Genomic DNA, 56853 nt, shown 5'->3' on the forward strand with positions numbered 1-56853 from the left:
GGGAGTCCCGTGCGCGGACAGGTCCCCGCCCCGCAGGTCGGCCCGGGAGAAGCCGCGCAGTGCAGCCACGCGTCGGCCAGGTCGACCCGGTGCAGGGTGGCGCCCGCATGTCGACCACGCTCCCGAGGAGCGCGGTCTGCGTGTCGTGCCACGACTTGGCGGTGTCGAATTCCTGTGCCCCGCCCTTTCCCAGGCCCCAGACCGCGATTGTCGGGCCTCAGAACAGGGTGGCGGGTTCGACCGGCTCTGGTTCGGGCAGTGCGGCGAGGGCGGGCACCAGCGCTCGGACGTCGTCGTGGAAGCGGCGGGCGAGTGCGGGGGCGTCGTCGTTGTCGGGGGTGTGGAGGAAGATCGTCGGGGAACGGCCCTCGCGCAGCCATTCGGCGACCACCTCGGTCCACGGCTGCCACCCGTCGGCGGTGACCTCGGCGCAATCACGGCCCAGGTAGCGGACGATGGGGCGGTCGGTCAGTGCGCGGGTGCGCCTCGGCAGCCGGGGTTTCTTGGTCCAGGCATCCTGCTCGGCCTCGCTGGTCGGCGGGTTCTGGAAGAAGACGGTGGTGTCGAACGGAACCCATTCGGCGTTCGCGTGGGCGAGGACCTTCTCCAGCAGCGATGTCGAGTCAGCGTCAGTGAAGAACCTGGGGTGGCGCACTTCCACGGCGCGCTGGCGGTCGGCCGGGAGCCTGCGCAGGAAGCGGCCGAGGGTGTCGACGTCCGGTGGGCCGAACGAGCCCGGCAGTTGGGTCCACAGGACCGCCCGGTCGCCCAGGGGCTCGATCGCGTCCAGGAACGCCCGCATCTCGACCTCGACCCCGGCGAGCCTGCGCTCGTGGGTGACGACCTTGGGCAGCTTGAGCACGAACCGGAACTCCGGACCGGTCTGCTGCGCCCACGTCGCGACGGTGGTCCGGGAGGGAGTCGCGTAGAACGTGGTGTTGCCTTCCACGGCGTTGCACCAGCCCGCGTAGGCCCGCAAACGCTCCTTGGCAGGCGTCGACTGCGGCATGAACCGCCCGGGCCACGCCTTGTGGGTCCACATCGCGCAACCGACGTTGAGACGTGCCACTTCTCACCTCCCATCGAACGTGATCAGCTTACTGCGGCCCAGGTCCGGCGGCAGAAGCGAACGTCGCCGCCCTCCCCGCTCGCAGGCGACGAGCCGGAGGGGACGAGGCGCGGTCGCGTCCTCGTCCCCTCGTCGGCTCGCTACCTCCACTGCTCCGCCGGGGCGACACCGGGCAGCGGCTTGCCGATCAGGGCCAGCGGGATGAAGAAGCCGACCTGCCCGATCGCCATGGCGAGCGTGGCGAGCGCCTTGTCGTCGTAGTGCTCGGACGCCTTCGCGTAGAGGGCGTCGGGGACGCGCTCGCCGTCCGGGTTCGGGGTCAGGACGGCCTCGACGAGTTCCAGCGCGACCCGCTCGGCCTCGGTGAAGTAGGGGGCGTCCCGCCAGGACGCCACGGCGGTGACGCGCTCGTCGGTCTCGCCCGCCTTGCGCAGGTTGCCGGTGTGCAGGACGGTCAGATAGGTGTTTCCGACGATCTGCCCCGCGCGCAGCTGCACCAGGCTGACAGTGGTTCGAGGGATCGAGCCGTTGCCGGTGGCCTCGAACAGCGCGCCCGCGACCTTCCCCAGCTCCGGGACGAGCTTGGCGGGATTGGGGAGACGGGACTCGGTCATGGGAGTTTCCTTTCCTGGTTTCGGTGTTCTCACTGCACTGACGGTTGGGGCGCCGCGGATGTGACCGGTGTGGGGGACTGGGTTCGCGGCCGGAGCAGGACCACGGCGGCGACGATCGCGACCAGGTAGAACCCGCCCGCGCCGAGCAGACCGGTCGTGTAGCCGTCGGTCATGGCGTCCCTTGTGGCCGCGCCCGCGGCGCCTGCGATGCCCGCCAGGACCGCCAGGCCCAGCGCGCCGCCGATCTGCTGGCTGGTGTTGACGAGCCCCGACGCGATGCCGGAGTCCTGGGCGGCGACGCCCTGCACGCCGCTGATCGTGGCCGCGACGAAGCCGATGCCCAGGCCGATCCCGGCGACCAGTTGGGCGGGCAGCAGGGTGGCCAGGGCGTTCTGGTCCGGGGTGAGCAGGCTGAACCAGCCCATCGCGACGGCCGCCACCGCCAGGCCGGACGCCAGGGTGGTCCGGGCGGAGGTCCGGGCCCGCAGCCGGGGCCCGACCATGCCGGAGCCGATCCCGATGCCGATCGCGAACGGCAGGTACGCCAACCCGGTGATCATGGGCGGGTAGCCCTTGATCGACTGCATGTAGAGCGTGAGGAAGTAGAACGTGGCCAGCTGGCCCGCGCCCATGAGCAGCATGACCAGGTTCGCGCCGAGCCTGCCCGGGTCGGCGAGCAATCCCGCGGGCAGCATCGGGTCGCGGCCGCGGCGCTGGATGACGGTGAACGCGACGGCCAGCGCCACGCCCGCCGCGCCGAAGGCCAGGGTCTGCCCGTCGAGGCCGTCGGACCCGGCCCGGTTGATCGCGTAGACCAGCGAGCCGAGCGCGAGGGTCGCGGTGACCGCGCCCAGCAGGTCGATGCCCCCGCGCTGCCGGGTGCCCGGGACCACCACGAGGGTGCCGACGAGCAGCAGGACGGCGAAGGGGACGTTGACGAACATGATCCACCGCCAGCCCAGGTACTCGGTCAGCGCGCCGCCGAGCAGCAGGCCGACCACCGCGCCCAGGCCGCCCATCGCGCCGTACACGCCCAGCGCCCGGTTGCGCGCCGGTCCGGCGGGGAAGGTGTCGGCGAGCAGGGACAGCGCGGCCGGGGCGATGAGGGCGCCGCCGATGCCCTGCAGCACGCGCGCGGCGATCATCATGCCGCCGTTCTGCGCCACGCCGCCCAGCACGGAGGCGGCCAGGAACACCACCAGTCCGACGCGGAACAGCCTGCGGCGGCCGAGCAGGTCGCCCGCGCGCCCGCCCGCGAGCAGCAGGCCGCCGAACGCCAGCGCGTACGCGGTCAGGATCCAGTCCAGATCGGTCTCGGCCATGCCCAGGCCCGTCCCGATGGCGGGCAGGCCGACGGTCACGATCGTGCCGTCCATCACGATCAGCAGCTGCGCGGCGGCGATCACCAGCAGCGCCAGGCTGGGACGGGGTTGTGCGGTCATGGTGGACCTCCTCATGCCGCGCAGGCGGCGCGGTGGACCGCGGCGACGAGCCGGCCGTGTTCGGGGTAGGACCAGTCGAAGGAGAAACGGCGGCGGGTGTAGCCGAAGGCGATGCCGCCCAGCGGGTCGGCGAACGACTCCGCGCCAGCGGATCCGTTGTGCCCGAACGCGTTCGCGCTCAGCATCGGGTAGCGCAGGCCCTTGGCCTGGAAGCCCAGTGCGTACTGGCCCGCGTCGCCGGTGACCAGGTCGCGGCCGGTGGAGTGGAGCATGGCGAACTCGCCGAGGGTGTCGGGCTTGAGCAGCGGGGACTGGCCGTCCAGCCCGAAGACGGCGGCGGTGTACAGCGCGGCCAGCGCCCGGGCGTTGCCCACACCACCGGCGGAGGCCTGGCCGAGCGCGCGCACGCGCCGGGTGTTGATGAAGGCCACCTGGTCCAGCGGCGGGGTGGAGTTGAGGCCGTAGCCGACCCCGGTGACGCTGTTCGGGCCCGGGACGTCCGCCCAGAACGCCGCGAGCTCCTCCGGGCTCGCCAGCCCCGGCAGCACCTCCCGGTACCGGTCCTCCAGCGCCTCCGGCAGCCCGAGGTACAGGTCAAGCCCGTGCGGCGCGCGCACCCGCTCCTCGAAATGCTCCTGGAGCGACCGGCCGGTCGCCCTGCGGACCACCTCGCCGACCATCGCGAAGGTCACGAACGCGCCGTAGCCGTAGGCCGAGCCGGGCCGCCAGTACGGCCGCTGCCCGGCCAACCGCCGCGCGATCACCCGGTCGTCGGCCAGTTCCGCGGCGGTCAGTCCGCCGTCGACGCCGATCACGCCGGAACGGTGGGTGAGGACGTCCCGCAGCGTGATCCGGTCCTTGCCCGCGGTGGCAAACTCCGGCCACCAGTGGGCGACGGGCTGGTCCAGGTCCACCGCGCCGTCCTGCACCAGGAGTGCCACGACCAGGGTCGCGGCGCCCTTTGTCGCGGAGTAGACCCCGGTCAGCGTGTCGCCGGTCACCCCGTCGCCCGCCCACAGGTCGACCACCCTGCGGCCTCCCGCGTACACCGCCAACTGGGCGCCGGACTCCCAGTCGACCGCGGCGGCGAATTCCTCGCGCACCGGCTCGAATCCGTCGGCCACCGTGCCCTGAACCTCGCTGATGTCCATGCTTTTGCGCTGCTTCCGATCGTCGTGTTACCGATTTGTCGGAGGCATGACGCATGGGCCGCCGAGAGTGTGACCACCGCGCGGCGGTCACATCGGGGACCTTCCGTTCGTCATGGGTACGACCGTCGAGACGAAGGACGACCATGAACGAACACGACTTCCTGGCCCAGCGGTTCGAGGAGCACCGCGCCCACCTGCGCGCGGTGGCCTACCGGATGCTCGGCTCCCTGGCCGAGGCCGACGACGCCGTGCAGGACGCCTGGCTGCGCCTGGCGCGGTCCGAGGCCGAGGACATCGACAACCTCGGCGGCTGGCTGACCACCGTCGTCGGCCGCGTCTGCCTGGACATGCTGCGCTCCCGCCGACTCCGCCGGGAGGACCCGCTGGAGGCCCGCCTGCCGGACCCGGTCGTCACCGACGACGATCCCGAGCAGCAGGCGCTGATCGCCGACTCGGTCGGCCTGGCCCTGCTGGTGGTGCTGGAGTCGCTGAACCCGGCCGAACGGCTGGCCTTCGTCCTGCACGACCTGTTCGGCATGCCGTTCGAGCAGATCGCCCCGATCATGAACCGCACCCCGGTCGCGGCCAGGAAGCTCGCCAGCCGCGCCCGCCAGCGCGTCCAGGGCGCGACCCCCACCCCGGACCCCGACCCGGCCACCCAGCGCCGCGTCGTCGACGCCTTCCTCACCGCGGCCCGCGGCGGCGACCTCACCGCCCTCATGGCCGTCCTCGACCCCGACGTCACGCTGCGCGCCGACGGCGGCAAGGCCCTCCCCGGCGGCATGCGCGTCCTGCACGGCGCCGAGGCCGTGGCGGGACAGCTGGCCACCTTCCAGCGCATGGCCACCATCTCGACCGTCCGCCCCGCACTCGTCAACGGCGCCGCGGGCCTGGTCAACACCATCGACGGCGACCTCATCTCGATCATGAGCTTCACGGTCGCCGACGGCCGGATCGCCGCGATCGACATCCTCTCCGACCCGGACCGCCTCGCTCAGCTCGACCTCAGCGACCTGGAGGTCTGACGGGCTTGGCGGGTGCGGCGCGATGGTCTTCGTGTTCGAGGCCTAGTCCAGAACGGGCGGTTGGTTGACGCCGCGTCCGCTACCTTCTGTTCGTGGCTGTCGCTCGGCCTGGTCCTGGAGGTTCGTGTGCGGTTGATCGTCGACGCCGATCCGGGGATCGATGACGCGCTCGCCCTGCTCTACCTCGCGGCGCAGGGTGGGGTGGAGATCGTGGCGGTGGGCAGTGTTCACGGCAATGGTCCTGCGGCGCAGACCGCGGCGAACGCCCGGCATGTGCTCGGGTTGGGCGGGCTGCCGGAGGTGCCGGTGGCGGTGGGCGCGTGGCGGCCGCTGGCGCAGCCGTTGGAGACCGCCGAGTTCGTCCACGGCCCGGACGCGCTGGGCGGGCACGGCGTTCCGATCAGCGGGGATGTCCGGGGCGAGTCCGCCGCCGAGCAGGTGGTCCGGTTGGCCAGGGCGAATCCGGGCGAGCTGACCCTCCTCGCGTTGGGTCCGCTGACCAACGTCGCCCTGGCCCTGCTGTTGGAACCCGATCTGCCGCGCCTCCTGCGGGCCGTCGTGGTCCTGGGCGGGGCGATCGGGGTGCCGGGCAACCTGACCGCGCACGCGGACGCGAACTTCTACCACGACCCGGAAGCCGCCGACCTGGTCCTCGGCGCCGGGTTCACCCTGACCCTGATCGGGCTCAACGTCACCGAGGCCGCTCGCGCCGACGGGGCCTGGCTGGACGCGCTCAGCACCTCCGACAACCCCCGCGCCCGGTTCGCGACCGCGGTGCTGGCCCACTACGCCGCCTTCTACACGAACATGTTCGGCGTCCGCGTCGCCACGCTGCACGACCCGCTCGCCGCCGCCATGGCCCTCGACCCCGGCCTGGGGACCTACGAGCAGATGGTGGTCGGCGTCGAACTCGCCGGGACGCACACCCGGGGGCAGACCTTGACCGACCTGCGACGGCTGTCCAGCGACGTCCACATCGCCAGCAGCCTCGCCGGGGGCAGGCCGCCGGTGTCCGTCGCCATGACCGTCGACGCGCAGGCGTTCCTCGACCGGCTCTTCGCCGCCCTGACCCGCCCTCTCCAGCCCTAGCCCGACTCCTTCGCGGGGCGGACGTGGCGCAGCATGACGGAGACCAGGGCCGCGGTCGCGAGCAGCACGACGGCGCTGATCGCCGCGATCAGGTGCAGCCCTTCGGTGAAGGCCGTGCGGGCGGCGGTGAGCAGCAGATCGCCGACCGGGGCAGGCAGCCGCTCAGCGGCCGAGACCGCGCCGCCCAGGGTCTCCTCGGCAGACCGCACGGCGTCCTCCGGCAGCCCGAGCGGGACGGTGCTCGTCACCTCGGAGCGGTAGACGGCGACGCCGATGGTGCCGAGGATCGCGATGCCCAGCGCGCCGCCCAGCTCCGGCGCCGTCTCCGACAGCGCGGACGCCTCGCCCGCCCGTTCCGGCGGCGCGGAGCCGACGACGAGGTCGGTGGTCAGGGTCATCATGGGGCCGAGGCCGAGCGAGATGACGGTGGAGCCGAGCACCAGCAGGGGCAGCCCGGAACCCGGCGTCACCGGGATCAGCATGCCGAACCCGGCGGCGGAGAGCGCCAGACCGGCCCCGACCACGAACCCCGGCCGCGCCCTGCGCGTGAGCATCGGCGCGAGGGTGGAGCCCACGATGACGCCGCACGCCGACGGGACGGTCCACAGACCGGCGTGCAGCGGGGAGAGCCCGAACACCAACTGCAGGTACTGCGCGAGGAAGAAGTTGGCTCCGAAGAGGACGAAGACCCCGAACAGCAGCGTGCCCAGCGACACGCTGAAGGCGGGGGAGCGGAAGAGCCGGAGGTCGATCAGCGGGTCGCTGCGGTGCTGCCGCCGGACGAACCAGGCGCCGATGAGCAGACCGGTCACGATGGCCGCGATCGACACGATGTCCAACCCGTTTACGGCCATGTGCTTGAGGCCGTAGATCAGGACGAGGACGGCGGCCAGGGACAGTCCGGCGCTCACCACGTCCATCCGGCCGAGGGCCTCCTCGCGGTGCTCCGGCAGCAGGAGCGGGGCCAGGGCGATGACGAGCACGCTCACCGGCGCGGCGATGAGGAACACCGCGCCCCACCAGAAGTGCTGGAGGAACCACCCGCCGATCAGCGGTCCGATCGCGGTGCCGCCCGCCACGCTGGCGATGACGACGCTGATTGCGACTGTTCGCTGCCGCGCGTCGCGGAACAGAGTGGCGGCGAGCGACAGCGCGGCGGGCATCAGCGTCGCCCCGGCGACACCGAGCAGCGCCCGGGTCGCGATCAGCATCTCGGCGCTGGTCGAGTACGCGGCGAGCACGGACGCGACGCCGAACACCGCCGATCCGACCATGAGCAGCCGACGCCGCCCGATGCGGTCGCCGAGCGTGCCCATGGTGATCAGCGAACCGGCGAGGAGGAATCCGTAGATGTCGATGATCCACAGCGACTGCGCGCTGCTGAGCGAGAGGTCCTGGGAGATCGCGGGCAGGGCGAGGTTCGGGATGGTCAGTTCCAGCGACGCCAGCAACGTGGGCAGGGCGAGCATGGCGAGCCCGGCCCATTCGCGCCTCCCGGCACGAGAGGCACCGATCGTGTTCATGCGCCGACGCTAGAACCTTGACAAAAGTAGAGGTCAAGGATCACGCCGGGGAGGTCAGACCAGTCCGCGCCGGTTGGCCTGGATCCCGGCCTGGAAGCGGGTGGTGGCACCGAGTTCGTCGAGCAGGGCGGACATCCGCCGGGTCATGGTGCGTTGGGTGATGCCGAGGGATCGCATGATCGCCGCGTCCTTCATGCCCGAGGCGAGCAGGGTCAGCAGCTCGCGGTCGCGGTGTCCGGAGCGCAGGGCGGGGCCGATCGGGGTGGCGCGCTCCCACAGCATGTCGAAGCAGGCGATCAGCGCGTCGAGGAGGGGCGAGCGGTGCACCAGGATCCGCGAGCCGGTCTCCGAGATCTCGAAGCTGAGCGGGATCAGCGCCATCCTGCGGTCGGCGATCATCATCTTCATCTGCACGTCGGGCAGGGTGCGGGCGTCCTCGCCCGCCTCGGTGTAGGCCGTGATCTCGGCCAGCCGCGCCCGGTCGTCGGGCGCGGGGGTCTGGTAGATCGTGCGGTAGACCACGCCGCGCCGCAGCCCCTGCAGTTCCTCCACGTTGTGCTCCGGGGCGCCGCCCAGGTACGGCGGGCAGTCGATGAGCAGCACCTCCTGCCGGGCGGCCAGCTGGATCTGGGCGATGTGGTGGCGCACCGCGGGCCCGCCCTCGATCAGCTCGACGAGGTCGCCCGGCTCGCCGCGCGGCGCGTCCTCGTACATCGCGGCGAGATCGCGGGTGACCCCGCGCAGGCGGTCCAGTTGCTCGGCTCGGCGCGTGGTGAGCGCGTCCAGGGCCACCTGCGGCGGCGCGGGCACGTAGCGGGCCGGACGTCCGGGCAGGCGGGTCGCCAGGCCCGCCTCGATCAGGTTCCCCATCGCCCGCGACAGACCGCCCGAGGACACCCCCAGCGCGGCGGCGAGCTCGCTGGCCTCGGCCCGGGGCCTGCGCAGGAGCCGCAGGTAGAGTGCGCCCTCGGCGACGCCGAGGCCGATCGGCTCGAGGAACCCGGGGTCGAACTCGTCCATCGCCCCACCCTAGCCTGGCCAGATCTGGCCATTGGCCACCTTTGCCCTTCTCGGCAGGGCGCTTCGCTGTATACGGTCCCCCTTCCGAGCGATGAGGACCGAACCGGGGGCGTCATGAACCGGGAACTGAGGCAATTGCTGCGCACCGGCCCGTTCGAGGTGGCGCTCGACGCCGCCATCGAGGCCTCCGGGCTGACACTGGAACGGCTGCGCAGCAGGCTGGCGGACAGCGGCGTGACCGTCAGCCGCACGGCGATCTCCTACTGGCGCACCGGCCGCAGCCGACCGGAACGGGCCGAGTCGCTGGTGGCGCTCAGCAGGCTGGAGCAGGTCCTGGGGCTGCCGTCGGCGTCGCTTGTCGCTCTGCTCGGCGGGCGGCGCCCGCGCGGGCGGACGCCGGGACGCCCACCCGGCACGCTGTCCCGGCGATCGCTGTGGCCGTCCTGCGGCAGCCTGCTGGCCGGGCTCGAGACCACACCCGAGGGGGAACTGGACTTCCTCAGCATCACCGACTCGATCAACGTCAACGAGAACACCGGTGAACGCAGGCAGCGGACCCGGCTGGTGCTGCGGGCCGCCGCCGACCGGGTGGACCGGTACGTCGTGTGCCACGAGGTCGACGACCCGGCGTACCCCGCGCCGGAGTTGGTCGGGGTGGCCTACGCCCGCGTCGGGCGCGTGCGCGCCGACGCGGCCAGCCGGGCGCTGGTGGCGGAGTTCCTGTTCGACCGGCCGCTCGGCCGCGGCGAGCACACCGTGATCGAGTACGAGGTGCGCCTGCCGGACCGGCAGCCGCTGGACCACTGCTACCGCCGGTTCCCTCGGCCGGTCGGGCTCTACACCGTCATGCTGCGCTTCGGCGGTCCGCCCCCGGGCAGGCTCCGCCGCTATGACCGACCCGGGCTGCACGGTCCGGAGAAACACGTCGAGGATCTGTGGCTGGGGGCCGCGGGCACGACAGCGCTCGTCGCCCCGTCAGTGCGTCCCGGCACGATCGGCGTGCGCTGGGAGTCCTGACGCAAATGGGGAAATCTGTTCCGCGAAGCCAGCCCTGACCTGCGATCTCCTCTGTGAACAACGTGCTGGCACCGGCCGTAAACAGATCACTTCTGATCCTGGACGGGCCCGACTAATTTCCGGCATTGCAAGCTCCGTGAATTAAGGAGTAGTTCAATGCCCTGCAAATCGAAAACACTGCTGGCGCTCGCGCTGGCAGCGGTCACGGCAGGCGGGCTCGCCTCGCCTGCCCACGCCGAGGAACCCGAGGGTGAGGTCCTGGGCGGGGCCAAGAACCCGGTCCCCGGCAACTACGTCGTCAAGCTCAAGGAATCGGCGGTCCGCGCGGCGGGTGTCGCCGGAACCGTCGACTCCCTGGTGGACAGGTTCGGCGGCAAGGCGACGCACGTGCTCACCCGGGTCATGCGCGGCTACGTGGTGGACAACCTCAGCGAGCAGCAGGCGCGGCGTCTGGCGGCGCACCCGGCCGTCGAGTCCGTCATGCAGTCGGGCACCTCCCGCGCGGGCGACACCCAGGACAACCCGGCGAACTGGGGTCTGGACCGCATCGACCAGCGCGACCGTCCGCTGGACAAGAAGTACACCTACCCCAGCCACGGCGGCCAGGGCGTCAACGTGTACATCGTGGACACCGGAATCCGCTACTCCCACCAGGAGTTCGACGGCCGGGCGAAGTTCGCCGCGGACTTCATGGTCCCGGCCGACAACGGCAACGACTGCAACGGGCACGGCACGCACGTCGCGGGCATCGCGGGCGGCGAGACGCGCGGTGTGGCGAAGAAGGTCACGCTGCACTCGGTGCGCATCCTCGACTGCAACGGGCGCGGCAAGGACAGCGACGTCGTCGTCGCCGCCGACTGGCTCGCCCGCAACGCGATCAAGCCCGCCGTGGCGAACCTGAGCGTCTACACGGACAACCCGTCCATCGGCGTCGACGCGATCAAGGGCTCGATCGCCGCGGGCGTGCAGTGGGCGCTGATCACCGGCAACAACGGCGGCGACTCCTGCAACTACGGCCCCGGCCCCCGGGTCGAGACCGGCGTCCGCACCGGCAACGCGACGAGCAGCGACTCCCGCGCTGGCGATTCCAACGACGGCGCGTGCATGGACCTGTTCGCGCCGGGCAGCAGCATCAACTCGTCCTTCCACCAGTCGGACTCCTCGTACGGGCAGCTGTCCGGCACCTCGATGGCCGCCCCGCACGTGGCAGGCGCCCTGGCGCTGCGGCTGGCCGAGGCGCCGTCCTCGACGCCAGCCGACCTGAAGAAGTGGGTCGTCGACAACGCCACGACCGGCAAGATGACCAACATCCGGGCGGGCACCCCCAACCGGCTGCTGTACCTGCCCGCGGGCAACCCCCAGCCGGGTAACGACTTCTCCATCTCGGCCAACCCCGCGTCGGTCAGCGCCGACCCGGGCCAGGCGGTCAGCACCACGATCTCGACGGCCGTCACGCAGGGGTCGGCGCAGAGCGTGCGGCTGTCGGCGAGCGGGCTGCCCTCGGGCGTGACCCCGTCGTTCGACCCGTCCTCGGTGACCGCGGGCGGCTCGTCCAGGCTGTCGCTGGCCGTGGGCGCCTCGGTCACGCCGGGCACGTACAACGTCACCGTCACGGGCACCGGCACGGACGCCACCCGCACGGTGAACGTGTCGCTGAAGGTCAACGGCGAGGTCCCGCCGGGCAGCTTCACCCTGACGGCCAGCCCGACCAGCGGCTCGGTCGCGCAGGGTTCGTCGGTGACGACGAGGATCAGCGCCGACAGCGCGTTCCAGGCGGACGGCCAGTCCGGCGTCGGGGTGGTCGGTGGCACGCCCACCACGGTGGCGAAGTACCCGTTCATCATCTCGCAGCACCGCACCGGCGGCGTGCGGCCGCAGGAGCAGTCCTGCACCGGTTCCGTCGTGGCGCCGAGGAAGGTCCTCATCGCCGCGCACTGCAAGTTCTCCCAGGGCGAGCCGAAGTACCTGATCTACGGGCGCGACGACCTCGCGAACACCAGCACCGGCACCCGGATCGAGATCACCGAGTACAAGACCCACCCGAGCTACAACCCGGCCGACGGCTGGCGGACCGGCTTCGACGTCGCGGTCATCACCACGGCGAGCGACATCCCCACCCCGGCGGGCATGGCCTACCCGCGGATCGCCAGGTCCACCGACTCGCTGCCGATCGGCACGCGCGGCACCGCGGTCGGCTACGGCAAGTCGGACGTGAACGACGCGAACCGCAACACCCAGCTGTACGAGGCGGTCCTGCCGGTGGTGGAGGACCAGAAGTGCCGTGACATCGCGGGTCACTTCGACGCCCGGTACATGTTCTGCAACGGGTACGGCAGCGGCGGCCCGTCGCTGTGCCAGGGCGACTCCGGCGGCCCGTACCTGCACAACGGCGTGATCTACGGCGTCTTCTCCTGGCTGCGCACCGACTGCGCCTACTACCAGGCGCACGCGAAGATGCACGGGGTGCTCGGCGACTGGGCCAACCAGGAGATCGGCTCCACCAACCCGCCGACCGGGGACATCACCCTCTCCGCCAGCGGCCTGCCCACCGGAGCCACCGCGTCGTTCAACCCGGCCAAGATCGGCGTGGGCAGCGCCTCGACGCTGACGATCAGCACCACGTCGTCCACCCCGGCAGGCACCTACGAGATCACCGTCACCGGCACCAAGGACAGTGAGTCCCGGACGGTCAAGTACAGCCTGACGGTCACCACGGGTGGCCCTGGCCCGACAGAGCTGTCGCTGACCAACCCGGGCACGCAAACCAGCGTCAAGGGCCGCGCGGTGACCCTGCAACTCGTCGCGAGCGGCGGCAGCGGCGGCTACCGCTTCACGGCGACGGGTCTGCCCGCCGGGTTGAGCCTCAACTCGTCGACCGGCCTGATCAGCGGCACCCCGACCACGTGGGCCAACTACCACCCACGGGTCACGGTCACCGACAGCGCGGGGGCGAGCGTGAGCCAGTCGTTCTACTGGTTCATCTTCCCGTACTGATCGGAGCGATTGACGGCGAACCCGGGCGGAGGGGCCACCCTCCGCCCGGGTTCGCTCAGGTAGAGACGCACGTTTGGACGGCGACCGGTCTGTCGGCGCGACGGACGGCGGGGAAGGCCATCAACACCAGAGTGGCGACGACGATCATCGCCGATGCTCCATAGAGGACTATCTGATGGCCGATGACCGTCGCGAGCTGACCTGCGATGAGGTAACCGAAGGGCACCACGATCAGCTCGCCGAAGGTCATGTACGAGCTGACCCGCCCGAGGAGTTCCGCGGGCAGTCGCCGCTGGACGAAGGTGCTCCAGGCGATGATCGAGAGGTCCATGCCCACCCCGGTCACGAGCGCCGCCGCGACCACGAGCCAGATCGGCGCTTGGCCGGCCATCGCCAGGGCCGGGAGCGCCATGGGAAAGCTCGCGGCGATGCACACCAGCAGTGGGCGCGACGGCTGCCACCTCAACGCGCCGAGCGACCCGACCACCAGACCCGCCGCGAAGGCGCCTTGGACCACGCCCCAGGCGGGGCCACCTCCGTAGGAACTCGCGGCCGCGATCGGGCCGAGGAACTGGAAGCCCGCCATCCACGCCATGACGACGACGCTGCCGTGGAGGACGAAGCCCCACAGCCAGGGGCGCTGGCGGACCTCCTTCCAGCCTTCGGCCAGATCCTGCCGGAACCTGGCCTGCTTCTTCGGCACGCGAGCGACCCTCAACCGGGAGAACAGCGCCGCTGAGATGAAGAAGGTGGCGGCATCCCATGCCAGCGCCCACTCGGGGCTCGCCACGGTGATGAGGATGCCGACCAGGACCGGGCCGCCGACCTTGAAGGCGTTGACGGGCAGGCGGATCAGGGCGTTTGCCTGCTGGAGGTCTTCGGGAGGCACCAGCTGCGGCACGATGCCCTGCATCGCGGGGAGGGTGAACGCGGAGGCGGCGCCGCTGGTGGCCGCCAAGGCGGTCAGCCAGGGCAACGGCGCCTTATCCGTGAACAGCAGCACGGCGACGGTGGCCTGGGCTGCGCCCGCGACGCAGTTGCCGGTCGCGAGGATCGTCCGTCGCGGGAAGCGGTCGGCGGACACCCCGCCGATGAGGGACAGGATTGCCTGGGGGGTGATGGTGGCTGCCAGCACCAAGGCCAGCGCGCTCGGCTCGGCGTGGCGGTCGATCACGGCGAAGGCGAGGGCGATCGGCGCCATCGCGCTTCCGGCCACCGAGATGACGCGGGCGAGGAGGAAGGTCCGGAAGGCGCGGTGGGCGAGAGGCCCCTGAATCAAGGAACCCTCGCAGAACGATCGACGATTGCCGGTAGGTGGGAGACATGGTCCAGGACCGGCTGGAGTTCGCGCCGGACCAGCCTGCGGATGGTCCCGACATGGCGCAGGCGGGGAACCGCCGTGGGGAAGCGAGTGAACCGCGCGCTCCGGTCGATGGTGAAATGGAGTATCCCGGTCAGCGGGAAGTCCCACCGCAAACCCTTGTCGTGCTGTTCCGGCGGGGGGATGTTCGGCAAGGACGGCGGTGACGGCCATACCTTGCCCTCCTCGGTGGTGGATCTGTCGACGATCTTCCGGCCGGCCGCGTCCCGGAAGGCGTAGTAGGCGGGCTCCTCATAGACCAGCAGCAGGAGCCTGGTGGGCTCGGAAACGCGGATCGCCTCGGTGAACTCCCAGACGGTTCCCGGGCCGGGAGACGCGGTCATGATGACGGTGTGGGCGCCCCGGATCAGGCTGCTGACCGTGTCCTTCCAGTCGTCGACCGGCAGGTAGCCGCGCTCCGCGCCGAGTGCGGGCAGGCGTTCGCCCGGTTCGCCGATCGCGATGACGCGGCCGAGGTCGCGGAACTGGCGCAGCACGAAGGCCTCCTGCGTCAACCCCGGCAGCTCGAACGGCGAGCGGGTGTGCCAGCCCGGCGCCTCGGGGGACGCGGCCAACGCCGCGTCGACGGAGAAGGGGCGCAGGTAGAGCAGGTAGCGCTGGCCGTCGAGGGCGTCGAACGAGACGGTTCGGCGCAGGTGTCGCCTTCCCCGCTTCACCGCCGCGCGGCCCGCGCCTGCGAGGAGGCCGCCGGAGGCGATGACGCCGACCAACACCGCCAAGCGGACCGAGACCGGCCTTTCCGCCATCTCGCGGCTTGCCTCGAGGAAGAGGAACTTGATCAGGAAGGTGCCGCTGAAGGCCAGGAGAAGGCCAATCCCGCCTGCTGTCCACCCCAGGCCGACCAGCAGCCGTCCCACGCCGCGGCGCTGGGCGGTGGATGCGGCGGGTCCGGTCACGGGTGATCGCTCGGCTCTCCTCGTCGGCGCAGGGAGCTGTTTCCCGGCCGGTCCTTCGTCCTCGCCGCGCATGAGTCCGTTCAGCGCTCCTAGCGCGACAAGCACCCAGGGGATGGTTTGTCCGGCCGCGAGCGCGCCGGACAGGTGGGTCACCAGCACGGGCACGATCACCGCGATCGCCAGGACGTGCCCCGCTCTCACCAGGGCGTCCATCCGGGCGACCGCGAGCGCCGCGAGGCTCGCCGCAGTTGCCCACGGGCCGAGGAACGGGATGGCCAGCTCTCCCGCGAAGACGAACAAGCGCACCGGCAACGCGTCGACCTGGGGAACGTGGATGACCGCGTCGCCCAGCCTCACCGGCGCGTAGGCGAAGTTCCGGGCCGCCAGCCACGCCATGCAGAACGCCGAGATCAGGAAACTCGACTTCAGCGGCGCCGGGAGCGCCGGAGTCCGGGGAGCCGCCCGGTGGCCGCGGAACAGGACCACGCCGGCGACGTGGATCAGGACGACCACGGTCAGGACCCAGGTGACGGCCTCGGGACTCCACGACACCGGTCGATCATCTCGCCCGGCGAGCGCACCTGCCCCGAACCGCGAGAAGACGACACCCTGCGGGCCCGCCTCTCACCCGGATGGACCAGGCGAGTGAGCACCGAGACCGTCGGACGCGCGGTGATAGCGTGCCCGCGTGACCGACGACGTGGGCAGCAGACTGTGGAACGCAGGCGTGACCCCTGCCGCCTATGACGCGGCGAGCGAGAAGTACCAGAACGCCATCTTGGAGCAGTACAAGATCTATGTCGAGATGGCCGACCGGATCAGCGCGCGGCGGGCGCTCACCAACACGTTCTTCCTGACCCTCAACACGTCGGTCTTCTCCGTGATCGGGATCTTCTGGTCCGTCAAGCCCGTGGTCACGTCGTGGTGGCTCCTCGTCCCCCTGCTCGCCCTGTTGGCCGAGTGCGCCGCCTGGTTCTACCTGGTCCGCTCCTACCGGCAGCTGAACACCGCCAAGTACCAGGTGGTCGGGGCGCTGGAGGAACGGCTCCCCGCCTCGCCGTACTGGCGGGCGGAGTGGGTCGCGCTCGGTGAAGGGCGGGACCGCTCCCGGTACTGGCCGCTCACCCACCTCGAACAGTGGATACCGATCACGTTCGCGGCCATCTACCTCCTGGGCGCGGTGGTCGCCGTCTTCGCGTGACGCGTGTCCACCCTCAGGTTGCGCGACCCGTTGCCGCCCAACGTTTAGCAGCGCCACCACGGCGCCGATCCGGGTGTCGTAGGATCTCGGGGTGGAGACGCCGCTGATCGGGACGACGACCTCGACGGGCATCTTCATCAGCCACAGCGCCCGCGTCCGTGTCGGCGCCGAACTGCGGCTGCGCGACGGCGAGACCGAAGGCCGCTACCTGGCGCGCAAGAATTTCGTGGACCAGGTGCTCGACGCGCTCGTGCCCGCCTTCGCCGACCGCGGCCGCGGCGTCTGGCTCGACCGCAGGGAGATCGCGCCGGGCGAGGTGTTCGACCGGGCCGTGTGCCTGGCGGTGATCCGCAGCAGCGGCGCCGTCGTCGTGGTCGACCACGACGCCCTGACGTCCGGGTGGATGCGGGAGGAGGCGGCGCTGCTGGGCCTGATGCGCCAGCTGGTCCCCGACTACCCGGTCAAGATCGTGCTGGTCGGCGGGGTGTCGGAGAAGCAGTTCGCGTGCAGCCTCCTCGGCCGTACCGGCGGCCTGAACACGCTCAGCAGCCTGCGCTGGCCCGATCGGCGCAAGGGCTCCCGGAACCGGGAGGCCGCCGAGAAGCTCGCCAAGGAGATCGCCGAGTGGTTTCCGCCGGTGCCGGTGGAGCCCGCCCAGGCCCGCTGGGTCAACGACGTCGCGTTCTTCATCCGCGAGGCGCCGACCCACATCCTCGACGAGGCGGCGCAGGCGCTGCACGTCTCGACCACCGCCCCGGTGCTGCCGCAGGACAAACCGGCGCTGGTCGCCGCCGCGCTGCTGGGCAGCACACTGCAGGAGGCGTTCGAGGCCGTCCAGGTGCTGGCCGAGTTCGTGGGTCCCCGGCTGCCCTCGGTCAAGGACCGGATCACGCCGCTGTGGGTCGACCTGGACGACGCCCGCCGGGTGATGGACGTGTCCCGGGACAAGCCGGACCGCCGGATAGTCCACCTCGCCGCCGGGAACCTCCCCGCGCACCACGCCGTGCAGCGCGGCCGGGCCCAGCGCGACGGTGTGCGCGTGACCAGGTTCAGCGGCATCGGCGGCGAGGACCTGCGCGAGCAGTTGCTGGAGCGCTGCGACACCGGGCTGCGCGCCGCGCTCAACATGAAGCCGGACGAGACCGCGGAGGACGTCTCGCGCCACCTGAGCCGGGCCCGCCGCGTGGTGTTCGCGATGCTGGGCTGCGACGACGTCGACCCGAGGGTGCTGCAGTGGGTGCTGCGCGAGCTCACGGCCCGGTTCCGCGGGGTGGTCTTCGCCCTGGTCACCCAGCGTCCGGTGACCGCGCTGGAACGGCTGAGCAGCGCGACCGTGCAGCTCAGTAACGGCGGGCAGCACGAGCGCGACACAATGGCACTGCTGGAAGACATCGAGGAACTGGGCGACGTTCCCGACCTGGTCGATTACTGATGTCCGGACCATTCACGAGGCGATCGAGGGCATGACCGACGTGACCGACCGAACCGGCGACCTGGATTCGGCCACCAGCACCGACCTCGACGGGACCGGGTCCGAACCGGCGGACGTCCGGTTGCTGCGGCACCTGGAGCCGCTGCTGCGGATACCCGTCGGCGAGCACGGGGACAGCCGCCACGGGGACTCCCGCGCGGGGGACGTCTACATCCTCACCCCCGAGATCGAGACCGCGGTGAAGGTGGCGGTGCTGACCGGCCGCCCGCTGCTGCTCGGCGGCCCCCCTGGGTGCGGGAAGTCCAGCCTGGCCAGTTTCCTGGCCCGCAGGCTCGGCGTCCGGTACCACGAGTTCGTGGCCACCGAGGACTCCCGGCCGTCGGACCTCATCTGGCGGCTCGACGCCGTTCGCAGGCTCGGTGATGCGAACGCCAACGCCTTGTCCGGCCGCACCGGCCGGGACTCGACCGCCCCCTACATCGAACCCGGCCCGCTGTGGTGGGCGCTGGACCCGGAGTCGGCCCGGGCCCGCGGCTCCGACGGCCTGGCCGAGGAGGACCAGGCAGCGCCGCCGGAACTGCTGGCCGACCACACGCCCGACCGGCCGGGGGCCGTGCTGCTGATCGACGAGATCGACAAGGCCGACGCCGCCTTCTGCAACGGCCTGCTGGTGCCCCTGGGCAGCCGCCAGGCGTTCGTCGGCCCGCTGGACTTCACCGTGCGGGTGCCGACGGGCGCCCCCGCGTGGAGCCCCCTCACCGTCATCACCACCAACAACGAGCGCGACCTGCCCGAGGCCTTCCTGAGGCGCTGTCTGGTCCTGCGCCTGCCCGCGCCGGACGCCACCCGGCTGGTCGAGATCGTCGGCGAGCACTTCGGCAGGCTGCCCGCGCCGATCGAGCAGCTCGTGCGGGATCTCGCCGAGGAGGTGACCCGCCCGCACACCGGGCGGCCGGTCAGCACCGCGGAGTTCCTCGACCTGGTGAAGGTGCTGCGGCACCTCGACCAGGCCGAGGACAGCCTCGACGACGGCATGCTGGACATGCTCAAGCGGATCACGCTGGACAAGCACGCCCTCTACGGCGCGGACGAACGGTCCTGGTTGCGGTGAGCCTGCGCGACGCTGCCCTGATCCTCGCGCGGCGAGAGCTGTTCGAGGACCTGGACGCCGCGCTGGCCCTGGTCGGCGCGGCGCTCGGGGCGCCGGTGGAGGACAGCGGGCCGGCCTGGCAGGCCGATTCCGCCGCCCTCGACTCGGGCGACCAGCTCGACGAGCAGGACTGGCCGGTCGTGGGGAACGACGGCTGGAGCGATGCCGAACTGGCGGACGACGACGAGCCAGACGCCGACGGCCGGGGGACGGGCGACGGCCGAGGGACAGGCGACGGGCAGGGGACAGGCGACGGGGAGGGCTCCGGCGACGGTTCCGGCACGGGCGACGGAACCGATGGCAAACCGGCCCGCACGCCCAACCCACGGCCACCCGGTCCCGGTGTCATCGCCCGGGTCCTCGACGCCGAGCCGGAGGACGCAATGCCCTCCGGCGGGCACACGCCCCGCTCCTACACCTCCGTGCCGCTGCCGATCCGGCTGACCCAGGAGGCCGATGAGGAGCGGAGCGCCTTCCGGATGCGCACCCTGCCGCTCACCCTGCAGAGCATGATCCGCGTGCCGCTGCGCGGGCACGAGCTCGACATCCCCGCCGTGGTGGAGCGGCTGGCGCTGGCCGAGCCGCTGACCGACGTCCCGGTGCGGATCAGGCTCGGCCAGCCCGCCCAGGTCCGGGTCCTGTGCGAACTCGGGCTGCGGAGCGGCCCCTACGCCGAGGACACCCGGATCCTGCTCCGCGTGCTGCACCGGCTCTGCGGCGCGGAACGCATCGACCTCCGCTGGTTCGAGCACTCCCCGGCGCTCGGCTGCGGCAGCGGTCCGGTGTGGACCTGGCAGCGCTACGAGACGCCGGGCGCGACCGAGGCCACCGTGCTCGTCGCGCAGGGGGTCCCCGATCGCCGGTCCGATCCCGACGCGGTCCACGAGTTCGCCGCCGGGCTCGCCGAGCACGGCGCGGCGGTCTGCGCGGTGCTGCTCGGCCCCGGCCCCCGGGTGCCCCGGTTCCGGCGCTATCCGCAGCTGTTGGTCGACGACTGACGGGAGCAGGCGACCGTGGTGACGGAGTGGGCGGAGTCCCTGGGCGGTATCGCCGACCGGCGGCTGGTCTGGCTGGCCGCCATGGTGAGCCTGCCGCCGCTGGCGCCGTTCCCGCTGGTGCGCCAGGTCCGGCGGGCCAGCCTGGGCCGCGGCACCCTGCACCTGGAGGCGGAGCTGTGCGAGACGCCCATGGTCACGGCGGTCGCCGCCGACGGGATCGAGCTGCACCCCGACTTCCGCGCCCAGGCCCGGCGCGTCCTGCGCGACCGGGTCCTGGAGGGCGGTCTCGACGCCGAGGAGCTGCGCCAGGTCACCCGGATCGACACCATGGGCCTGAGCCCGTTGCTGGAGCTGGAGGAGAACCTGGTCTGGGCCTACGTCAGCCAGCTGAACCCCGGCCAGACCGCGGACCGGCTGCTGACCGACTGCCTGCTCAGCGTCGTCCGGGAGACCCGGCACCGCATCCTGGACTGGGCCGCGGGCGCGCTCGGCAGGCTCCCCCAACCCATCCTGCGGACGCCCGCGGCATGGCTGTTGAGCGAGCTCTGCGTGGCGACGCGGCGCCCCGCGGTCCGGCTCCCGGCCCCCGACCTCGACCAGGTGGACGGTGACCTGCTCGGCGAGGTCGCCCGGCTGCTCCCCACGGCGCTGGTCGGCATGGCCCGCGACGGCGACGTCCTCTCGTTCGGGCCGATCGCGCGCAACCGGCGGGTCGCGTTCCCGGTGCCCGCGATCGTGCACAAACCGGTCACGGTGTCCTGGTCCGGTCCGGACGGGCCTCAGCAGACCACCGTCGACCTGGGCGGCCACGGCGTCGTCCGGCTGCCGGTCGGCAGGGGAGAAGTGCGCCTGCGCACCGTCGCGGGCCGGGTGTTCACGCTGCGGCCGATCCCGCCGGGCGAACCCGCGCCGGAGATCGCCGACCTCGACGCCAAGCTGGACGTCATCGACGAGGCGTGGCGCGCGTCGCGGACGATCCGCGCCCACGTGACCCGGATGATCTCGACCCGGACGGCCATCGTGGCGCTGGAGGGAGCCGAGGGCCTCGGCGCGCTGCTGCGGAGCGAGCCGGCCGACGAGCGCGAGGGCCGGGCCACGGGCATCAGCCTGGGCATGACGCTGGGCGTGCGGATCAGCAACTTCGACCGGGTCAGGCAGCGGGTCGTCTGCCGCCCGGCGCCACCGGAGCCGTGGACGGGCGGCGATCTCGCGGTCGGCGCCGAGCTCGAGGGCCGGTACGAGTCGAGCGTCAACTTCGGGATCTTCGTCTCGCTGCCGACCTCGCCGCGGGGGTGGGCTGGCCCGGTGGTCTCCGGTCTGGTGCACACCAGCGAGTTCCCGCCCAGCTGGCGCTGGGTGCCGCCGGACCTGGCCCCGGGCGACCCGGTGCGGGTCCGGATCCTGAGCATCGACCCCGCCCGGCGGCGGGTCGCCCTGACCGCCCTGGACGACCGGCCCGACCCGCTGCTGGTCCATCCGGTCGGCGACGTGGTCACCGGGACCCTGGTGAAGATCGTGCCCTTCGGCGTCTTCGTCCGGCTGCCTTCCGGCGTCGAGGCGCTGTTGCACCGCAGCGAGATCGCCGCGGGCACCCGGCTGGAGCTCGGGCTCGCGATGCGCGTGCGGATCCAGGCCGTCCACGAGGATCTCGGGCGCGTCAACCTGGTCACCGAACCCCGGCTGCCGCAGGGCGCACCGGCCATCGAGGTCATGCCGCCCACCCAGCCCTCGGGCAAGTCCACCCCGCGTCAGCGCGCGCGTGCGGTCCCGCCTCCGCCTTCGCGCCCGGGGCAGCTCGACCCCGCCGAGGTTGCCGAGTTCCTGCGGGCGAAGCTCCGCGAGCCGGGCGTGGTGCACGCCGCCACCCTGGCGCAGCAGGTCATCGAGAGGTTCGAGCCGCGGCTGCACGGTGACCGGGGGAAGTGGCTCGGCATGGGCAGCTTCACCCTCATGCTGCGGTCCCTGGTCCCCGGGGTCAGGCTGTTCGGGAACCGGGTGCTGCCGCCTCCGGAGTGAGAGTGTCGAGTTCCGGCGGCGAACACCCGGGATCACTAAGGAGGCGAGGGCACGACCGGGCGCTCCTCGTAGACGATGTCCGCCGCACAGCGGAAGCCGACCGCCTCGCTCTTGTAGTCGATGGCCGCCGAGATCTGCATGGACGCCGCGCCGTACACGGCCACCGGATCACTCCACGCGCCGCCGCAGATGGCCCTGGTCTCGGCGTCGCGGCCCTTGGACTGGGTGTCGCGGCTGTGCGAGATCCACTCGCCGACGTTCCCCGCCATGTCCGCGACGCCGAACGGCGACCTGCCGTCGGACTCGCCGCGGGTGAACGCGGTCACGGGGCTGGTGGCCCGGAAGGTCGTCGACGGGTACCGGTTGTGGTTGCAGCGGTTCTCCTGCCAGACGTCGCCCCACGGGTAGGTCCGGTCGTCCTTGTCGCCGCGCGCCGCCTTCTCCCACTCGAGCGGACGGGGAAGGCGCTTGCCCGCCCACAGCGCGTAGCACAGCGCGTCCCGCCACGACACGTGCACGACCGGGTGATCCGGCTGGGTCGCGCAAGCGGCCAGCAGGTCCTTCGGCGCGGGGTAGTTGGTCGCCTCGACGAACGCCGCGTACTCCTGGTTCGTCACCAGCGTGATGTCGATGTCGAAGCCGGGCACGAACACCTTGCGCTGCGGGTCGTCCGGGGAGACCAGCGCCTTGAGGTTCTGCGGGTCCGAGCCGACCCCCGCGGCCATCAGCGCCTGGCGCGCCTGGTCCTCGGTCAGGCCGTGGATGAAGACGCCGGGCGGGACCCGGACCATGCCGGGGCGCGGCGGGTGGGCGTACCGCTCGTACATCGCGTGCCCGCACACCGGGCAGTCCGCGGACTCGCGCTCGCCCGCCACGAACTCGCACGACGGGCAGAACGCCCGCTCCACCTCGCGGGCGGCGACGTCGGCCTGCAGGTCGGGCGCGGTGAGCACGGCGCACACCTGCGCCGCTGTCGGTCGCGCCTGCGGCGGGACGGCCAGCATCCGGCAGACCAAGTCGAGCACGTGCTCGGGGGCGGTCGGCCGGGCGGCGGCGAGGTCGGCGCGCAGTTCGGCGGTGTGGAGCGAAGCGCGCGGGTACCGCCCGGTGAGGCATTCGTGCAGGATGACGCCCAGCGCGTAGACGTCGTCGTCCGGCTCGTCCAGCGTCGGGTCGGCCCGGCGCTGCGGGGACCAGTAGTCCAGCACGCCCGCGGTGAGGTGGCTGATCTCCTGCGCGTTGGCCAGCCCCCAGTCGATGAGCTGGATCTCGTTGTCCGTGGTGAGCAGGACGTTGCCCGGCTTGAGGTCGCGGTGGCGCAGCGCCCGCTCGTGGGCGTAGGCGAGCGCGGACGCGGTCTGGGCGCCCATCCGCACGGTCTGGCTCAGCGACTGCCGCCCGCTCCGCAGGAGCGTCCCCAGCTGCGGGCCGTCTACATAGGACACGAACAGCACGGGGCCGAGGCCGTCGAGGTCGCGCAGGGCGTACTGGGCGGGCGCGACGTGGGCGTTCTTGGGGGGATTCCGGAGTTGGTGCACCCACACCTTGCACTCGCGGAAGAACGCCTCGATCACCTCTTGGCCCGCCGACGCGAGCACGTCGTCCTTGATGCGCTTGACGACCCGCTTGCCGTTGAAGCCGTCGTCGAGCACCCCCACCTCGGCGAAGCCGCCGTGGCGCACCTCGATGACGGTGTCGCCTGTGGACAGCTCCATTCCCATCGACAGACCCATGGTCACCACCCCCGCCGAAGCTTGCCGCGCCTGCCGGGGACGACCGTCTCCGGGCGGCCCATCAGGTACTCCCAGGTGAGGATGCCGAAGGTCAGGATGAGGAGCAGATAGCCCAACCAGGTGACGATGGTCTTGAACCAGTTCAGGACGCGCCAGAAGAGCGACTCGGGGGCCTCCTGCACGATGAGGCGGACCTCCTGGTGCGCCGTCGTCCCGGTCGCGTCGGTCAGGGCGACCGTGAACGTCGTGGCGCCCGCGTGGGCGGGCCGCCCGGCGAGGGCGCCGTCCGGCGCGAGGCTGAGCCCCTCGGGGAGCGCGTCGACGGACCAGGTGTAGGGCGGCAGCCCCGAGTCCGCCCCGAACCGGTGGAGGTAGTCGCTGCCCGCCACGGCGTCGTCGAGCAGGCTGACCGCGCTGGTGACCCGCAGCGGGGCCTGCTCGACCCCGCTCACGCTCGACGGCCGGACGGTCAGGCCCAGCTCCCGCGGTTCCGATGAGCGGCCCGCGCCGTCGCGCACCCGGACGCTGACGACGCTCGTCTCCTCCTTGGCCGGGACGCCCTCGATCACGCCGTCGGCCCGCAGCCGCAGTCCCTCGGGCAGCGCCCCCGCCGCGGTCTCCCAGGTGAAGTCGCCGTCGCCGCCCGTCACCGCGAGGGTGAGCTGGTACTGCAGCCCGACGAGCGCCGAGGGCGCCGAGCGCGTGGCGATCCGCGGCGCGGTGTCGGGCCGCCCGCTCCCGGTGAACGCGCTCACCACGCTCAGCACGATGGTCACGAACATCAGCGTGGCGATGATGACGAGCAGCATGTCGATGAACCGCAGCTCGACGGGGTGCTCGGCGGCCAACGCCCGCCGCCGGACGAATACCGGGGTCAGCGCCATGGTCAGCCCCGGTTCTCGAGCGAGCCGAGCCGGGTGAGGACCAGGTCGCGCTGCAACTCGGCGTGGATCTGCCCGAGCCGCTGGTCGACCGACCGCAGCAGGGCGGGCAGCTGCCCGAGCTGCTGCAGGTCGGCGAGGCCGCGGAGGTCGAGCTGCGCCACCTGGCTCGCCGACGTCGTCATCGCGGTCCTGGTCATGGACAGTTCCCGGGACAGCATCGTGAGTTCCCCGTTCAGCGTCGCCGCGCTCGCGGGCGCGGGCCGCTGGCCGCCGGTCGCCAGGAGTTCCAGCGTGGCCTCCTCGACGTCCAGCAGGATGCGCTGCTCCCGCGCCGACACCCACGTCAGCACCAGATGGCAGAGCACGCTGGCGCCCAGGGCGAACAGCGTGACGCCGAACGCGTCGGCCAGCGGCGGGATGACGTTGCCGACGAGCGCGTTGCGCAGGTCGGCATAGCTGGTGGTCTGGCCGACGCTGGTGCCCAGGCCGCCGACGGCCCGCGACATCTCCGCGGCGGTGCCCAGGAACCCGAGCGCGGGCAGCGCCCACACCACGGCCCGCGCGGGCACGAAGGACACCTCGCTGAGCGCGTGATCCAGCTCCGAGCGGGCGGCCAGCGCCGTGACCGCGTCCTCGGACCCGGAGCCCGGGCGGGTGGCCCAGGCGCTGATCCGCCTGCCCACCACCGAGTTCTCCGCGCGCACCGTGCGCAGCCGCGTCCAGAGCGCGCCCGCGAGGTGCTGCGGGTCCCCGCCCGCTCTCCACTCCCGCAGGGTCGCGCGGAGCTGGGCGATCGCGCGGTGCTCCATCGAGCCAGCCGCCCGCCGTGCCAGGGCGAACAGCATGATCCACAGCGTGGCGGCGAGTATCAGCGTCGCGATGAAGCTCACCAGCCCGTCGCGCTCCACCAGCGGTCCGATGACCGGGATCCAGTCGAAGAGCCCGAGCGGCGCGCAGAGAGCGGTCAGCGCCGCGGCGAGGACGCCGGTGATCAGGAACGGGCGGACGTTCTTCGTGGTGGTGTGCGCCCCCGGGCCACTCGGCAGTGCGGTCATCTGTCGTCTCCCCGATTGGTGGTGGTTTCCTGAGGATCGGTGAACACGAGTCGCCAGCGCCTGGCCTGGCCGGATGCGGACAGCCGGGCGTCGATCAGGACGGCGTCGCCGTCCTTGAGCCGGATGCGGTCGTCGACGCGCTCGGCGTCGGCGTGGCCGCGGCGCAGCACCGAGGGGGCGTTCTTGCCCAGCGGGATGAACCACCACTCGCCCTCGGCGTGTTCGATCGCGGCGTGCCGCCTGCTGACCGGGCTCGGCGCGCCGGAGTCCAGCACGATGTCCGGCGGCGGGTCGTGGGGCACGAGACGGCCCAGGCTCACCGTGGCGCGCGGCGCCCGACCGTCTCGCAGCCGGAAGACCGACTCCTCACCGTCGGGATCGGTGATGCGCAGGTGCTCGCAGTCGGGTGCGGCGGTGGCCGCCGACGCGGTCCGGACGAGCGGCACGGTGACCGCGGCGCAGACCGGCAGGCACTCCCGCCACAGCTCCGGCCGCACGGCGACGACGAGGGACGAGCCGTGCTCGGCCAGCCTGCCCGCGTGGACCAGGAGGTCCTCGGCGAACGCGGCCGAGGGCCGGTCGCGGAGCGGGTCGTCGAGGGTGAGCAGGTAGCCGCGCGGTGGGGCGGCGGGCGGGAGCAGCGCCACCGCGGGCTCGCGCCACCGCTTGACGACCTCCAGCACCGGCAGGTCGGGGCCCAGCTCCCCGAGCAGGCGCAGCGCGGTCGCCCGGCACAGCGCGGGATCGCCCACCAGGACCGCGAGGTGCTGTTCGGCCAAGGCCGTGACGGCCTCCTGCGGGACGGTCAGGTCGCGGGCGGCCCACAGCTCGGCGCGGGGCACGTCGATCACGCTCGCCCCGGTCTGCTTGGGCGCGGGCGTGCGCTCCTCCTCGGCCACCCGCAGCCGGTCGTCGTCGCGGAGCACGAGGAGGTGCAGGTCGGCCAACGGCCGCGGCACATCGAGGCCCAGCTCGGCGAGCGCGTCGCGGTGCTCGTCGTAGGTGCGCAAGGCCTCGGCCTGCCTGCCCGCCAGGTGCAGCGCGCGGATGGCCAACTCCGCGACCGCGGAGTCGTCTGGCCGTTCCCCGAACAACCGCACCAGGTCGGCGATGCGGTCCCGGTGCCGCCCCAGCCGGAGCTCCACGCTGAGGAACCGCAGTTCCGCGGCGCGGCGCTCCTCGTTCACGGCGTGCCGCTGGTTCTGCACGCGCTGCCCGGCCAGGCTGCCGAACGGCTCGCCGCGGGCGATGTCCAGCGCCGTCCCCAGCAGTTCGGCGGCCTGGTGGTCGTCCGCGACGCGGGCTTGGGCGACCAGGGCGCGGAAGCGGTGCAGGTCCACCGCGTCAGCGGGGACGTCAAGCCTGCACAGCCCGTCCTTGTTGACCAGCGCCGTCCCGAGGCCGATGGTCCGCAGCCGCTTGCGGATCTCGGTCATGAGCCGGTTGAGGTCGTCGAAGGCGCTCCGGGGCGCCTTGTCCCAGATCCAGTCCGGCAGGTCGTGGCGCGCCACCGGCTGCCCCTTGGCCAACAGCAGCGCGGCGAGCAGCGCCCGCTCCCGCTCACCGCCCAGGTCGACGCGCCGACCGCCCGCGTGGGCCTCGATCGCGCCGAACAGGTGGAACCTCGGCTCCACGCCCGTCTCGCCCATCCGATCCCCTCCTGGTGACGGCGGCCGCAGTGCGCCACCCAGTCGTCCACCCCGCGGATCACCCAGTCGATCGCCCTGCGCCGCCGCGCACCGTGGTCCCCGCACGGCGCGAAGGCCGTCGATGACAGGAGGAATCATGGACAACGAGATCGTCAACTGGATCCGGCTCGACGGGGTGTCGTTCCGCAAGAGCTCGTTCAGCGAGGGCGGTGGGGACTGCGTGGAGGTGGCCAAGGTCGAGGGCGTGGCCCTGCGCGACTCGAAGGACCCCGACGGCCCGACCCTGTGGTTCACCCTGCAGGAGTGGGCCGCCTTCGCCCTCGGCGTCCTGGCCGGCGAGTTCGACTTCTGAGGCGGGACCAGGCTCCGGCGCGCCGCGACCCGCGGTCTCGGCGCGCCGGGTCTGTCGCCGCGGCGGGCCGGGTGCGCGGGGGTCGCGGCGCGCTCAGCCATCGGACAGCGCCCGCAGGTCCGCGGCGATGCGGTCGAGGAACGCGAGGGCGTCGTCGCCCCGGATCGCCATCCGGTCGAGCAGGGACCATCGGGCGCGGTAGAGCTCGACGTCGGAGGGGTCCCGTACGGTGATGTTGGCGTGGATCGTCTCGACCGACACCGAAGGGCCCTCGCCGTCGTAGATGACGAAGCCGTGGGACAGGAAGGTGACGGCTTCGCGGTCCTGGGGGATCAGCCCGATCGAGACGTTGTCCAGGGTGCTGATGGACGCGATCCGGTGAAGTTGCGCGAGGAGCAGCCGGGCGTCGCCGGGCCGCCACCGGAGCGCGGCCTCGGTGATGAGGAAGGCGAACCGCCGCCCGCCCTCGTACAGCGCCGCCTGCCGCTCCAGCCGCCCCGCGACGGCGGCGGCCAGGTCCTTGTCGGAGTAGGGGAGCTGGAACAGGGAGAAGACGCGACGGGCGTACTCCGCGGTCTGCAGCAGGCCGGGCACCACGGACGGCTGGAACACGCGCACGTCCTGGGAGACCGCTTCCTGCTCCCGGATGTCGCCCTGGAGGTGTCCGCGGCGCCCGAACGCCGTCCGCCACGTGTTCACCTCGGTGTAGGTGGCCTCGACCAGGGCCGCCAACCGCTCCCTGGTCTCCTCGGAGGCGCCGACCTCCTGGGCCCAGGCCTCGACCACGGGCAGGCTGGGCACCGTCCGTCCCGCCTCGATCCGGGACACGGTCGGCTGGCTGATCCCGACGCGCTGCGCCAGGTCCCGCCCCGACACCCCGGCCAGCTCGCGCAACTGCCGCAACCGCGCCGCGAGCTGCTGCCGGGCAGGCAGCCCGTCCGCCCCCGTCATCGGCTTCCGCCACCTCCGCCCCTGCCGCCGCGGAGATGCACCGCCAGCGATCCACGATGATTCGATCTGATTCACGGTGATTCTTTCGCGCGGGGGCGGTCATGGTCAAGGTCGAAACCGACGGCCCCGTGTCGAGTTGTCAGGGCAACGGACGAGACTGGCTTCGTCGGAGGGGGCCTGGGAGGGTGATGCGCGCGTGGAGGCAGTCGTCGGTGACCTGTCGCGGCTGGATGCTCATAGGGCCGTCTCCGCGGCGCTGAGCGCGTGTAGCGATCGTGAATTGTGTGATCTCGTGGACGCGGCTCGGCCGTTGGGGGCCGGGATCGGCGGGACGTCGGCGTTGGTGGACGTCGGCGGGACACCGGTCTTCGTCAAGCGGGTGCCGTTGACGGATCTGGAGCGGCAGCCGGAGAACGTCGGGTCCACGGCGAACCTCTTCGCGCTTCCGGACTTCTGCCATTACGGCGTCGGGCTCATCGGAGGGCCGGGTTTCGGCGCATGGCGGGAGCTGGCCGTGCACACCATGACGACGGACTGGGTGCTGACGCAGGACTACGAGGGCTTCCCCTTGATGTACCACTGGCGGGTGCTGCCGCACGCCGGGCAGGCGCTTCCCGAGGAACTGGCCGACGTGGAGAAGGCCGTCGACTACTGGGGAGGCGGGGCGGGGATACGCGCCCGCATCGAGGCCCTACGGGACGCCTCGGCGAGCATCGCGCTGTTCCTCGAGTACATCCCGCACAACCTCCACGACTGGTTGCGCGCTCAGGTCAAAGCAGGCGACGAGCGCGCCTGCGCGATGGTCCTGCGGGAACTGACGGCCGGGACCTCCTTCATGAACGCCCACGGCCTCCTGCACTTCGACGCCCACTTCCAGAACATCCTCACGGACGGCCAGCGCCTGTACTTCGCGGACTACGGCCTCGCCATCTCCTCCCGATTCACCCTGTCCGACGAAGAGACCGCCTTCTTCACCCGACACCAGACCTACGACCGTTGCTACGCCCTCACCCACCTGGTCACCTGGCTCATCGTCGAGCTGTACGGGTACAAAGGGGACGATCGCAGGGCGTTCCTGCGCGCCTGCGCCCGAGGCGAGCGCCCCACGGGCATCCCGCCACAGCTCGCGGAGATCCTCACCCGCCATGCCCCGCTCGCGGCGGTGATGACGGAGTTCTACCGCAGGTTCCAGCTGGAGAGCAGGCAGGTTCCCTACCCGGCAGAGGAGATCGACGGATTGTTCCGCTCGTCCGTCGTTTGACCGCAGATCCGTGCTCCGGCAGATGGAGCGCGGCGGCGGCGCGTCGACCACCCTGGCCCAGCTCAGCCGCAATCGGGGCATCAGCCAGGTGGTGCGCGCGATCTGGCCCGCCGTCGACCCGGCCCGGCTCGTCTTCGACCTGCTCACCGACGCCGAGCAGTTGGCCGCCGCCGCCGACGGCATCCTCTCCGCGGACGAGCAGCGGGCCGTGCTGCTGCCCACCCGGCCCCGAGGCGTCAAGTCGATGCGTTGGTCCACAGTGGACCTGGCCATGCTCGACGAGGTGGCGGGCCTGGTCGCCACGCCCGCGAGGATGGGCCACATCGTGGTCGACGAGTCCCAGGACCTGAGCCCCCTGCACTTCCGCGCGATCGCCCGCCGGGTCGCGGGCGCCTGCACGGTGCTCGGCGACCTGGCGCAGGCCACCAGCCCGTTCGCGGTGCGGGACTGGTCGGAGGTCCTGACCCATCTCGACCGGCCCAAGGGCGCCGTCGAGGTGCTCAACCGCGGCTACCGCGTCCCGGCCGAGATCATCGATTACGCCGCCCGCCTCCTGCCGAGCATCGCCCCCGACCTCACCGGCCCGCAGTCCTTCCGCCACACCGAGGGCGCCCTCCACGTCACCCGGACCCCGGCGTCCGACCAGCTCGACCTCCTGATCACCACGCTCGAGGACGCCCTGCGGCGCGAGGGTTCCGTCGGCGTCATCGCCGCGGACAAGGACATCCCCACGCTCCAAGCGGCCCTGTCGACCCACGGCCTGTCCCACACCGTCCTAGGCGAGGAAGACACCCCCGAACGACTCACCCTGGCCCCGGTCACCCTCACCAAGGGCCTGGAGTACGACACTGTCGTCGTCATCGAACCCACCCACATCGTCGACGCGGAACCCCGAGGCCTGCAACGCCTCTACGTAGCCCTCACCCGCGCGGTGAGCACCCTCCACGTCATCCACAGCGAAGACCTCCCCTCCGCCCTCACCCCGGAACTGGCCCTCGCTGGGTGATCCGTGAGCAGACGTCCGTAATGCGTTAGCGGTGTGGGCGCGGACCTGTTAGACCGGTGCGATGGAAGACCGATCCGGACCACTGCGTCGGCTGCTCGCCGGACCGGGCGGCGCGGCCGCCGATCTGTTGGCCGGGCTGCCTGGCGCGGACCTGACGACACTGCAACTGGAAGTGGCCCGCCGCAGGGCGGCGCGGTTGCGCGGGCCGGATGTGTTGCGCCGCTACCGCGCCGACCGGTTCACCGGTGTGGCGCCGCTGCCGTTCGCCGTGCTCCGGCGGGTTGAGGACGTCCTGCTGGACACCCTGCCCGCGGAGTTCGAGCGGGTCACCCTCTCGCCGCTGGCCCCGCTCGGCACGCATTCCGCGGTCGCCGGGCTCTCCCAGCACCGCGTGGTGAGCACCGCCCGCGGCACCGAGGTGGCCGCGGACCCGACGAACGGGCTCGCCCTCGAGGCCGCCGTCCGCCGGTCCGGACGGACACCGGTCCGCCTCGCCGCCGTCCAGCGTGTCGTGCGGGCGCAGCGGATCGAGGGCGCGGGGATGTTCGCGCACTTCGGTCTGCTGGGCATGGTCTCGGCGGGCCGCGACGCGGGCGGCCTCGGTTTCGAGAAGACGCACCTGGTCGAGCACGCGCGCTATGCCGTCGCCGCCCTGCGCGCGCTGGGAGCGGGTGAGATCGAGTTCCGCACGACGGTCCTCGACCCGGCCTTCGCCGACCTGGTGCACGAGCTGAAGGACATCGCCGCCGTGCGGGACTACCCCGAGCGCGACGGCGGGCGCTCCTACTACGAGGGTCTGTGCTTCAAGATCTGCGCCTCGTTCGGCGCCGGGCTCGAGGACGTCGGCGACGGCGGGTTCACGCCGTGGACCCGGACCCTGCTCGGCAACGCCAAGGAACGGCTTCTCACCTCCGGCCTGGGCATCGACCGGCTCGCCGGACTCATCGCGCCCTGAACACCCGTCAGCTGATCGGCTCGGTGGTGCGGGAGCGGGCAAGGGCTCGCCAGGACAGGGTTGCGGCGGTCAGGCCCAGGGCCAGGGCTATGGCGCCGCCCGCCACTCCGTTGCCGGTGCCGAGGCCGCCGTCGGCCACTGCCAGGTTCACGGCGCCGTTGACGGCGGCGACCGTGCCTGCCACCAGGGCGGCGATGGCGGCCTTCCGGCCGATCCTGCGGGGTCGGGCGAGTGCCAGCCAGGCGGTGGCCACGCTGGCGAGTGCCACCAGGGCGGCGACGCTGGCCCAGATTCGCGCGGGGGTCCCGACGAAGGTGTCGACACCCTGGGACGCGCACTCGGCCTGCGTCGTGCAGACCTGTGCGACGAACGCGACGGACATGGGATTCTCCTCATTCCTCCGACTGAATGCGGCTGATCATGTCCGGCCGAGCCCGCGCCGGTCGTCGTGCGGCTGTGGGCACTTGGGGGTGCCGTTGGTGCGGTAGTCGGCTGCTGCCGACGCGGTCGGATACTGCGTTCGCAGTAGGCGGTTGATCGTCCCTCTGTGGGAGTTCACCGCGCCGCTGCCCGGTTAGGGTTCAGGCGTGAGGATCGGGGTCGGGGACTGGGTGATCGCCGTCGGCGTGGCGGTGAGTCTGCTGGTCGCCGGGCTGTCCGGGCAGCACCCCGCCACGGACCTCGAACCGCTCGGTTACGCGCTGTTGGCGGCAGGCGGCCTGGCGCTGGCCGCGCGGCGTCGGGCGCCGGTCGTCGTGTTGGCGGTGACCGGGGTGTGCGGTCTGGGGCACCAGGCCATCGGGTTCGATGTTCCGGTCGTCGCGTATCTGTTCGCGGTGTACGCCACCATGCGGGCCGGGCATCGGGTCGTCACGGTGGTGGGGTCGGTGGTCATGTTGGCCGCGCTCCCGCTGGCGATCCTGGTCTCCCCGCACGACTGGCTGGTGGGGGAGGCGTTAACGCGGTCCCGGAACGTCCTCGAGATCGCGTGGCTGATCGCCGCAGGCGCGGCGGGGGAGGCGCTGCGGCAGGCCGAGCGGCGGGCGGACGAGGCCGAGCGCACCCGGGAGGAGACCGCGCGGCGGCGGGCCGACGAGGAGCGGCTGCACATCGCCCGGGAGCTGCACGACTCGCTCACCCACCAGATCTCCGTGATCAAGCTGCAGGCCGAGGTCGCCGTCCACCTCGCCCACAAGCGCGGCGAGCAGGTGCCGGACGCCCTGCTGGCCATCCGGGACGCCGGGCGGGAGGCGGCCCGGGAACTGCGGGCGACCCTGGAGGCCCTGCGCGACGACGACAAGAGCCCGCCGCACGGCCTCGACCACGTGCCGGAGCTCGTGCGGCGGGCCAGGACGACCGGCCTCGACGCGACCCTGACCGTCGAGGGCCGTCGCGACGCCGTGCCCGCCGCGGTGGGCCGGACCGCCTACCGGATCGTCCAGGAGTCGCTGACCAACATCGCCCGCCACGCCGCCGCGGCCACCGCGTCGGTCCGGATCGACCACCGCCCCGACGCCCTGGTCGTCCGGGTCGACGACGACGGCAGGGCCACGCCGGACGCGGTGCCCGTGCCCGGCGTCGGGCTGCTCGGGATGCGCGAGCGGGTCGCCGCGCTCGGGGGCAGCCTGAGCGCGGCGCCGCGCAGCGAGGGCGGGTTCAGCGTCCATGCCGAGCTCCCCGTGGACCGGACGCCGTGATCCGGGTCCTGCTGGTCGACGACCAGCCGCTCATCCGCAGCGGGTTCCGCGCGCTGCTCGACGTCGAGGACGACATCGAGGTGGTGGCCGAGGCCGCCGACGGGGGCGAGGGCGTGGCGCTGGCCAGGCAGCACCTGCCCGACATCGCGCTCATCGACATCCAGATGCCGGTCGTCGACGGCATCGAGGCGACCCGGCGCATCGCCGCCGACCCGGCCATGGCCTCGGTGCACGTCGTCATCCTGACCAACTACGGCTTGGACGAGTACGTCTTCCACGCCCTGCGCGCGGGCGCGGCCGGGTTCCTCGTCAAGGACATCCACCCGGAGGACTTCCTGCACGCAGTGCGCGTCGCGGCCCGAGGCGACGCCCTGCTCGCGCCGTCGATCACCCGCAGGCTGATCACCCGCTTCGTCGCCCAACCCCTCCGCACCGCCACCGACGCCGCGCTGGCGGACCTGACCAACCGCGAACGCGAGGCCGTGACCCTGGCCGCCCACGGTCTGACCAACGACGAGATCGCCGCCCGCATGGTGATCAGCCCGCTGACCGCGAAGACCCACATCAACCGCGCCATGGTCAAACTCCACGCCCGGGACCGCGCCCAACTCGTCGTCTTCGCCTACGAATCCGGCCTGGTGACCCCGCGCACGGCGGATGGGTTGTAACCCTGGGCGGGCTCGCCCGATACCCCAGCAAGCCCATCCCCTACCGGAAGGACATCCGTGGCCGTCTCCGCAGACCTCGCCAAGCAGCTCGACAAGGCCTACGAGGACCTCACCGTCGGCGAGGTGCTCGACGCCCCCGTCGCCGCCCTGTCCGGCGTGAGCGAGGCCGACGCCGACAAGCTCGCCGCCGCGTTCGGGATCAAGACCGTGCGCGACCTCGGCGCCAACAAGTACTTCCGCCTCGCCGCCGCCCTCGTCGACCTCGACGCCCGCACGTAACACCCCGGCGGGAAGCGGGCGGGGTCCCCCGGCGCGTGGGCGCGCACCGGCCCTGCGTGGAACCCCGCCCGCGCCTGATCCGCTACCGTTCCGCCAGGTAGCGCTCCGCGATCCCGCGCAGGTGCGAGTGGATCCCGTCGTAGGCCGTGGCGTGGCCCAGGATGCTCTTGGGCAGCTTGGCCAGCATCGTGTACGTCGTGTCCACGACGTTGCCCGCCGGGGCCAGGCCCGCCTGGCTGACCAGTTGGTAGGCGTCAAGGGCGTCCAGGCCCAGCAGGCTGGCCGTCCAGCCCACCAGGTCGTGCTGGCTGATGCGGAAGGCGTCCTCCAGCGGCCGGGCCGACCCGGTCGACATGAGGTGGTCCGCGCTCTCCAACCGGGGCCAGGCCGGGGCGGCGCCCTTGATCAGGTCCACGACGACCACAGTGGACATCGCCGCCTCGACCGCGGTGCCGCAGACCTCGCCCTCGCCCTGGCGGCAGTGGCCGTCGCCGATGGAGATCATCGCGCCGGGCACGTTGACCGGGAAGTACGCCGTCGTGCCCGCGCGCAGCTCGGGGGTGTCCATGTTCCCGCCGTGCGCGCCGGGGCTGATGCTCATCAGCACCTCGCCCGCCGCTGGCGCGACGCCGACCGTGCCGTGCATCGGGTCCAGGGGCAGCTCCACCTCGAACTCGCTGCCCCGCGCCTGGAACCGGCACACGCCCCCGGGCACGTCCACCTCGTAGAGCCACACCCGCTCGGGCAGGGCGTCGTGCAGCATGGCCGTGGTGTGGGTCGCGGTCAGCGCCCCGAAGTGCGGGAAGGTGCTGGACACGGCCCAGTCGCGCACCGGCCGGATGTCGGCGAAGTGCACCGCCACCGCGTCGCCCGGCTCGGCCCCCTCGACGGCGATGGGGCCGGTCACCGGGTTGAGGTAGGGGAAGGCGCAGACCTGGCTGGGCAGGTCGTCCACTGTGCGCACCGCCCCGCCGAAACAGTCCTCAGTGGTCAGCTCGACCACGGTGCCCGGCAGCACGGTCAGCAGCGGCTCCCGCCCGCCGAAGGCGTAGGCCAGCTGCTCCCGCGCGGGGTCAAGGCGCACGACCTCGATGCTCACTTCTCCTCCTCCGTCCCACCGATACCGGACAGCCGCAGCCCGCGACCCGCCAGCAGCAGGGCGATCATCAGCACCACCCCGGCCCCGAGCCACACCAGCCCGCTGGTCTGCGCGGCCAGCTTGGCGTTGACCACGACATAGGCGAGGATCGCGAACCCGATGGCCGGGGCGATCAGGTGCTTCCCCCACTCGCGGCTGCGGTTGCGGATCACGTAGTGCACCACGACGGCCACGTGCAGGACCAGGAACGCGGTCATCGCGCCGAAGTTCACCAGCGAGCTGAGCAGCGTGATGCCGTCGTCACGGGACTGCATGTAGAGACCGAGCGCCAGCGAGACCGCGGCGACCAGCAGCGTGGCGTTGACCGGCACCCGCCTGGTCGGGTGCACCTTGGACAGGAACCTGGGCAGGCTGCGGTCCCGGGACATGGCGTACAGCAGCCGCGAGGTCGCCGCCTGCGCCACGAGCGAGTTCGCGAAGCCCCACGCCACCGCCGTCGCCGCGGCCGTCAGGATCGCCAGCCACTCGCCACCGGCCACGCGCGCCGCGTCGTAGAACGCCGTGCCGCCGGGGTCGCCGTCGGTGAGCAGGGCCTGGGTGTCGGGCACCAGCATCGCCGCCACCCACGTCTGCACCACGAACAGCACGCCGACCAGCAGCAGCGCGGCCACCATCGACCGGCCGATCGCGCGGGCGGACTCCCGGTTCTCCTCGGCCAGCGTGGAGATGCCGTCGAAGCCGAGGAAGCTGAGCACCGCGATGGACACCGCGCCGAAGACCAGCGGCCAGGAGAACGTCTCGCTGGTGAAGAAGGCGTCGAAGCTGAAGCCCTGCCCCTTGCCCTGCGCCACCGCGACCACGCCGATGCCGATGAAGACCGCGAGCACGATCAGCTCGGCCACCAGCATGATCCGGTTGACCCGCGCGGTCATCTCGATGCCGAGGTAGTTGACCGCGGTGTTGAGCAGCACGAACGCCACCAGCCACAGCCACAGCGGGACGGCGGGCACCAGCGAGTTCATCGCCACGCTGGCGATCAGGTAGAGCAGGCCGGGCACCAGGACGTAGTCGAGCAGGATCATCCACCCGGCCAGGAAGCCGACCGGCGCGCCGATGCCCCGGCCCGCGTAGGTGTAGACCGAGCCCGCGAGCGGGAACGCCTTGGACATCTGGGCGTAGGAGTTGGCGGTGAACAGCATGGCCACCATGCCGATGGCGTAGGTCAGGGCGACCATCCCGCCGGAGCCCTGGAACACGCCGCCGAAGATGCCGAACGGGGCGATCGGCACCATGAAGATCAATCCGTAGATCAACAGGTCCCGAAAGCCGAGCGAGCGCCGCAGCTCCTGCTTGTAGCCGTAGCGCCCCAGGTCCGTGTCCTGGCTCATGCCGTCCTCCTCGCCGTGACAGTGCGGCGAAGCCTAGACACAATCCTTCCGATTGAAAAGATTTCAGACGGAAGGATCTTTGTCGGCGCGGTCAGAAGCCCGTGATGACGGTGAGCTCCAGGCCGTCGGCGCGGGCGAGGAACCCGCCCGGGCGAGGCGGGCCCAGCGACGCTGCCGACCACCTGCCGCCCGTGGGGTCGGCGAGGAGCCGGACGGCCCCGACCCGCGCCGCGGACGCGGTCAGCTCGCCCGCCGCGGCCAGCGCCGCCGCAAGGTGCACGCCGTCGTAGCAGCCCTCGGCGTAGGCGTCGAGTACCGGCGCGCTGCCGCCGAACAGCCCGCGGTAGCGCTCGGCCAGCGCGATCCGCCGGTCGTCGCCCTGGCCCGCGAACGACCGCATCGCCGCGTACAGCTCCCCGGTCTCGTCACCGCCCGCGGCCAGCAGCACGTTCTCCTCCAGCGACCCCGACAGCCGCACCACGCGCCCGGCCAGCGCGGACGCGGCGAACACGCGGTTGAACAGGGCGAGGTCGCGGCCGACCAGGCTGACCAGCACCGCCTGCGCCCGCACCCGGGCAAGGGCGCCCACGATCTCCTCGGCGTCGATGCCCGGCTCCGGGAACGGCACGAGCCGCCGCCAGACCACCTCCGCGCCCACCCCGCGCACGATCGCCGAGGCGGCGCGGTGCACCGCGCGCGGCCAGATGTAGTCGCTGCCCACCAGCGCCCAGCGGCGCAGCCCGCGATGGGCCGCCAGCCAGCGCACGGCGGGCGCGAGCTGGCGCGCGGGGGAGTCCCCGAGCAGCACGACGCCCGGCAGCCGCGTCCCGCCCTCGTGCGGCGGGGTGAACACGTACGGCGCCCGCCCGCCCAGGGCCGCCTCCAGCGCGCGGTGGACGTCGCTGGTGTGGAACCCCACAAACGCGTCGACCAGCCCGATCATCGACGCGGCCGCCACGGCCACCTCGTGCGGCATCCGACCGGCGTCGAGCAGCACCAGCTCCACCCGCCGCCCGCGCACCCCGCCCGCCGCGTTCAGCTCGGTGGCCGCCAGGGAGGCGGCCGACAGGCCGGACGGGCCGGTCAACCCCAGCGCGCCGGACAGCGGCAGCAGCAGGCCGATGCGCAGCGCGCCCGCGTCCGGCCCGGCCACCGCGACCTCGACCGGATCGCGCACGACCGCGCGCACGACCGCTGTGGAGTCCATGGACGGACAGTATGCTCGGTGTCCAACCCCCCGGCGAAGGGCATGTCATGGCTGGTCACCGCGCCTCCCGGCTCGTCGGTGGGGACCTGGTCGACCTGCTGACCCGCGCCCAGCGCGCCCTGGTCCGCGACCTCGGCACGGTGCTGGAGGAGGAGGGGTTCACCGTCGACCAGTGGCGGGTCCTGCGCGCCCTGGCCGCCCAGGAGCGCTCGATGGGCGAACTCGCCGCCGCCGTCGAGATCCCGCACCCCACCCTGACCCGCATGGTCGACGCGCTGGTCGACTCGGCCCTGCTGTACCGCTCGCAGTCCGAGGAGGACCGCCGCCGCGTCTCGGTGCACGTCTCCGCCCTCGGCCGGGCCAAACTCGACCGCCTGGAATCCCTCACCGCCGCCCACGAACGCACCCTGGCCGCGCGTGTCGGCACGGACACCGTCACCCAACTCACCCATCTCCTGCGCGAGCTGGCCTAATCCGCCCGAGGACAGCCCGCGCCTCGACCTGCCTCGCGACGACGAGCGGCGGCGGTCCGGGTGCATCCGCCGCGGTGGAACCGGCCGCTCGACCGGTCCGGTCAAACCCCGGCCGGGGTGACCAGGCGATCGGACGCCAACTCCGTTAAAACCAGTGCCGCCCGCGAAAACACCTAGGTGTCCACGGATTGCAACGGTTTCGTCGCTGCCCGCAGAATCGCTCTGTCCCCAGCGTGGCCCGGCGGTGCCGGGTCGCGCGATGTTTCGCGCACACCCTGCTACGCGAAAAGAAAGCGATCCCATGAAACTGCTCAAGTCCCTGGTGACGGTCGTCCTGGCAGCGGCGTCCATGACCATGATGGCGCAGGCGGCCGCGGCCAAGCCCGCGCCGCCGTCCGGCACGCCCGACGCGGGCATCCAGATCATCGACGGCGGCTACTACAACCAGAACGCGCCCTGGGCCGCCCGGCTTTTCCTCAACGGCACCGAGAACTGCAGCGCGACCATCATCGCGCCGCGGTACATCCTGACCGCGCGGCACTGCGTCGGCGGCGGGATGTCGTTCCGGATCGGCAGCCTCGACCAGTACTCCGGCGGCACCGTCGCCTACGCCTCGCGCACGACCGTGCACTCCAGCGCGGACCTCGCCATCGTGCAGCTCGACCGGTCGGTCAACACCACCTACTCGCCGCTGGGCACCACCTCGGACGTCTGGGTCGGACAGACCACGACCATCCTCGGCTGGGGCGCGACGGGCCGGTGCAACCCCGAGCTCTCGTGCCAGTCCCGCTACCTGAAGTACGCCAACGTCGAGGTCGCCACCGTGAACGGCCGCGACTACCACGGCGGCGTCGGCATCGGCGCGTACTACGGCAACGGCATCGCGGCGGGCGGCGACTCCGGCGGCCCGATGTTCGGCAACGGCCGCCAGGTGGGCGTCGCGTCCACCAGCAACCGCAGCGACTACAACACCTACACCAACATCACCCGCTACCGGTCCTGGATCAGGTCCATCGCGGGCGTCTGAGCCGCTGAGGCCTGATGGGGTGGCGGGCCCGGCCCGCCACCCCATCAACGGCGTTTGGCGGGTATGAATCGAAGGCATGGCTGTTGCTCCGCCCCGGCGTCGGGTACGAATGGGGGTCCCCGACGAAGGAGGAGCCCCATGTCAGCGCACGATCACCCGGTCCGCTCCTTCGCCGGGGCGCTCGACACCGCGATCGCCGCGCACGGGCTCACCCTCGACCGGCTCCGCCGCCACCTGGCCGACCACGGCGTGGCGGTCAGCAACGCCACGCTGAGCTACTGGCGGCGCGGCCTGCGCCAGCCGGAGAACGAGCGGTCCCGCCGGGCGGTCGCCGTCCTCGAACAGGTCCTCGACCTGCCCCCGGCCACGCTCACCAGCCGCATCGGCCCGCCGCGCCCGCGCGGGCGCTGGGTGGACCGGGCCGAGCAGATGCCGATCGGCGACCTGATCGCCCAGCTCGCCACCCCGGGCGAGGGCCGCCGGTCGCTGGTGTCGGTCCACGACGTGTACACCGTGACCGAGCACGGCACCGAGCGCGGTGTCCGCACCCGCATCGTGCTCCGCGGCCTCGGCGGGCGGGTCACCCGCTACGTCGTCGGCTACCAGTCCGACCATCCGGGGATCGTCCCCGTTCTGGCCGATGTGGACTATGCGAGCGTCGGGCGGGTCCTCACCGACCCCGGCGCCGGGTACCTGGTCGCCGAGCTGGTCCTCGACCGCCCGATCCGCGGCGGCGAGTACGCGGTGCTGGAGTACGAGATCGGCGGCCACGCCACCCCGCCCATCGCGCACTACTTCCGCAACCTGCGCAGGCCCGTCAGCGAGTACACCCAGCTGATCCGCTTCGAGGGCCGCCCGCCCGCGTTCTGCACGAGCTACTGGCAGGCGAACGCGTCGGCTCCCGTCCATGCTGTCAAGTCCGTCCGGATGGGCAAGTCCCGCGACGTCTGCTTCGTGGTCAGGGACGGCCGCGTCGGGATCATCGGCACCGACTGGCGGTGGTGAGCGGGCTCAGCGCGCGGCCCGCAGCAGGTCGTAGTGCGGGCTGTGCTCGCGGACGAAGGACCAGTAGGCGTCCCTGGCGAAGTCGACCAGCGTCGGCAGCCGCTTGGCCAGCGTGCCGTCGCGCGGGCAGAGCATGACGTGCCGCTGCCACAGCGGATTGCCCGCGAGCGGCCGCACGACCACGTCCTCGCTGCCGAAGTACACCGGCTGGCACGGCGCCACCGCGCGCCCCGCCGCGACGAGCGTGCGCACGGTGTCCGCGTTGGGCGTGGTGTAGGGGACCTCGGGGGTGAAACCGTGCTGGGCGCAGGCGATGTGGAAGCAGTCCGGCCATCCGGCGCCGTTCGGCGGGCTGACCGCCCAGTTGTGGTCGGCGAGGTCGCCGAGGGCGATCTCGTCCTGCGCGGCCAGCGGGTCCGAGCCGGGAACGGCGACGAACACCGGCTCCTCGGCCAGGACCTCGCAGTGCAGCGCCTGGTGCGACGGCATCTCGAAGCCCGGGTAGTCCACTGTCGTCACCAGGTCGAGCCTGCCCGCGGCGAGCAGATCGCGCAGCAGCAGCGGTGAGTACTCCATGGTGAGCCGCACGTCGGCGTCGGGCAGCTCCGCGCCCATCCGCTCGGCCAGCCCCAACAGCACCGAGCCTGCCGACCCGCCCACGGTGATGACCGGTTTGGCCCGCTCCACGAACCGGGCCGCGCCGCTGCGCAGCTCGGACATCGCGGCGAGGATGGACCGGGCGCGCAGGAGCACGTACTCGCCGACCGCGGTCAGCTCGACACCCGCGGGACTGCGGGTGAACAGCGGCGCGCCGATCTCCTCCTCCATGCGCCGGAGGCGGACGGAGAGCGCGGGCTGGGACAGGCCGAGCAGGACCGCCGCGCGGGTCAGGCTGCCGGTCTCGGCGATCACCGCGACCGTGCGCAGGTGCCGCACCTCCAGTTCCATCCCGGCAGTCTAGGTCGGCAGCGGCGGTCGTACCGGGGTCGGACGTCCACGGTACGGACGCCTGCACCTAGTGAACGTTCACGCCTTGTGTGAAAAGCGGGCGGGCCCCGGCGCGACACGGCGGGCCGACCGCCCTGTTCAGCCTGCGTCGACGGCGTTCCCGGACGAATTCTGCGTATCCGATTCTGTGAAAATACGTATGACCCGCGCGTCCTGGATACGGGCAGCACCGCCTTGCCCGCCGACCGTAGACCGTTTCATCCTTGCCGTCATGTCGGTTGCTCCCTAACAGGACGGGGATGGCCTCGGCCACCCGCCCGGTCAGGTTCCCCGGGGCCGCGACCGCGCCCCGATTCCCGGTTAGGCGAAGAACACATGTCACCACGTGATCCGGTCCCCACCGCGCTGGTCGGCCGGGAGGACGAGTTGAGCAGGCTGCGGTCGGCAGTCCGGCGCACCCCCGCGTTCGTTCAGGTCGAGGGGGAGGCCGGGGTCGGCAAGAGCCGGTTGGTCCGGGAGCTGATCGGCTCGGTGGACGCGGGCGGCCCGACCGTGCTGGTCGGGCACTGCCAGCACCTGCGCGAGCCGTTCATCCTCGGCGCCGTCCTGGAGGCGCTGCGCAGGGCGCGCGGCAGGCTGGCGCGGTGCGGGGCGCTGAACCCGGTCACCTCCGTCCTGCGCACGGCCGTGCCGGAGCTGGCGGACGTGCTGCCGCCGCTGCCGAGGGAGATCGGCGACCCGGTGTTCGACCGGCACCTGCTGTTCCGGGCGATCCGGGAGGTCCTGGTGGCCGTCGGGCCCGCCCTGCTGGTCATCGAGGACCTGCACTGGGCCGACGACGGCACGCTGCAGCTGCTGCGGTTCCTGATGGCCGACCCGCCGCCCACGCTGGCGGTGCTGGTGACCTACCGGCGCGAGGACGTGCCGTGGGGGATGCCGCTGGGCGCGGCGTACCGGCCGGGGGCGGGCGTGACCGCGGAGATCCTGCCGCTGAAGCCGCTGGACACCGCCCAGGTGCGGATCCTCGCCGCGGTGGTCCTGGGCGTGGAGACGGTGAGCGCGGAGTTCGCCGCCGTGCTGCACGAGCACACCGCCGGGCTGCCGTTCGTGGTCGAGGAGGTGCTGCGCTCGGTGCGGCCGGGCCAGGCGGCGATCGACGGGGTGGACGTGCGGTGGTGGTCCGAGCGCGGCGAGGTGCCGGTGCTGCTGCGCGAGTCGGTCGCCGAGCGGCTGGCCGGGCTGTCCGAGGACGCGGGCTGCCTGGCCCGCGCCGCCGCCGCGTTCGCGATCCCGGCCTCGATCGAGGTGCTCGGCGAGGTCGCCGGGCTCTCCGGCGACCGGCTCAAGGCCGCGGTCGACGAGGTGCTGGCGTGCGCGCTCCTGCACGACGCGGGCGACGGGACGTGCGCGTTCCGCCACGCCCTGGCGCGGCAGGCCGTCTACGGGACGATGAGCTCGATCGAGCGCAAGGACCTGCACCGGCGCGCGGTGCGCCTGCTGGCCGCGATCGACCCGCCGCCGCTGGTCCAGCTCGCCGAGCACAGCAGGCTGGCCCACCAGCGCGCCGACTGGCTGGCCTACGGTGAGGCCGCCGCCGACCAGGCGCTGGCGGTCTCGGACGCGATGACCGCGTCGCCGCTGCTGCGGCTCCTGCTCGCCGAGCCCGCCCTGTCCGGGGCGGACGTCGACCGGCTCGGCGTCAAGCTGGGGGAGGCCGCCCTGCTCGGCCTGGACGTGCCCAGCTCGGCGTCCGTGCTCAAGCGGCTGCTGATCGACGACCGGCTCTCCGCAGGCGCCCGCGGCCAGGTCAGGATGCAGCTCGGGCTGCTGTTGGCGCGGTACTCCGACGCGCTGGTCGAGGGCCGCGCGCAGCTCGAACTGGCCGTGGACGAGCTCGGCGGTCGGCCCGACCTCGCTGCCAAGTGCATGAGCGCCCTGGCCGTGCCGTTCAGCGGTGACGTCCCGCTGTCGTCGCTGGCGCCGTGGATGCGCAAGGCGGACGCGGCCATCGACCAGTGCGCCGACCAGGAGCAGCGGATCTCGCTGATCGCCAACGTCGTCGGGGGGCTGGTGGCCATCGGCGACCCGGACACCGACGAGCGCCTGGCCACGCTGCCCGCCCTCGGGCGGACCCTGGGCGAGCAGCGGCAGATCGCGCGGGCGCACTGCAACCTCGGCGACTCGCTGACCCTGATCGGCCGGTTCGACGCCGCGGACGAGTACCTGCGGTTCGGGGTGAAGGCGGCCGAGGAGAGCGGCGCGCTCTACGTGCTGAGCACCGCGCGCAGCACGCGCATCCGCCTGGACTGGTTCACCGGCGCGTGGGAGGGGCTGGCCGAGCGGGCGGCGTCCCTACTGGCCGAGTACCGCGAGCTGACCGCGGTGGCCGCCGAGCTGAACCTGGTGCTCGGCCAGTTGGCCCTCGCGCGCGGGGAGTGGGAGGCGGCGCGCACGCACCTGCTGGAGACGGGCGTGCGCACGCCGCGCGCGGCGATCACGCCCATCGCGCTCGGCGGCAGCGCGGGCCTGACCCGGCTGGCGCTGCGCGACGACGACGTCGTGCTGGCCGTCGTCGAGGCGGACGCGGGCGTGGCGTTGTTGCGGCGCAAGGAGGTGTGGGCCTGGGCGGGCGAGCTGGCGCCCGCCGCCGTCGACGCCTATCTCGCCGCGGGGCGGGTGCTGGACGCGGAGGAGCTGGTGCGCTCGGCGACCGAGGGGATCAGCGGGCTCATCGCCCCGATGGCCGCCGCCGCCCTGCACACGTGCCGGGGGGCGCTCGAACAGCACGCGGGCGGGACGGGCGCGGAGCACCACGCCGCGGCCGCCCGCGCGTACCAGGGGATGGGCGCGCCCTACCTGGCGGCCCTGGCGTGGGAGCGGGCCGAGGCCCACCGGCTGAGCACGGGCGGCGACGCCGCCATCACGGCCTATACGCAGTGCGCCGAGCGTTATCAGGCGCTGGGCGCCGTCCACGACGCCGCCCGCTGCAGGCACCTGCTGCGCTCCCTCGGGATCACCACGCCGTCGCGTCAGGGCAGGCGCGGATACGGCGACAGCCTCTCGCCCCGGGAGCGCGAGGTGGCCCGCCTGCTGGCCGCGGGGCACACCAACAACGAGATCGCCGAGACCCTGTTCCTGTCATCGCGGACGGTCGAGCAGCACACCTCCCGCGTGCTGCGGAAGCTGCGCCTCAGTTCGCGACGGGAGATCCGCACCGCCGACCTGCGCTGGTGAACGGGCCCGTCGAGGCCGGTCGTCGACCGAGGTCGGCGGCCGGCCATCCGGCATGACCGGGCGTCGGTGACCAGGAGTGGTTCCGCGCTCGATTAGGTGCCGCCACCTAGCGAATCTCCGATTGAATGCGTCACCCGCACGGCTGATGCTGAGTCCTATGTGACTGCCAGTGATCATCCCTGCCCGGCAGTCACGCCTCCGGGCGTCGCCCGGTGGAAGGAAACGGAGAACTGTCCCATGCGATCTCATCGCACCACCACGGTGACGGGCGCGGCGGTCGCCGCCCTGCTCGCCGCTGCCGGGATGGCACTGCCCGCAGCGGCTGCCGAAGGCGCCATCCAGCGCGCCGACCAGCCGGACTCGGTGCCCGGCGCCTACCTCGTGATGTTCAAGGACGCATCGGTCTCCTCGGCGCAGACGGCGTCGAAGGCCGGTGAGCTGGCCAGGAAGTTCGCAGGCCGCATCACCTACACCTACCCGGCGCTGAACGGCTTCGCGGTCGACATGAGCGAGGCCCAGGCCAGGAAGCTGGCCGCCGACCCGGCTGTGGCCTACGTCGAGCAGGACCGCAAGGTCCGCGCCCTCGACACCCAGACGAACCCGGTCTGGGGCCTGGACCGGATCGACCAGCCGAACCTGCCGCTGGACCGCTCCTACACCTACCCCGCGTCGGGCGGTCAGGGCGTCAACGTCTACGTGATCGACACCGGCATCCTCACCACGCACAACCAGTTCGCCGGACGGGCCAAGCACGGCTACGACGCCATCGACGGCGACTCCAACGCCACCGACTGCAACGGCCACGGCACCCACGTCGCGGGCACCATCGCGGGCTCGACCTACGGTGTGGCGAAGAAGGCGACCGTGCACGCGGTCCGCGTGCTGAAGTGCGACGGCTGGAGCCAGGGCAACTCGGTCGCCGCGGGCATGGACTGGGTCGCCCGCAACGCCGTGCTTCCCGCGGTCGTCAACATGAGCCTGGGCGGTGGCGCGTCGCCCACCAACGACGACGCCGCCCGGCGGCTGCTGCAGCGGGGCATCACCACCGTGGTCGCCGCGGGCAACGAGGGCCAGGACGCCTGCAACGTCTCGCCCGCCCGCGTCCCCGAGGTGCTGACCGTCGCCGCGTCCGACAGCTCCGACCGCCGCTCGATCTGGCCCAACAACAGGTCGTCGAACTACGGCACCTGCGTCGACCTGTTCGCGCCGGGCACGGACATCACCTCCGCCTGGCACACCGGGAACTCCGCCACCAACACCATCTACGGCACGTCGATGGCGACCCCGCACGTCGCGGGCGCGGCCGCGCTGTACCTGGGCATGTCCGGCAACTCCGGCAAGACGCCCGCCGAGGTCAACCGCGCGCTGCTGGACAACACCGTGACGAACAAGATCAGCGACGTCAAGGGCTCGCCGAACAAGCTGCTGCAGATCGGGTTCCTCAACGGCGGCGGCCCCGACCCGGACCCGGACCCGGACCCGGGCAACTGCTCGGAGGAGACCTTCACCGGCTCCCTGAACGCGGGCGGCTCGGCCTACCAGCCCAACAACAGCTACTACCAGTCCACCACCTCCGGTGTGCACCGCGGCTGCCTGACCGGTCCCTCGGGCGCGGACTTCGACCTGTACCTGCAGAAGTGGAACGGCTACGGCTGGACCACCGTCGCCGAGGGCACCACCCCGGCGGCCAATGAGGAGGTCGAGTACACCGGCACCGCCGGCTACTACACCTGGCGCATCCACGCCTACAGCGGCTCCGGCAGCTACACCCTCAAGACCGACAAGCCCTGACCGATGCACAGCGGCCCCTCGCGGATCACTCCGCGAGGGGCTGTTGCGCGCCTGCCCGGGCACCTTTCCGTCCGAACGCCCGCGGTGGGCGTTTTCGGTCAGGCGACCGGCTGATCGGTCCGTCGGCGGTTGAGGGTGAGGGCGGTGATGGCCGCGCCCGCGACCGCGATGCCCGCGGCGGCGAGGAAGGCGGTGGACAGGCCGTCGGTCAGGGCGACCCGGTCGGCGATCTCGGCCGCGCCCGCGGTGGCCGCGACGGCGGTGATGGCGGCGAGGCCGAGGGCGGAGCCGATCTGGTAGCTGGTGTTGACGATGCCCGAGGCGAGCCCGCCCTCCTCCGGCCGGGCGCTGGAGATGGCGGTGCCCAGCGAGGGGATGAACGCCAGTCCCATGCCGACCGCGGCGACCAGTGACGCGGGCAGGACGTCGGCGGGGAAGGTCCCGTCCGGACCGACCTGGGCCAGCCAGAACAGGCCCGCGCCGAGCACGACCAGCCCGGTGACAGTCATCGCCTTGGCGCCGAAGCGGCCGGTCAGGCGGGGTGCGACGGCGATCATCATCAGCATGATCATGGCGGTCATGGGCAGCAGCGCGGCGCCGCTGGCGAAGGCGCCCAGGCCGAGCACCTGCTGCAGGTAGAGGTTGAGGAAGAACCACATCGGGATCCACGCCGCGCCCAGCAGCAGCTGGGCGACGTTGGCCGCGCCGAGGTCGGGCGTGCGGAAGATGCCGAGCCGGACCAGCGGCTCGCCCCGACGGGCCTGGATCGCCAGGAACGCTCCCAGCAGGACGATCGCGCCGACCAGGCCGAGCACGGTCGTGGCCGAGCCCCAGCCTGCCTCGGGCGCGCGCACCACGGAGTACACGGCAAGGCCGAGTCCGGCGGTGACGGTGACCGCGCCGAGGACGTCGATGCCGCCGCGCTTCACCTGGGCCCGCGGCATGAGCGCAGGCACGGCGATCAGCACCGCGACGGCGATGGGCACGTTGATGTAGAAGACCCAGGGCCAGCTGATGTACTCGGTGATGACCCCGCCGAGGAACACGCCCGCGGTGCCGCCCGCGGGCGCGGCGGCGCCGTAGAGCGCCAGCGCCTTGCCCAGTTCGCGCGGGTTGCCGCCGAACAGCGTCATCAGCAGCGTCAGCGCGGACGGCGCGATCAGCGCCGCGCCCACGCCCTGCACGGCGCGGCCCGCCAACTCGACCCACACCGCCTCGGCCGCGCCCGCCAGCACCGAGCCGACCAGCAGCACCGCCCATCCCGCCGCGAACACCCGCCGCGCGCCGAGCAGGTCCGACAGCCGCCCGCCGAGCAGCAGCAGACCGCCGAAGGCGACCACGTAGGCGTTGAAGACCCAGGACAGGGACTCCTGGGTGAACCCTAGATCCGTCTGCATCCGCGGCAGGGCGACACCGATGATCGAGGTGTCCATGATCACGATGAACTGGGCGAGCGCGATGAGGCCGAGCGCCCACCAGCGTCGATCCACCCGAACGGCCGTCGTGGACATTGGTACTCCATAGGGGTACGGGGTATATGTCGACGGCGAAGCTAGCAGCGGTCGATCACCGCGGCAAGGGGGTGTGCGGCCGGGGTGGCCTAGTCCACAGGTGAAGCCGCCGACGACCGCTCGGGGTACGGTAGGGGGGTATGATCCCGACGAGCTGAAGGTGGCCCCGTGCGCGAACTGCTCCGGCTGAGCACGAAGACGACAACCCGCGGCTGGCGCCTCGCCGCCAAGGCCATCCTCGCGCTGTGCTGCGACACCCCGACGCCCACCGCCCACCTCACCGCAACCCGCCAAGGCCGCGCCGGTTCCCTGAACCTGACGCTGTCCCTCACCCGAACCCCACCCTGCGGCCGCTAGGAGCAGGGGTAACGGCAGATGCCTGACACGACCAACTCGCTACCCGACTTCTTCGACGCCTTCGAGGCACGTATCGAGGAATGGTCCTCTGGAGCGCGCGTCGGACTTTCGCACACGGAGATCGAGGAAGTGGCCACGGACCAAGGCGGGCAGACCCTGCCCGCCGCTTACGTCGAGTTTCTGCGGAGATTGGGAAGGAACGGCGGCTCCTTCCTTGTCGGACCGCTGGTCTCGTCGAGCGCGGCCGCCGAGCCCGCCTTCTCCGCGGGCGCGGACGCCATGATCAGGCCAACCCGTGCCCGCCGGTGATCCACAGTTGCTCGGTGCTGCTCGCGCCCAGGTCGGCCGCCGTCTGGGGCAGGGCGAGGAGCAGCACGTGCACGTCGATGGAGACCAGGAGCGCGGGCGGGCTGAGCACGGCGAGCGCGATCCACTCCCGCCGCCCGGCCGCCGCCGGGAGCAGATCGGTCATCGCGGGGTCCTTCCGAGGTCGATTGCGGATGTCGGCCCCTGGTCGGAGCGGGCACCCGGGTCTCGCCATCCCGGAAGGACGGCGGCAGACCGCGCGCTACGGCGTCAGGATCTCGATGAACCCGTCGGTCCCGTTCACCCGGATCCGCTGTCCATCCCGGATCGCCCGGGTTGCCCGCTCGACGCCGACGACCGCGGGCAGGCCGTACTCCCGGGCGATCACCGCGCCGTGGGTCATCAGGCCGCCGACCTCGGTCACCAGGCCCGCGATCGCGACGAACAGGGGAGACCAGCTGGGATCGGTGTACGCGGTGACCAGGATGTCGCCCGGTTCGACGTCGGCGGTCGCCAGGTCGAGGATGACCCGCGCCCGCCCCTCGACCGTCCCGGCGGACACCGGCAGGCCGACCAGGGCGCCGTCGGGCAGGTCGTCGCGGCGGTAGGACCCGGAGACGGCCTCGCCGTCCGAGGTGAGCACCCGGGGCGGCGTGAGCGCCGCGTAGGACCGGAACACCTCCTTGCGCCGCCGGATGAGCTCGCCGTCCACCCGGTTCGTCCGCACGACCTCGCGGAGTTCCCGCAGCCGCAGGAAGAACACGTCGTCGCGCTCGCCGAGCACGCCCGCCCGGACCAGGCGCTCGGCCTCGGCCAGCAGAGCCTGCTTGTAGACGAAGTAGCGGCTGACCATGCCGTACTTCGGGTACTCCCGATACCCGGTGTACGTCCGGACGAGATCGATCCTCCGCTTGGTCTCCTCGGCCTTGCGCTCGCCGTCCGGCAGCGCCCGCAACCGCGCCAGCAGGTCCTGCTCCTTCGCCGACGCCTCCTGCCGCCCCTGCTCGAAGCGCCGCTCGCCCGCGCCCGGCTCGAAGTTCCTGACGTGGGACAGGATCATGGGCAGGAGCATGGCGGGCCGCTCGCTCCACCTCGGCCTGGTGATGTCGATCTCGCCGACGCAGCGCATGCCGTACTTGTCGAGATAGGCCACGATGGCGTCGCGCGCTTCCCGGCCACCGTCGATTTCGGCCAGGTCGTCGAGGAAGTCGTCGTGATCGACCTCCTGCAGGAAGGCGACGACCTCCGGGTGCGGGCGGATCGCGTCGGCGACGTCGAGCAGCGCCAGCCCCATCTCCGAGGTGACGTTGTGCGGGACGGACTGGGTCAGCGTGTCGGCCGGGTTCTTCTCGCCCAGCCACTCCGACAGCCGCTCGTTGAGCCACCACGTCGCCTGCATCGCCGCCATGATCACCTGGTGGCCCCGGGGGTCGAACAGGATCCGGCGCAGTTCCTGGAAGTCCGCCAGGATGAAGTCGATCAGCTCGACTCCCGACCGCGTCCGGATCTCCCGCCTCACCGCGGCGATGGAGGTCTCGCACTGCTCGATCAGCCCGGTGACGAGAGCGGGGTCGGTCTCCACCGTGACCGGGGCGACGCCGGGGATCGGCGGCGGCTCCTCGCCGCTCGGCGGCGGGATGAAGCCGTCGCGGTCGACGACGGTCCGCAACGCGTCCTCGATCAGCGGGTCGGACTTCCCCAGCACCTCCATGAAGCCCGCCCGGTTCGTCGGCGACGCCAGCTGCGGGGTGACGTCGACGAACAGCCGCCCGCCCGCCTCGGCCATGGGCCGGGGAGTGGTCAGCTGCCACACGGACAGGCCCAGGGGCGTCATCGGGTCGGTCATCATCTGCTGGTGGCCGACGGAGACGTAGACGTGGTTCTCGCCGTCGTCGGTCTCGGGGATCGGGAACAGCGTGGTGATCGGCCTGCTCTGGACGATGGGGAAGTCGTCGTCGACCAGGCACCACTCGATGTCCTGCGGACGGCCGAAGTGCGCCTCGATCGCCCGTCCCAGCCGGGCGAGCCGCACGACCTGCTCGTCCGTCAGCGCGGGCCGTTCCTGCTGTGCCGGCTCGATAAGCCGCTCCTGCGTTCCGCCGCCCGGCACGGCGTGGACGGCCCGCTGCTTGACGGCGATCGACCTGGCGACGATCTCGCCGTCGCGGACCTTGAAGCTGTCGGCGTTCACCAGGCCGGAGACGAGCGCCTCGCCGAGTCCGAATCCCGCCTCCACGGACACGACCTTCCGGTCGGACGTGACGGGGTCCGCGGTGAACAGCACGCCCGCGGCCTCCGGGAAGACCATCCGCTGCACGACCACGCCCATGTGGACCTTCCGGTGGTCGAAGCCGTTGCGCAGCCGGTAAGCCACGGCGCGCTCGGTGAACAGCGACGCCCAGCACCGGCTGACGTGCCGGAGGACCGCGGCGGAACCCACGACGTTGAGGTAGGTGTCCTGCTGGCCCGCGAAGGAGGCCCCCGGCAGGTCCTCCGCCGTCGCGCTGGACCGGACAGCGCAGGCGACGTCCGCACCGAGCCCGGCGACCGCCCCGGTGATCGCCGCCGCCAGGTCGTCCGGCATGGCGATGTCCTCGATGACCCGTCGGATCTCGGCGCTGCGCGCGCGAATCCCCTCCCGGTCGTCCGGGCCGAGTCCCGCCAAGTGCTCCACCTGCTCGCCGATCGACGGCGTGTCCGCCATGACCCGCCGGAAAGCGTCCGTCGTCACGCAGAATCCCGCTGGCACGCGGACACCCTCGATCCGCGAAAGCTCGCCCAGGTGCGCCCCTTTGCCACCCACGACCGAGACCTGTGTCCGGTCGATCTCCTGGAGACCGAGCACGTAGCTGCTCATCCGTCTACCTTCCCCCGTCGGTCCCTTGCTCTCGGCCGCCACCGCCTGCCCCGGCCGTCATTGTTCTCGTCGGCACCTGTTTTCGCAGGTCGCGGCAACGGGTGCAGATTCTGCGGCACGACCCGGGTCTTGCCGCAAGACCCCCGGTGCGCTATATGTTGAAGTGGGCAGGGAGGGGATTGCCCACTCGAAGGGTCTACCCGGCGGTCGAGGATCGGGTCGCCGCTGCCGTCGCCGCGATCAGCGCGACCGTGAACAGCAGGTAGGACGCGAGCATCCCGCCCGTGGTTGCGGTCGAGCTCAGGGCGCCGCCGACGGCCCGGCCCAGCAGTTGGCCGACGCACTCGGCGGTGATGACCGCCGTGGCCAGCTCCGCGGCCGTGAAGCCGCTCGCGCTCGCGGTGGTCGCTCTGATGTAGAGGCCGGGATACGCCAGGCCCACGCCGATCCCGCCCACCGCCCACGCGGCGAGCACGATGGCGAACGACCCGCCGACGGCGAGTTCGACCACCAGGACGGCCGTGCCCAGGGCGGTCAGGCCCAAGCCAACCGCGGGGAAGTGCTTCTTGGCCCGCTCGGAGGCGAACTGGGTGGTCAGCAGGCTCGTTACCGCCCACCCCAGCGGGGCGGCGCTCAGGACGATCGCGGCCTGGCCGATGCTCATCCGGAAGCCGCTCGTGATCAGCACGGTGATCAGGCTGTCGGCGCCGAAGTAGCCGATCGCGAACAGCACCATCGCGCCGAGCGCGGCGGGGGCGCCCGGCCGCAGCCGCGCGGTCCCGGCGGGCAGGATCGCCACCATGCCCGCCACGGCGACCACCGCTCCGATGACCGCCAGCGGCCACCATCCCGTGCTCAGCACGACGCCCGCCGCCCCCACCGGCACCAGCAGGGTCCGGCCCAGCGGGCGCGGCGTGTCCTCTGAGGACGGATCGTCGCCTGCGGCGCGCACGATCAGCAAGCGTCCGAAGAGGACGAACGGAACCGGGGCCAGCAGGGTCCACCGCCACCCCACGAGGTGTTCCAGCCCCAGCGTCGCGGCCGGACCGACCAGCGCGGGCAGGATCCACATCGCCGACGACGCCGCGACGACCTTGATGCGCACCCGGTCGTCGAGGTGGCGGATCGCGGAGCTGATGCCGAACACCGCGAGCAGGCCGCTGGCGAGGCCGGTGGCGAACTGGCCCACCGCGAACATCCACGCGGCCTGGGCGGAGGCGGCCACGGCGAGGCCGCCGAGGTAGGCGGCCATGCCGACGGCCAGGGTCCCGCGCGCGCCCAGCCGCAGCAGCACCCGGCTCGCCAGGGGGAGCGCGACGAACAACCCGAGCGACGAGCCCGCGATCAGCAGCCCGATCTCGTCCCGGGCGCTCAGCTCGCCCGCGACGACGGGCAGCAGCGTGGAGGCGACGAAGCCGGTGACGGCCGCGGCGAACTCGAGCGCGACGATGCCGACCGCGAGGACCAGCGGGCCCGTCGTCCGGGTGGCGCTCATCGGCTCAGGTGTAGAGCTGCCGGTCGTACAGGTTGATCTGCACCCACACGCCGTCGGGGTCCTGGACGCGCAGCGAGTGCCCGTGGTTCTCGTCGATCACCGGTCCGGGCGCGAAGCCCGCCGCGCGCAGGCGCGCCGCGACGTCCTCAAGGGGCTCGTCGGCCTCGAAGGCCAGCTCGCACCGGCCCGCCTCCTCGTCGGCGCCCCGGTGGATGGCCAGCAGGCCGCCCGCCGCGGGCAGCTCGACCCAGCCGCCGGGGCGCGACACCGCCCCGACCGCCAGCCCGAGCGCCTCGTAGAACCGCGTCATGCCCGCGACATCCGAGCTGTAGCGGATCGGCATCACCCGCATCACGAACGCTCCTCATCGGTGGTGCCGCTTCGCCGCAGGTAGTCCTCGAGCACGCGCTCGACGAACGCCGAGAGCGACTCCTCGGCCTCGACGGAGGCGTGCTTGACCCGTTTCACGAGGTCAGGCGGCAGATAAACGCTGAACTGACGCTTGGCGGCCGACGTCATGCTCCGATGCTAGAATGCACACCTGCTTAGGAGCATGCTAGTAAGCTTGTGGGGCGCGGCCCCTCGATCGGGGCAGTGGGCGGCTCATCGGCGCATCCTCGGGTCGTGCGTGGGGTCGGGGTACAGGGGCGGGCAGCCGCCCTCGACGGCCTCCGGGCGCAGTTCGTAGTGCCAGGGCTCGTTGCGGTAGATCTGGCACAGCCCGTACCGGGCTCCGTTCCGGGACAGCCAGAGCCGGGCGTCGGGAGGTCCGATGTCGACAGCGTCCCCGGACACGTGGGCCGACGTCTCCGCGGTGGCCACCCATCGGGCCGCCTCCGCTGCGGAGCCGTGCCGCACGACCGCCTCATGCAGGAGGTGTTCCTGGTATTCCGGGGACCGCCAGCCGCCGTGGACGCGGAAGGCGATCCCGTCGGCCGCGGCGTCGGTGGCGGCCCGGCGCAGGGCGTCGAGCAGGTCGGGGTCGAGGTTGGCCACGGCCGGGGCCTCGTCGTCGAAGACCGGCACCGGGACGGGGACAGCGCCGTGGGCCGTGCCGAGAGCGCGCCGGACGGCGGATTCGCTGGAAGGCATGGTGTCGAGTCAAGGCGGCGTCGCGTTGCCAGCGCGTATGCGGTTCTCGATATGCCGGGGATATGCGCCGACTCGTAGCATCGGAGCATGCGTGTGCTGGTCGTGGAGGACGAGCCCTACATGGCGGAGGCCATCCGCGACGGGCTGCGGCTGGAGGCGATCGCCGCCGACATCGCCGGTGACGGCGACACCGCGCTGGAACTGCTGAGCGTCAACGCCTACGACATCGCCGTCCTCGACCGCGACATCCCCGGCCCGTCCGGGGACGAGATCGCCGAGCACATCGTCGCCTCCGGCGCAGGCACGCCGATCATCATGCTCACCGCGGCCGACCGGCTCGACGACAAGGCCACCGGGTTCGGGATCGGCGCCGACGACTACCTCACCAAGCCGTTCGAGATGCGGGAGCTCGTGCTCCGGCTCAGGGCGCTCGACCGCAGGCGCGCGCACAGCAGGCCGCCGGTGCGGGAGATCGCGGGCCTGCGCGTCGATCCGTTCCGCCGCGAGGTCTACCGCGACGGCCGCTATGTCGCGCTGACCAGGAAGCAGTTCGCCGTGCTCGAGGTGCTCGTCGCCGCCGAGGGCGGGGTGATCAGCGCCGAGGAGCTGCTGGAGCGGGCGTGGGACGAGAACACCGACCCGTTCACCAACGCCGTGCGCATCACGGTCTCGGCGCTGCGCAAGCGGCTCGGCGAGCCCTGGCTGATCGCCACGGTGCCCGGGGTCGGCTACCGCATCGACACCGGGGACGGGCGTGGATAGGCCGCCCGGCCTGAGCGTCCGCCTCAAACTCACCCTCAGCTACGCCGGGTTCCTCATGGTGGCGGGCGGTCTGCTGCTCGCGGTCGTGTGGGTGTTCCTGCTGCGGTACGTGCCCGACGCCGGGCCCAGGGTGCGGGCTCCCGGGAGCGGGCCGGACCGCTCCGACCTGCTGCGGGCCTTCGCCCCGGCGGCGACGTGGGCGGTGGTGTTCCTGCTGGTGTTCGGCCTGCTGGGCGGCTGGATCCTCGCGGGCCGCATGCTCGCCCCGTTGAGCCGGATCACCGACGCCACGCGCATGGCCGCGAACGGGTCGCTGTCCCACCGCATCCGGCTGGAGGGCCGGGAGGACGAGTTCCGCGAGCTGGCCGACGTCTTCGATGCCATGCTCGCCCGGCACGAGGCGCACATCGCCGAGCAGCAGCGGTTCGCGGCCAACGCCTCCCACGAGCTGCGCACCCCGCTGGCGATCATGCAGGCCCTGCTCGACGTCGCCCGCACCGACCCGAACGGCAACACCGCCGAGCTCGTCGACCGCCTCCACACCGTCAACGCCCGGGCGATCGAGCTCACCCAGGCGCTGCTCCTGCTCAGCCGCGCCGACCAGGGAATCATGACGCGGGAGCAGGTCGACCTGTCCCTCACCGCGGAAGAGGCGACCGAGACCCTGCTTCCGCTCGCGGAGAAGCACGGCGTCACCATCGAGACGAGCGGCGATATGGCCCCCACCAGCGGTTCCCCAGCGCTCCTGCTGCAGATGACCATGAACCTCCTGCACAACGCCATCGTCCACAATCTCCCCGAGCGCGGCACGGTCCAGGTGAGCACCGCCGTCCGTCCCGGTTTCGTCATGCTCACCGTCGAGAACACCGGCGACAAGCTCAGCCCGCAGCTGGTCGCGACGCTCACCGAGCCGTTCCAGCGCGGAACCGAACGCGTCCGCACCGACCACGCGGGTGTCGGCCTCGGGCTGGCGATCGTCAACCGGATCGTGCAGGCCCACGACGGAGCCCTCACCCTGGCTCCGCGTGCCGCAGGGGGTCTCCGCGTCATGGTGCGGCTACCGCGGGCCTGACCTCCGGCGCTCGGTGATCGCGGCGAGCACGTGCCGGGCGAGGACGACGCCCGCGTCGACCGAGCGGGCCGCCGCGGCGCGGGCCGACATCGCCGCGACCCGGTCGGGGTCGGTGAGCACCGGGAGCAGGGTGGTCTCGATCCAGGCCGGGTCGAGGTCGGCGTCGTCGACCAGCAGCGCCCCGCCCGCCGCGACGACCGGCTCGGCGTTCAGCCGCTGCTCCCCGCCGCGCAGCGGCAGCGGCACGTACGCGGCGGGCAGGCCGACCGCGGCCAGCTCCGCGCACGTCATCGCCCCCGAGCGGCAGAGCGCGAAGTCGGCCGCCGCGTAGGCGTGGTGCATCTCGTCGACGTACGGGACGACGATGTAGGGCGGATCGCCGTCCGGCACGTCGACCACGTGGCGCGGCCCGGTGATGTGCAGCACCTGCACGCCGCACGCGCGCAGCGCCCGCGCCGCGCCGGACACCGCCGCGTTGATCGTCCGGGCGCCCTGCGAGCCGCCGGTGACCATGAGGACCGGGCCGTCGGGGCGCAGGCCGAACCGCCGCCGGGCGGCGGCGCGCAGCGCGGGCCGGTCGAGCGTGGTGATCGCCCGCCGCAGCGGGATGCCGATGGCGGTGGCGTGCGCGAGCCGGACGCCCGGCGACGCGGTGAACACGTGCGTCGTCATCCGCGCCGCGAGCCGGTTGGCCACGCCGGGCCGGGCGTTCGCCTCGTGG

50 protein-coding genes and 1 pseudogene (1 of these 51 running past the window's edge) are annotated in these 56853 nt (G+C 72.4%); 25 read left to right on the forward strand and 26 right to left on the reverse strand.

Features of this window, described 5'->3' with window-relative positions:
* Nucleotides 1-217 precede the first annotated feature (217 nt).
* The 4 genes from IEY98_RS22380 to IEY98_RS22395 form a co-directional block, all read right to left on the reverse strand.
* On the reverse strand, nucleotides 218-1042 hold the full coding sequence (locus IEY98_RS22380; protein WP_189212581.1) for a DUF72 domain-containing protein: 825 nt from the start codon (nucleotides 1040-1042) through the stop codon (nucleotides 218-220).
* A 167-nt stretch (nucleotides 1043-1209) separates the two neighbouring features.
* On the reverse strand, nucleotides 1210-1683 hold the full coding sequence (locus tag IEY98_RS22385; RefSeq protein ID WP_189212582.1) for a carboxymuconolactone decarboxylase family protein: 474 nt from the start codon (nucleotides 1681-1683) through the stop codon (nucleotides 1210-1212).
* Nucleotides 1684-1712: 29 nt separating this feature from the next.
* Complete coding sequence (locus tag IEY98_RS22390; protein WP_229787230.1) at nucleotides 1713-3125, reverse strand: MFS transporter; 1413 nt, start codon at nucleotides 3123-3125, stop codon at nucleotides 1713-1715.
* A gap of 11 nt (nucleotides 3126-3136) precedes the next feature.
* A complete protein-coding gene (locus IEY98_RS22395; protein WP_189212584.1) occupies nucleotides 3137-4276 on the reverse strand; it encodes a serine hydrolase domain-containing protein in 1140 nt (379 codons plus the stop codon).
* Between the two features lie 143 nt (nucleotides 4277-4419).
* On the opposite strand from IEY98_RS22395, the gene sigJ reads away from it, so the two are divergent.
* Both sigJ and IEY98_RS22405 read left to right on the forward strand, forming a co-directional pair.
* A complete protein-coding gene (sigJ, locus tag IEY98_RS22400; protein ID WP_189212585.1) occupies nucleotides 4420-5301 on the forward strand; it encodes an RNA polymerase sigma factor SigJ in 882 nt (293 codons plus the stop codon).
* A gap of 126 nt (nucleotides 5302-5427) precedes the next feature.
* Entirely contained in the window at nucleotides 5428-6390 is a 963-nt protein-coding gene (locus tag IEY98_RS22405) for a nucleoside hydrolase (RefSeq protein WP_189212586.1), read from the forward strand.
* Here IEY98_RS22405 and IEY98_RS22410 read toward each other — a convergent pair.
* The gene (locus tag IEY98_RS22410) at nucleotides 6387-7913 is read right to left on the reverse strand and encodes an MFS transporter (RefSeq protein WP_189212587.1); all 1527 of its coding nucleotides are present in this window, start codon (nucleotides 7911-7913) and stop codon (nucleotides 6387-6389) included. The two genes, IEY98_RS22405 and IEY98_RS22410, sit on opposite strands and share 4 nt — an antisense overlap.
* 54 nt (nucleotides 7914-7967) lie before the next feature.
* The gene (locus tag IEY98_RS22415) at nucleotides 7968-8933 is read right to left on the reverse strand and encodes a helix-turn-helix domain-containing protein (protein ID WP_189212588.1); all 966 of its coding nucleotides are present in this window, start codon (nucleotides 8931-8933) and stop codon (nucleotides 7968-7970) included.
* A gap of 114 nt (nucleotides 8934-9047) precedes the next feature.
* On the opposite strand from IEY98_RS22415, the gene IEY98_RS22420 reads away from it, so the two are divergent.
* Both IEY98_RS22420 and IEY98_RS22425 read left to right on the forward strand, forming a co-directional pair.
* Entirely contained in the window at nucleotides 9048-9950 is a 903-nt protein-coding gene (locus IEY98_RS22420) for an XRE family transcriptional regulator (RefSeq protein ID WP_189212589.1), read from the forward strand.
* 156 nt (nucleotides 9951-10106) lie between these two features.
* Nucleotides 10107-12944 carry a trypsin-like serine protease gene (locus IEY98_RS22425; RefSeq protein WP_189212590.1) on the forward strand — a complete coding sequence of 946 codons (2838 nt, stop codon included), beginning with the start codon at nucleotides 10107-10109 and terminating at the stop codon, nucleotides 12942-12944.
* A gap of 55 nt (nucleotides 12945-12999) precedes the next feature.
* Here IEY98_RS22425 and IEY98_RS22430 read toward each other — a convergent pair whose 3' ends face one another.
* Nucleotides 13000-14223 (reverse strand): MFS transporter, encoded by a 1224-nt coding sequence (locus IEY98_RS22430; protein ID WP_189212591.1) that lies wholly within the window; start codon nucleotides 14221-14223, stop codon nucleotides 13000-13002.
* On the reverse strand, nucleotides 14220-15773 hold the full coding sequence (locus tag IEY98_RS22435; RefSeq protein WP_189212592.1) for a hypothetical protein: 1554 nt from the start codon (nucleotides 15771-15773) through the stop codon (nucleotides 14220-14222). Before IEY98_RS22435 ends, IEY98_RS22430 begins: the two co-directional genes overlap by 4 nt.
* Nucleotides 15774-15909: 136 nt before the next feature.
* Here IEY98_RS22435 and IEY98_RS22440 point away from each other — a divergent pair, with 136 nt between their 5' ends.
* The 5 genes from IEY98_RS22440 (at nucleotide 15910) to IEY98_RS22460 (ending at nucleotide 22018) form a co-directional block, all read left to right on the forward strand.
* Complete coding sequence (locus tag IEY98_RS22440; RefSeq protein WP_229787234.1) at nucleotides 15910-16422, forward strand: RipA family octameric membrane protein; 513 nt, start codon at nucleotides 15910-15912, stop codon at nucleotides 16420-16422.
* 91 nt (nucleotides 16423-16513) lie between these two features.
* Nucleotides 16514-17854, forward strand: coding sequence for a toll/interleukin-1 receptor domain-containing protein (locus IEY98_RS22445; protein WP_189212593.1), 1341 nt, complete (start codon nucleotides 16514-16516; stop codon nucleotides 17852-17854).
* Between the two features lie 31 nt (nucleotides 17855-17885).
* Entirely contained in the window at nucleotides 17886-18965 is a 1080-nt protein-coding gene (locus IEY98_RS22450) for an AAA family ATPase (RefSeq protein ID WP_189212594.1), read from the forward strand.
* Nucleotides 18962-20002, forward strand: coding sequence for a hypothetical protein (locus IEY98_RS22455; protein ID WP_189212595.1), 1041 nt, complete (start codon nucleotides 18962-18964; stop codon nucleotides 20000-20002). The genes IEY98_RS22450 and IEY98_RS22455 overlap by 4 nt, the downstream gene beginning before the upstream one ends.
* 15 nt (nucleotides 20003-20017) lie before the next feature.
* Entirely contained in the window at nucleotides 20018-22018 is a 2001-nt protein-coding gene (locus tag IEY98_RS22460; RefSeq protein WP_189212596.1) for a S1 RNA-binding domain-containing protein, read from the forward strand.
* Nucleotides 22019-22053: 35 nt separating this feature from the next.
* Here IEY98_RS22460 and IEY98_RS22465 read toward each other — a convergent pair whose 3' ends face one another.
* Genes IEY98_RS22465 through IEY98_RS22480 form a run of 4 tightly spaced genes read right to left on the reverse strand, consistent with a single transcriptional unit; the run spans nucleotide 22054 to nucleotide 27339 of the window.
* Complete coding sequence (locus tag IEY98_RS22465) at nucleotides 22054-23751, reverse strand: bifunctional serine/threonine-protein kinase/formylglycine-generating enzyme family protein (RefSeq protein WP_189212597.1); 1698 nt, start codon at nucleotides 23749-23751, stop codon at nucleotides 22054-22056.
* A gap of 2 nt (nucleotides 23752-23753) precedes the next feature.
* Complete coding sequence (locus tag IEY98_RS22470) at nucleotides 23754-24635, reverse strand: putative Ig domain-containing protein (protein WP_189212598.1); 882 nt, start codon at nucleotides 24633-24635, stop codon at nucleotides 23754-23756.
* 2 nt (nucleotides 24636-24637) lie between these two features.
* Entirely contained in the window at nucleotides 24638-25690 is a 1053-nt protein-coding gene (locus IEY98_RS22475) for a MotA/TolQ/ExbB proton channel family protein (RefSeq protein WP_189212599.1), read from the reverse strand.
* Nucleotides 25687-27339, reverse strand: a complete 1653-nt coding sequence (locus IEY98_RS22480; protein WP_189212600.1) for an AfsR/SARP family transcriptional regulator — start codon at nucleotides 27337-27339, stop codon at nucleotides 25687-25689. Before IEY98_RS22480 ends, IEY98_RS22475 begins: the two co-directional genes overlap by 4 nt.
* 136 nt (nucleotides 27340-27475) lie before the next feature.
* On the opposite strand from IEY98_RS22480, the gene IEY98_RS22485 reads away from it, so the two are divergent.
* The gene (locus IEY98_RS22485) at nucleotides 27476-27691 is read left to right on the forward strand and encodes a DUF397 domain-containing protein (protein ID WP_189212601.1); all 216 of its coding nucleotides are present in this window, start codon (nucleotides 27476-27478) and stop codon (nucleotides 27689-27691) included.
* A 93-nt stretch (nucleotides 27692-27784) separates the two neighbouring features.
* Here IEY98_RS22485 and IEY98_RS22490 read toward each other — a convergent pair whose 3' ends face one another.
* Nucleotides 27785-28642: a helix-turn-helix domain-containing protein gene (locus IEY98_RS22490; RefSeq protein WP_189212602.1), complete on the reverse strand. Its 858-nt coding sequence runs from the start codon at nucleotides 28640-28642 to the stop codon at nucleotides 27785-27787.
* A 292-nt stretch (nucleotides 28643-28934) separates the two neighbouring features.
* On the opposite strand from IEY98_RS22490, the gene IEY98_RS22495 reads away from it, so the two are divergent.
* From IEY98_RS22495 to IEY98_RS22505, 3 genes are all read left to right on the forward strand, one after another.
* Nucleotides 28935-29903 (forward strand): protein kinase family protein, encoded by a 969-nt coding sequence (locus IEY98_RS22495; RefSeq protein WP_229787235.1) that lies wholly within the window; start codon nucleotides 28935-28937, stop codon nucleotides 29901-29903.
* A gap of 10 nt (nucleotides 29904-29913) precedes the next feature.
* The gene (locus tag IEY98_RS22500) at nucleotides 29914-30909 is read left to right on the forward strand and encodes a helicase domain-containing protein (protein ID WP_229787236.1); all 996 of its coding nucleotides are present in this window, start codon (nucleotides 29914-29916) and stop codon (nucleotides 30907-30909) included.
* Between the two features lie 61 nt (nucleotides 30910-30970).
* Nucleotides 30971-31864, forward strand: a complete 894-nt coding sequence (locus IEY98_RS22505; RefSeq protein ID WP_189212604.1) for a hypothetical protein — start codon at nucleotides 30971-30973, stop codon at nucleotides 31862-31864.
* Nucleotides 31865-31871: 7 nt separating this feature from the next.
* On the opposite strand, the gene IEY98_RS22510 is transcribed toward IEY98_RS22505, so the two are convergent.
* Entirely contained in the window at nucleotides 31872-32246 is a 375-nt protein-coding gene (locus IEY98_RS22510) for a DUF6223 family protein (RefSeq protein WP_189212605.1), read from the reverse strand.
* A 205-nt stretch (nucleotides 32247-32451) separates the two neighbouring features.
* On the opposite strand from IEY98_RS22510, the gene IEY98_RS22515 reads away from it, so the two are divergent.
* The 3 genes from IEY98_RS22515 to IEY98_RS22525 are packed head-to-tail and all read left to right on the forward strand — an operon-like array spanning nucleotide 32452 to nucleotide 34508.
* Entirely contained in the window at nucleotides 32452-33561 is a 1110-nt protein-coding gene (locus IEY98_RS22515; protein ID WP_229787237.1) for a sensor histidine kinase, read from the forward strand.
* Nucleotides 33558-34229, forward strand: a complete 672-nt coding sequence (locus IEY98_RS22520; protein ID WP_189212606.1) for a response regulator — start codon at nucleotides 33558-33560, stop codon at nucleotides 34227-34229. The genes IEY98_RS22515 and IEY98_RS22520 overlap by 4 nt, the downstream gene beginning before the upstream one ends.
* A 57-nt stretch (nucleotides 34230-34286) precedes the next feature.
* The gene (locus IEY98_RS22525) at nucleotides 34287-34508 is read left to right on the forward strand and encodes a hypothetical protein (RefSeq protein WP_189212607.1); all 222 of its coding nucleotides are present in this window, start codon (nucleotides 34287-34289) and stop codon (nucleotides 34506-34508) included.
* An 82-nt stretch (nucleotides 34509-34590) separates the two neighbouring features.
* On the opposite strand, the gene IEY98_RS22530 is transcribed toward IEY98_RS22525, so the two are convergent.
* From IEY98_RS22530 to IEY98_RS22540, 3 genes are all read right to left on the reverse strand, one after another.
* Nucleotides 34591-35607, reverse strand: a complete 1017-nt coding sequence (locus IEY98_RS22530) for an acetamidase/formamidase family protein (RefSeq protein ID WP_189212608.1) — start codon at nucleotides 35605-35607, stop codon at nucleotides 34591-34593.
* Complete coding sequence (locus IEY98_RS22535; protein WP_189212609.1) at nucleotides 35604-36995, reverse strand: APC family permease; 1392 nt, start codon at nucleotides 36993-36995, stop codon at nucleotides 35604-35606. Before IEY98_RS22535 ends, IEY98_RS22530 begins: the two co-directional genes overlap by 4 nt.
* Nucleotides 36996-37086: 91 nt before the next feature.
* Entirely contained in the window at nucleotides 37087-38202 is a 1116-nt protein-coding gene (locus tag IEY98_RS22540; RefSeq protein WP_189212610.1) for a substrate-binding domain-containing protein, read from the reverse strand.
* Between the two features lie 47 nt (nucleotides 38203-38249).
* Here IEY98_RS22540 and IEY98_RS22545 point away from each other — a divergent pair, with 47 nt between their 5' ends.
* The 3 genes from IEY98_RS22545 to IEY98_RS22555 all read left to right on the forward strand — a co-directional run bounded on the left by IEY98_RS22545 (nucleotide 38250) and on the right by IEY98_RS22555 (nucleotide 40707).
* Complete coding sequence (locus IEY98_RS22545) at nucleotides 38250-38675, forward strand: MarR family winged helix-turn-helix transcriptional regulator (protein ID WP_189212611.1); 426 nt, start codon at nucleotides 38250-38252, stop codon at nucleotides 38673-38675.
* A gap of 301 nt (nucleotides 38676-38976) precedes the next feature.
* Nucleotides 38977-39702: a S1 family peptidase gene (locus IEY98_RS22550; RefSeq protein ID WP_189212612.1), complete on the forward strand. Its 726-nt coding sequence runs from the start codon at nucleotides 38977-38979 to the stop codon at nucleotides 39700-39702.
* 138 nt (nucleotides 39703-39840) lie between these two features.
* Nucleotides 39841-40707: a hypothetical protein gene (locus IEY98_RS22555; RefSeq protein WP_189212613.1), complete on the forward strand. Its 867-nt coding sequence runs from the start codon at nucleotides 39841-39843 to the stop codon at nucleotides 40705-40707.
* Nucleotides 40708-40713: 6 nt separating this feature from the next.
* Here the strand turns inward: IEY98_RS22555 and IEY98_RS22560 are convergent, their stop codons facing one another.
* Nucleotides 40714-41655: a LysR family transcriptional regulator gene (locus tag IEY98_RS22560; RefSeq protein WP_189212614.1), complete on the reverse strand. Its 942-nt coding sequence runs from the start codon at nucleotides 41653-41655 to the stop codon at nucleotides 40714-40716.
* Nucleotides 41656-42030: 375 nt separating this feature from the next.
* Between IEY98_RS22560 and IEY98_RS22565 the strand changes: the two genes are divergently transcribed.
* Nucleotides 42031-44889, forward strand: coding sequence for an ATP-binding protein (locus IEY98_RS22565; RefSeq protein ID WP_189212615.1), 2859 nt, complete (start codon nucleotides 42031-42033; stop codon nucleotides 44887-44889).
* A gap of 237 nt (nucleotides 44890-45126) precedes the next feature.
* Nucleotides 45127-46680, forward strand: coding sequence for a S8 family peptidase (locus IEY98_RS22570; protein ID WP_229787238.1), 1554 nt, complete (start codon nucleotides 45127-45129; stop codon nucleotides 46678-46680).
* Nucleotides 46681-46778: 98 nt separating this feature from the next.
* Here the strand turns inward: IEY98_RS22570 and IEY98_RS22575 are convergent, their stop codons facing one another.
* A complete protein-coding gene (locus tag IEY98_RS22575; protein ID WP_189212616.1) occupies nucleotides 46779-48191 on the reverse strand; it encodes an MFS transporter in 1413 nt (470 codons plus the stop codon).
* A 168-nt stretch (nucleotides 48192-48359) separates the two neighbouring features.
* Here IEY98_RS22575 and IEY98_RS22580 point away from each other — a divergent pair, with 168 nt between their 5' ends.
* Entirely contained in the window at nucleotides 48360-48548 is a 189-nt protein-coding gene (locus IEY98_RS22580; RefSeq protein WP_189212617.1) for a hypothetical protein, read from the forward strand.
* A gap of 18 nt (nucleotides 48549-48566) precedes the next feature.
* Nucleotides 48567-48857 (forward strand): hypothetical protein, encoded by a 291-nt coding sequence (locus IEY98_RS22585; protein WP_189212618.1) that lies wholly within the window; start codon nucleotides 48567-48569, stop codon nucleotides 48855-48857.
* Here the strand turns inward: IEY98_RS22585 and IEY98_RS22590 are convergent.
* From IEY98_RS22590 to IEY98_RS22615, 6 genes and pseudogenes are all read right to left on the reverse strand, one after another.
* Nucleotides 48841-49020, reverse strand: a pseudogene (locus IEY98_RS22590) (MFS transporter); the annotation flags it as partial. The gene IEY98_RS22585 and the pseudogene IEY98_RS22590 overlap by 17 nt on opposite strands.
* Nucleotides 49021-49116: 96 nt before the next feature.
* Entirely contained in the window at nucleotides 49117-51711 is a 2595-nt protein-coding gene (rph, locus tag IEY98_RS22595) for a rifamycin-inactivating phosphotransferase (RefSeq protein ID WP_189212619.1), read from the reverse strand.
* A gap of 196 nt (nucleotides 51712-51907) precedes the next feature.
* Nucleotides 51908-53206: an MFS transporter gene (locus IEY98_RS22600; RefSeq protein ID WP_189212620.1), complete on the reverse strand. Its 1299-nt coding sequence runs from the start codon at nucleotides 53204-53206 to the stop codon at nucleotides 51908-51910.
* A gap of 4 nt (nucleotides 53207-53210) precedes the next feature.
* Nucleotides 53211-53558 (reverse strand): VOC family protein, encoded by a 348-nt coding sequence (locus IEY98_RS22605; protein WP_189212621.1) that lies wholly within the window; start codon nucleotides 53556-53558, stop codon nucleotides 53211-53213.
* Nucleotides 53558-53725, reverse strand: coding sequence for a ribbon-helix-helix protein, CopG family (locus IEY98_RS22610; RefSeq protein WP_189212622.1), 168 nt, complete (start codon nucleotides 53723-53725; stop codon nucleotides 53558-53560). The genes IEY98_RS22605 and IEY98_RS22610 overlap by 1 nt, the downstream gene beginning before the upstream one ends.
* Before the next feature lie 84 nt (nucleotides 53726-53809).
* Nucleotides 53810-54298, reverse strand: coding sequence for a M15 family metallopeptidase (locus IEY98_RS22615; protein ID WP_189212623.1), 489 nt, complete (start codon nucleotides 54296-54298; stop codon nucleotides 53810-53812).
* 87 nt (nucleotides 54299-54385) lie between these two features.
* Between IEY98_RS22615 and IEY98_RS22620 the strand changes: the two genes are divergently transcribed.
* Both IEY98_RS22620 and IEY98_RS22625 read left to right on the forward strand, forming a co-directional pair.
* Nucleotides 54386-55060, forward strand: coding sequence for a response regulator transcription factor (locus IEY98_RS22620; RefSeq protein WP_189212624.1), 675 nt, complete (start codon nucleotides 54386-54388; stop codon nucleotides 55058-55060).
* On the forward strand, nucleotides 55053-56132 hold the full coding sequence (locus tag IEY98_RS22625; RefSeq protein ID WP_189212625.1) for a sensor histidine kinase: 1080 nt from the start codon (nucleotides 55053-55055) through the stop codon (nucleotides 56130-56132). Before IEY98_RS22620 ends, IEY98_RS22625 begins: the two co-directional genes overlap by 8 nt.
* Here the strand turns inward: IEY98_RS22625 and IEY98_RS22630 are convergent.
* Nucleotides 56118-56853 carry the 3' portion of a UDP-N-acetylglucosamine--N-acetylmuramyl-(pentapeptide) pyrophosphoryl-undecaprenol N-acetylglucosamine transferase gene (locus IEY98_RS22630; protein WP_189212626.1) on the reverse strand. The gene runs 368 nt beyond the window's last position, so 736 of the gene's 1104 nt are visible here — the last part of the coding sequence; the start codon falls outside the window, past its right edge — the gene reads right to left on this strand; the stop codon is at nucleotides 56118-56120. The genes IEY98_RS22625 and IEY98_RS22630 overlap by 15 nt on opposite strands.

Source organism: Actinokineospora fastidiosa (genome assembly GCF_014648415.1).
In the GTDB taxonomy this organism is placed as follows: domain Bacteria; phylum Actinomycetota; class Actinomycetes; order Mycobacteriales; family Pseudonocardiaceae; genus Actinokineospora; species Actinokineospora fastidiosa.

Excerpts from the sequence above, each read along its gene's own strand:
- IEY98_RS22380 (WP_189212581.1), bottom strand. The coding sequence starts at position 1,042 with ATGTGGACCCACAAGGCGTGGCCCGGGCGGTTCATGCCGCAGTCGACG.
- IEY98_RS22385 (WP_189212582.1), bottom strand. The coding sequence starts at position 1,683 with ATGACCGAGTCCCGTCTCCCCAATCCCGCCAAGCTCGTCCCGGAGCTG.
- IEY98_RS22390 (WP_229787230.1), bottom strand. The coding sequence starts at position 3,125 with ATGACCGCACAACCCCGTCCCAGCCTGGCGCTGCTGGTGATCGCCGCC.
- IEY98_RS22395 (WP_189212584.1), bottom strand. The coding sequence starts at position 4,276 with ATGGACATCAGCGAGGTTCAGGGCACGGTGGCCGACGGATTCGAGCCG.
- sigJ (WP_189212585.1), top strand. The coding sequence starts at position 4,420 with ATGAACGAACACGACTTCCTGGCCCAGCGGTTCGAGGAGCACCGCGCC.
- IEY98_RS22410 (WP_189212587.1), bottom strand. The coding sequence starts at position 7,913 with ATGAACACGATCGGTGCCTCTCGTGCCGGGAGGCGCGAATGGGCCGGG.
- IEY98_RS22415 (WP_189212588.1), bottom strand. The coding sequence starts at position 8,933 with ATGGACGAGTTCGACCCCGGGTTCCTCGAGCCGATCGGCCTCGGCGTC.
- IEY98_RS22420 (WP_189212589.1), top strand. The coding sequence starts at position 9,048 with ATGAACCGGGAACTGAGGCAATTGCTGCGCACCGGCCCGTTCGAGGTG.
- IEY98_RS22425 (WP_189212590.1), top strand. The coding sequence starts at position 10,107 with ATGCCCTGCAAATCGAAAACACTGCTGGCGCTCGCGCTGGCAGCGGTC.
- IEY98_RS22450 (WP_189212594.1), top strand. The coding sequence starts at position 17,886 with ATGACCGACGTGACCGACCGAACCGGCGACCTGGATTCGGCCACCAGC.
- IEY98_RS22465 (WP_189212597.1), bottom strand. The coding sequence starts at position 23,751 with ATGGGTCTGTCGATGGGAATGGAGCTGTCCACAGGCGACACCGTCATC.
- IEY98_RS22470 (WP_189212598.1), bottom strand. The coding sequence starts at position 24,635 with ATGGCGCTGACCCCGGTATTCGTCCGGCGGCGGGCGTTGGCCGCCGAG.
- IEY98_RS22475 (WP_189212599.1), bottom strand. The coding sequence starts at position 25,690 with ATGACCGCACTGCCGAGTGGCCCGGGGGCGCACACCACCACGAAGAAC.
- IEY98_RS22480 (WP_189212600.1), bottom strand. The coding sequence starts at position 27,339 with ATGGGCGAGACGGGCGTGGAGCCGAGGTTCCACCTGTTCGGCGCGATC.
- IEY98_RS22485 (WP_189212601.1), top strand. The coding sequence starts at position 27,476 with ATGGACAACGAGATCGTCAACTGGATCCGGCTCGACGGGGTGTCGTTC.
- IEY98_RS22490 (WP_189212602.1), bottom strand. The coding sequence starts at position 28,642 with ATGACGGGGGCGGACGGGCTGCCTGCCCGGCAGCAGCTCGCGGCGCGG.
- IEY98_RS22505 (WP_189212604.1), top strand. The coding sequence starts at position 30,971 with ATGGAAGACCGATCCGGACCACTGCGTCGGCTGCTCGCCGGACCGGGC.
- IEY98_RS22510 (WP_189212605.1), bottom strand. The coding sequence starts at position 32,246 with ATGTCCGTCGCGTTCGTCGCACAGGTCTGCACGACGCAGGCCGAGTGC.
- IEY98_RS22535 (WP_189212609.1), bottom strand. The coding sequence starts at position 36,995 with ATGAGCCAGGACACGGACCTGGGGCGCTACGGCTACAAGCAGGAGCTG.
- IEY98_RS22540 (WP_189212610.1), bottom strand. The coding sequence starts at position 38,202 with ATGGACTCCACAGCGGTCGTGCGCGCGGTCGTGCGCGATCCGGTCGAG.
- IEY98_RS22545 (WP_189212611.1), top strand. The coding sequence starts at position 38,250 with ATGGCTGGTCACCGCGCCTCCCGGCTCGTCGGTGGGGACCTGGTCGAC.
- IEY98_RS22550 (WP_189212612.1), top strand. The coding sequence starts at position 38,977 with ATGAAACTGCTCAAGTCCCTGGTGACGGTCGTCCTGGCAGCGGCGTCC.
- IEY98_RS22555 (WP_189212613.1), top strand. The coding sequence starts at position 39,841 with ATGTCAGCGCACGATCACCCGGTCCGCTCCTTCGCCGGGGCGCTCGAC.
- IEY98_RS22560 (WP_189212614.1), bottom strand. The coding sequence starts at position 41,655 with ATGGAACTGGAGGTGCGGCACCTGCGCACGGTCGCGGTGATCGCCGAG.
- IEY98_RS22565 (WP_189212615.1), top strand. The coding sequence starts at position 42,031 with ATGTCACCACGTGATCCGGTCCCCACCGCGCTGGTCGGCCGGGAGGAC.
- IEY98_RS22570 (WP_229787238.1), top strand. The coding sequence starts at position 45,127 with ATGCGATCTCATCGCACCACCACGGTGACGGGCGCGGCGGTCGCCGCC.
- IEY98_RS22575 (WP_189212616.1), bottom strand. The coding sequence starts at position 48,191 with ATGTCCACGACGGCCGTTCGGGTGGATCGACGCTGGTGGGCGCTCGGC.
- IEY98_RS22585 (WP_189212618.1), top strand. The coding sequence starts at position 48,567 with ATGCCTGACACGACCAACTCGCTACCCGACTTCTTCGACGCCTTCGAG.
- rph (WP_189212619.1), bottom strand. The coding sequence starts at position 51,711 with ATGAGCAGCTACGTGCTCGGTCTCCAGGAGATCGACCGGACACAGGTC.
- IEY98_RS22600 (WP_189212620.1), bottom strand. The coding sequence starts at position 53,206 with ATGAGCGCCACCCGGACGACGGGCCCGCTGGTCCTCGCGGTCGGCATC.
- IEY98_RS22605 (WP_189212621.1), bottom strand. The coding sequence starts at position 53,558 with ATGCGGGTGATGCCGATCCGCTACAGCTCGGATGTCGCGGGCATGACG.
- IEY98_RS22610 (WP_189212622.1), bottom strand. The coding sequence starts at position 53,725 with ATGACGTCGGCCGCCAAGCGTCAGTTCAGCGTTTATCTGCCGCCTGAC.
- IEY98_RS22615 (WP_189212623.1), bottom strand. The coding sequence starts at position 54,298 with ATGCCTTCCAGCGAATCCGCCGTCCGGCGCGCTCTCGGCACGGCCCAC.
- IEY98_RS22620 (WP_189212624.1), top strand. The coding sequence starts at position 54,386 with ATGCGTGTGCTGGTCGTGGAGGACGAGCCCTACATGGCGGAGGCCATC.